The following is a 55,260-nucleotide window of genomic DNA, read 5'->3' on the forward strand; positions in this document are numbered from 1 at the left end:
GCAATGCAGGCTTCACGTGCCGCTTCGAGCTGGTCGAGGGTGGGCATGGTCCCTGCCGCCGGAACCACGAACGACTCCACATGGAATACATGTCCTTCATCGCGAATCCGTGACTTGGCGTCCGCTGTCCAGTCCAGGCTGCGCAGATAGGTGTCCAGTTGCCGGCCCAGCGGATGGGATTCGCCGTCGTCGTAGGTCATGGCCTGCTTGTCCATAAGTGCGGAGACGGCGGCGTTGGTGTTCTTGAAGCCGTCCCGCAGGATGCTGGCTGATATCACCAACGCCGCAGCGTAGTCCGCCCACCACAGGCCGATTCCGATGCCCGCCACCCCGGCTGCCGCTGCCAGCGCCGTCATCCAGTCAGCCTTGTTCATATCCGCGTCGGCGTAAAGGACCTTGTCGTGCAGTTTCTCCGCTAGCTTCATCTTGGCCCTGCCGAGGAACACCGGGGGCGCCGCGGTGAGGATCATGACGGCAATCATCAGCCAACCGAGCCAGATAGTGCTGCCGAAAAGCTGGATGCCTCCAATGGTCGGGTGCTCGGCTTTCAGCAGGCCCAGGCGGACTCCACCAGGAGGTAGCCGCCCATGGCGGTCAGCGCAACGGCAGCCACCAGGTGGGCCACGCCGGTGGACCGGTGATAACCATAGGGGTGGTCCTCCGAGGGAGGCTTTCGGATGATGCGGGTGGCCAGCAGGAAGGAGATGGGCGGCAGGAAGGAGAGCAGGTCCTCGATCCAGGCGGCTTTCATGGCCTGGGATTGCCCAGGACCAGGAACACAAGGGTTGTGGTGACCGCCAGGAAACCCATAGTGGCCCATTCAAGCCTGGCCGCTTTCCGGAGTGCCTTCTGCTGTTCCTCCGGCAGTTTCGTGTGCCCGAACCGCACTGCATCGCTGCTCTTGATGCCGCTCACTGTGACTCCTTCACACCCATCAGGAACTTGTCCAGTTCCAAAAGGAAGGCATTCTCGCCATGTGGCACCAGCATGACGTGCTTGTGGAGATCTCCACGCTGGTCACGTGACTCGGCATAGGGCCGGGTGAGCCCGGCGTGGGTTACCCAGGGCGTCTTGTCATCAAGTCCGCCAATCACCAGGTCCAGCCCGCCATGCTTGAGCTCTTCGGCCAGGACCTGTTCCGTCCCCTGTTTCCACTCGATCCCGGCGCCGAGCTGGGCTGCGAAGCGCCTGACCAGGTCCGCATCGGGGCCTTGTACGGCATCATTGTGGACATCATTGCCGCTGCCGGACGCCGTAATCCGGACCCGGTCCGGATGTGGACTGACGCCCACCCGCAAGGTTCCGCCCTGCACCTTCTCGAGGGTTCCTCCGGGATCGGCAGGGAAGGAGGTCCCGCAGCCCGACAGGAACATCATCGCGGCCAACAGCAGTCCGGCCACCAATCGTTGACCCCGCATTCCGCCGGCTCCCTTCCACCGATATGACATCCGGTATTGGAAAGCATACTTATTTTTTGTGGCAGGGCGGGCTGTGCCTCAGCGCAGCAACGTGTCCAGCAGGCGTGCCGCCACCCTTGCTGTCCGGCCGTCGATGTCGAATGCCGGGTTCAGTTCCGCGATGTCCAGGTGGAGCAGCTTCCCGCTCCATGCCACTTGCCTGCAGATGGCACCAATGACCGGCAGTGGCACGCCGTAGCCAGCGGGCGCACTGACTCCCGGGGCCACCGCCGCCGGAAGCACATCCAGGTCAATGGTCAGGTACAGGATGTCGATGTCTGCCAGGAAAGAGGCCACGAATGCCCGGACACGCTCCGCCTCGCAGTCCTCGTCCAGCAGGTAGCGGACCCCCAAACGCCCTGCAGTGTCAAAGAGGGCCCGGGTGTTGCTGGCTTCAGAGATACCGACGACGGCGTACCGGAAGTCCCGGCCGGCGGCTGCTTCGGCCCGGGCCATCTGGAGGAACGGGGTTCCGGAGCTGGGAACCGGCTCGTCCCGGAGGTCAAAGTGGGCATCGAGGTTCAGGACGCCGAGCCGCAGGCCGTCCTGCACTGCCTGGGAGCCGCTGACTCCCAAATAGCTGGCGTAGGCGGTTTCGTGGCCGCCGCCCAGCACCACGGTCAGGTGTCCGGCGTCGAGCAGTTCCGTGACGGCGCTGCCCAGGCGTGCCTGGCCAGCTTCGAGCGCTCCGCCGGACACTACGACGTCACCGGCATCTGCGACGGTACGGTCCAGATGGAATGCCAGGGGGCCCAGGGCTTTTCGCAGGGCAGCAGGTGCGGCAGATGCACCGGTGCGGCCTTTGTTCCGGCGCACCCCTTCATCGCTGGCAAAGCCCAGCAGGGCAGCGGGTTTGGGTGCGTCCGCAGAGGCAGCAGGGGCGTCTTCCACCGCCTCATCGACTCCCGCGCCAGTGCAGGGGGTGACCGCCTGCCACCAGCGGCGGTGCTCCGGCCCGTCGCCGTCGAACCTGCCCGTCCAAGCCTGTGGCGGGACATCGACGGCAGGGTTCACGGCAGGCATGCCTCAAGCTCACCCTATGCGGGCCGCGAAAACCAGTAACACCGCCGTCGTGATGTCTGGAATCCAAGACGATGGGCAGTGGATATCGGAACCGGCTATTGTGGAGCAATCCCTCCCCGGGACCCCCACGCCTAACCATGCCTGCCCCAGATGTTCAGGCTCAACGATTCCAGGCCGGAGAGCACCACCATGTTTGAAGCCCCTAGCGTTATGTTTGCTGCCGCGGGCGCGGCTGTGTTCATCGCCGCTATCCTCCCCAAACTCCTGCGCAACATGCCGTTGTCAATGCCCATGGTTTTCCTTGGCGCAGGGATGGCAGCCTTTGCCATGATTCCCTCGCTTCCGGACCCGGACCCATTGGCGCACAGCGACTTTGTGGTGCACTTCACGGAAATCTGCGTCATCATCTCCCTCATGGGCGCCGGGCTGGCCCTGGACCGGCCCGTGGGCCGTAAGCGTTGGGCCACCACATGGCGGTTGCTGGGCGTTGCCATGCCCCTGTGCATCATTGGCCTTACCCTGCTGGGGCTGGGATTCCTGGGCCTTGGGCTCGGGGCTGCGCTGCTGGTGGCCTCGAGCCTGGCACCCACGGATCCCGTTCTGGCTTCCGAGGTGCAGGTGGGTGAGCCGGCAGACCACGATGACGGCGCAGAGAAGGAGGACGAGGTTCGTTTTGGCCTCACTTCCGAAGCCGGCCTCAACGACGGGCTGGCCTTCCCGTTTGTCTACCTTGCCATTGCAATCAGTGTGGTGGGGTCGTCACCCCTGGCGTGGTTCCCCGAGTGGTTCGGCGTGGACGTTCTTTGGCGGATCAGTGTCGGCCTGGTGCTGGGCTTCCTCACCGGCAAGTTCCTCGCACGGCTTTTCTTCTCTGCCCGGGTGGAAAGCCTGCGGTTGTCCAACCACTCGGAGGGCTTCGTAGCACTTGCGGCGACGTTCCTTGCCTACGGTGTCACCGAAATGGTCGAAGGCTACGGCTTCATTGCTGTATTTGTCTGCGCCGTGACCATCCGCGCCGCTGAGCACACGCACGGTTACCACCGCGTCCTGCACTCCTACGTGGAGCAGGTGGAACGGCTCCTGACGGTAGTAGTCCTGGTCTTGCTGGGCGGCGCCATCGCCCGCGGGCTGCTTGAAGGAATCGGCTGGACCGAGGTGCTCGTTGCGTTGGCGTTCCTGCTGGTGATCAGGCCGCTGGCAGCGTGGGTGGGCCTGCTGGGCGGCAAGACCGGCCCACGCGAGCGTATTGCCTTGTCATTCTTCGGGATCCGGGGGATCGGCTCCCTCTACTACCTTTCCTATGGGCTGGGGAAGGGCCAGTTCGGGGGCGAGGCGGAGTCGCTGTGGGCGATCGTGGGGTTGGTGGTGGCCCTGTCCATCGTGATCCATGGCGCCACCACCTCGCCGCTGATGAACCGGCTGGACAAGCTGCGCGAAAAGAAGGCCCTGGCAGTTGCCGGAGACGAAGGCCTCGCCCCCAATACGCCCGTGTAGTGCGGGAAGCCCGGCTACATTCCCAGGGCTGCTTCGATGGGCCCCACAGCGAAGAACAGCAGGAATGCCCCGGCTACCGCCCACATCAGCGGGTGGATGTCCTTCACCCGGCCCTGGACGGTGCGGATCAGGACGAACGCGATGAAGCCGGCACCCAGGCCGTTGGCGATCGAGTAGGTAAAGGGCATCAAAGTGAAGGTGAGGAAGGCCGGGATGGCGATGCCCCAGTCCTGCCAGTCGATCTTCCCCACCTGGGACACCATCATGAAGCCCACCACCACCAGCGCCGGCGCAACGGCTTCGAACGGGACCAGGTTGATCAGCGGGGTGAAGAACATGGCCACCAGGAACAGCAGGCCGGTGACAATCGAGGCGATGCCGGTCCGGGCGCCTTCGCCGATGCCGGCACCGGCTTCAACGTAGATCTGGTTGGAGGACACGGACGCTCCGCCGCCTGCGATCGCGCCCAGCGCATCCACCTGGAGGACGCGGTCGACGTCGGGAATGTTTCCGTGCTCGTCCACCGTGCCCGCTTCGTTCGCCAGGCCCACCATGGTGCCCATCGCGTCGAAGAAGATGCTGAGCAGGATGACGAAGGCCAGCAGGGTGGCGGCCACGACGCCCAGGTGCTCGAACGCGCCGAACGGGTTTGCCTTGCCGATCAGGGAGAGATCCGGGGCAGCCCATTCGGTGAAAGTCGGGGCCACCAGGGACCAGCCCTGGGGATTAAACGTTTCGCCGTCGATGCTGGGGCCGATGCGCAGTGTCATTTCCAGAATCACGGAAATGATGGTTGAGGTAATGATGCCGATCAGGATGGCACCCTTGACCCGGCGCACCACCAGGGCAATGGTGAGGACCAGGCCGAAGACGAACACCGCCGTCGGCCAGCCCAGGAGCTTGCCGTCAAAACCAAGGCCCACCGGAACAGTGGTTCCGGCGACGTCGGGTATGCGCCTGACGAAGCCGGCGTTGACCAGCCCGATCAGCGCGATAAACAGGCCGATGCCCACCACGATCGCCGTCTTAAGCCCGTCCGGAACCGCTTTGAATACGGCTGTGCGGAACCCGGTGAGGACCAGGATCAGCATGGTGATGCCGGACAGGACCACCAGGCCCATCATGTCCGGCCAGGTCAGTCCAGGGTTGGTGGCAACGGTCACCGCCACGAATGCGTTGACGCCCAGGCCCGTTGCCAGTGCGAAGGGATGCTTGGCCCACGCGCCCATCAGGATGGTCAGGATGCCCGCCACGAAGGCCGTCACCGCGGCAACTGCCGTGAACCCCAGGGTGGCGCCGCTCGAGTCCGGGCCGGAGAGGATCAGGGGGTTCAGCACCACGATGTAGCTCATGGCGAAGAAGGTGGCGAAACCGCCGCGGATCTCGCGGGAGAGGTTTGAGCCGCGCTCGGTAATCATGAAATACCGGTCCAGGGCAGAGCCTTGCTTAAGCATTAGTCCTCCGGGGAAGTCTGTGGGGATAACTGCATCCTATGGGGGCGGCGGTTGGGCGGCCGCCAAATTCCCCTAGTCTGTAAGGAAGCCAACACAAGGAGCAGTCCACGCATGCGTCCCATCCGCCGCCACTTGCTGAGCCTCCTGCTCGGTTCCTTCGTTTTCGCCGGAGCTTCGCTGGGCCTTGCGGGCCCTGCCGCCGCCCACGACGCCGCCGAATCCAGCAGCCCTGCCCAGGGTGCGTCCGTGCCCACCCCGCCGGAGCAGGTTTCGGTGACGTTCAACAACAATCCGCTCGGCCTTGGCGCTTCCATCTCTGTGAAGGACGCCTCCGGCACGGAATGGGCCGAGGGGCCGGTGGAAATTATCGACAACGTCGCGTCACAGAAGCTGCGCGCGGGAGGCCCGGCCGGTGAATACACTGTGTCGTGGCGGGTGGTCAGCGCTGACTCGCATCCCATCGAGGGCACCTTCGGGTTCACCGCAACGGGCGCCGCGGAGGGGACCGCCCAGGCAACGGGCCCGACGGCGGCCGCGACAGTTCCGGGCATCGGCACCGCTGAACCGGGGGTAACGGCGGAGCCGGCCGTACCTGTGAACGCGGAGGAGCCGTTCCAGTGGAGCATTGTGATCTTCGCGGCAGTGGCCCTGGGCCTGCTCGCTACACTGGCCATCCTGGCGAGGCGCCGGCTGTCCGACGGCGGCGGGGAGCCGGCGGACGGGGAGTAGCAGTACTAGCAGGACAGCATCGCAAAGCTCCCCGTTGCGGGGGAGGGCCCGGTGTCCGGGTGGACTTTGGTGGAGATCGCTTGCCCGACTGTCTTGGCCTGGCGCAGGACTTCCTTGGGCGAGGGCGTGATGAGCTCGCCGACGCCCACCAGGTAGATGCCGATGGCACGCATGGCGGCAGTCAGGTTCCGCCCGACGGTGATGCCGAAGTCATTGATCATCCGCCGGAGCTGGCTGTGGGCACACCGGGTCAGGACAATATGGTCTGCCACCAGGATGCCGGTAGGGGTATGGACTTCCCACTGCGGTGCGGCAGCGCCGGCGGCGGAGGGCCCCACCATGGTCAGCTGGACGGCGCGCGTGGTGTTCCGCACGTCCACGTGGTGGCTGGCGGCGTAATTGCGCAGGTGCCGCAGGATCTCGTTCCGTTCACGGAGGGTGGCGGAGTCCGCCGCATCGCAGCGCTGCAGTGAAGCCGTGTTCGCTGGTTGGGCCGCGCCCAAAATGTCGAGCCCGTCCACCACGATGGAGTCGATGCCGCGGCGGCGCAGTTCGGCGGCCACGGCCAGGCCGGAAAGGCCCGTGCCAATGATCACGGTGGTGGTCTGTTCGGTCCCGGCACTCCCAGGCATGCTTGACACTACAGTTTCCCTCCTTCGAAGTTTCGGCAGGTGCCGGCATCCTCGCCGGCGCGCGTTCCGTTTCCCCCAAAGTCCGGTCGCAGCACGTTGGCGGCAGCCCCTGACAGGAAATGGCAGGAGGCGTCCCGGACCAACAATGTCCTGAAGACTACAGAACATTTCCGGTCAGGGATAGCCCAAAACGCAAACATTCTCCTGCAGGTGAACGCGCTTTCCGGGGCGCTGTTCAAACTCTGTGGAAAGCTTGTGGATAACGCGTGGAACCGGGCCCTGAACAGGCTTGCTAAGGCGCCGCGGACGGAGAATAGTGAGAAACGGAGGCGGTTTTTTCTCCAGCGGCCGCTGCTGCTGACCGGGTGCAGGGGGAACGCTCCGTGTCTGGCAGAATAGCCGCAACATCAGGCAGTAGCGCAAGGAGGCGGCCCATGGGCGCAGGAGAGTTGCATCCGGACCCGGACCCGGAGCGGGACGGTGGTGGCACTTCTGCCGCGCCCGATGGGATCGTTGTGGGCGTTGATGGTTCGGACCATGGCCAGTGCGCCCTCGTGTGGGCAGCCCGCGAGGCGCAGCGCCGGCGTCGACCGCTGCACATCGTCACTGCTTACTCGGTGCCCATCTTCGCTGCGTCGGGGCTGGACGGCGGCTACGCCACCGTGGACGACTCCGTCATCCGCGAGGGGGCCGAGGCCATCGTGAAGCAGGCCCTTGAAAAAGTTGCTTCCTACGATATCGAGGTCAGCTCCTCGGTGGAAAACGGGGACGCTTCCGGCGTACTGCTTGAGATGTCTGAAACCGCGGAGCTCCTGGTGTTCGGTACCCGGGGCCGGGGCGGTTTTGTCGGCCGGCTTCTTGGCTCGGTCAGCAGCGCCCTGCCCGCGCACGCCAAATGCCCCACGGTGACAGTGCCGCTGATCTGTTCGGACCGGCTGGGCGAAACCACCGAGGACAGGCGCATTAAGGCCGAACAGGCCAAGACCGGGCACCAGCGCGTGGAAAACGTGGTGGTGGTAGGCGTGGATGGATCGGAACAGGCCCGCGTTGCCGTCCTGGAGGCTGCGGACCAGGCCGAACGGCTGGGTGCCACCTTGCGTGTAGTGTGCGCAGTGCCCCAATACAGCGGCTCACTGGCCTGGGTGCCCGCTCCCATGGACCGCAAGGCGCTCTTTGCGGATATCCAGGTGACCCTGGATGCCGGGATGGCCTGGCTGCGGAGCCACTACCCGACCCTTCCCGCGGAATCGCAGTTGCGGGACGGGTCGCCAGTGGACGTGCTGGTTGAGGAAAGCCGGCACGTGGAACTTATCGTTGTGGGCACCCGCGGCCGCGGCGGGTTTACCGGCATGCTTCTGGGTTCGACGTCCGACGGCGTGCTGCACCACGCCAAGGGCCCCGTCATGGTGGTCCCGGACCGTGAGGATCCCCGCCTGGCAGATCGTGCCCGGTTCGGACCGGTCCTCGGCGCCGCCTGATCCGCTGAAGCCCCGGCCAGGGAAGGCGCAGACATGCAGGAGGCGGAGGCGCCCGAAGGCATTGCCGGCGCGGGGCTGGTCCGGAACCTGCACTCCATCGATGCCGGAATGCTCGCGATGGTGGGAGGCAAGGCTGCGAACCTGGGTGAGCTCATGTCCGCCGGGCTGCCGGTGCCGGATGGTTTTTGTCTCACCACGGAGGCCTATCGGCAGGTTACCGGGGCTCCGCGCAACGTGCTTCCGGCGCTCGCAGGCGTCCATGCCGCCCTGAAACCTGCGTCCGGCGTTCCTGGACCGTCAGCGCTTGCTGACCTCGCGGCGCGCGCACGCAACGCGATCCTGACAGCCCCCATTCCTGCCGGCATTGCCGCCGCAGTAGAAGAGGCCTATAGAAGCCTGGGACCGGATGTGCCGGTGGCAGTGCGGTCGTCGGCCACAGCGGAGGACCTTCCGTTCGCAAGCTTCGCCGGACAACAGGACACGTACCTCAACGTGGTGGGGGTGGGCTCCGTCCTTGAAGCAGTCAGGAAATGCTGGGCGTCGCTGTGGACGGAGCGGGCCACTGCCTACCGTGCCAGCCTGGGGATTGATCCTGCGGACGTGGCTTTGGCCGTCGTCGTCCAGCAGATGGTGGAGGTGGAAACCGCCGGCGTCCTGTTCACTGCCAATCCGGTGACCGGGCGCAGGGGGCACGCCGTCATGGATGCCAGCCCCGGACTCGGTGAAGCGGTGGTTTCCGGAGCGGTGAATCCGGACCATTACGTGGTGGACGCCGTGACGGGCCGGATCCTGGAGCGGAAGCTTGGCGACAAGAGGGTGGCGGTCCGGGCCCTTCCCGGGGGCGGGACCGGGACCGTCGACATGCCGGACGCGTCAGGGTCTCCCTGCCTTACCGACAGCCAGGCCGCCACGCTGGCGGGTCTGGGAAGGCACGCCGAGCAGTACTTCGGTGTGCCGCAGGACATCGAGTGGGCCATCGACCACAGCGGCGCGCTATGGCTGACCCAGTCCAGGCCCATCACCACGCTGTATCCGGTTCCCCGGGCCACGGGAGGCGCGCAAGGGAGTGGAGCCGCCCAGGGCAACCGGGATGCCGGCGGCACCAGGGTGTACCTCTGCTTCAGCCTTGCCCAGGGGCTCACCCGCCCCATCACGCCCATGGGACGGGCCGCCCTGCGGCTCATCGCCTCATCCGTGGCAACGGCGGCAGGCTTCGACGTTCCCGAACCCCGCCGCGGGCCGTCCCCCTACGCCGAAGCCGGACAACGGACCTACTTTGACCTCACCACTCCACTGCGGAGCACGGTGGGCAGGCGGATCCTGCCCCGGATATTCGACATCATGGAGGCCCGGTCGGCCCGCGTGCTGCGGCAGCTTTTTGACGATCCTGCCTTCTCCGTTAACCGCAGGACCGCCTGGGGACTATTCCGCCATATTGTGCCCGCAGCTGTCCGCGCCAAGGCCCCCGGATCAGTCCTCCGCGGAGTGGTCCGGCCTACCGCCGCGCTCCGCCGGCTGCACGGCTTTACAGACGCATTCGACGCGGCCTTGGAACCACCCGCCGGAGCCGGCGCCGGCGAACGCCTCGACCATGCCGAATGGCTCCTGCGAATCCGTTTGTTTTCCATCGTTCCCGCCATCCTGCCGCTTCCGGCGCTGGGGTTCGCCATGCTGGCAGTGGCGGGCAAACTGCTGGGCGGGCACCGGTGGGACGAACTGCAACCGGTGCTGCGCGGACTGCCCAACAATGTGACCACGGAGATGGATCTTGAGCTGTGGCGCCTTGCCGTGGGCATCAGGGACGACGCTGAATCGCGCACCGCCCTGATGACTCAGGAGCCATCGTTCCTGGCGCAGGAGTTCCTGGCCGGACGAGTTCCGCCCAGACTTGAAGCAGGCCTCACCAGGTTCCTGGACCGTTATGGGCACCGGTCGGTTGCCGAGATCGACGTCGGGCTGCCCCGTTGGTCCGATGATCCCTCCCATATCCTTGGCGTCCTGGCCAACTACCTTCGGCTGGAGGATCCGGGCCTCGCCCCCGACGTCCAGTTCAGCAAGGCAGCAGAGGCGGCTGACGCGCAGGTGGAACGGCTCGTCGCCCAGGCCCGGGGCCACAGTGCCGTCCATGCCCTTATGGTAAGCGGCGCCCTGCGCAGGGCCCGGCTTTTTGCCGGACTCCGGGAGCTGCCCAAGTACCAACTCGTGCTGTGCCTCGCCGAGGTCCGCCGGCAACTTCTGCATGTGGGAAACTTGCTCGCTGAAGCCGGCAGCCTGGACCAGCCGGACGACATTTTCTTCCTCGACTTTGGCGAGGCCTGGGAGGCAGTTCGTCGGGAAGCCGGCACGACCAACGGGCAGGATATGCGGGAACTCGTTGCGGAGCGGCGGGCGGCGTATGCCTGGGAACTCGGGCGGCGGCACATTCCCAGGGTGCTGCTCTCGGACGGTACGGAGCCTGAGGCGCTTCAACCGGCCGCCAGGACCAGGGTTCCGGGTGCGTTGACGGGAAGCCCCGCCTCAGCAGGGTCCGTCACCGCTAACGCCCGGGTCATCCTGGACCCGGTGGGGGCCCGTCTTGAACCCGGCGAAATCCTGGTTGCCCCGTCCACCGACCCCGGCTGGACCCCGCTGTTCCTGACGGCCGGCGGGCTGGTGATGGAGATGGGTGGCGCGAACTCGCACGGCGCCGTGGTGGCCCGGGAGTACGGTATTCCTGCAGTGGTCGGGGTGCCGGACGCCACGGGCAGGATCGTCACCGGCCAGCGAATAACGGTCGACGGAGGGGCGGGAACCGTAGTGCCTGCGTGACCGTCGGAACCCCGTGAGGCAGGGGGCCCGGGCGCGTGTCTACCCGCCGTAGCAGGCGTACCCTTGAGCTATGCGCTCCGACCACATGGGTTCCGGCGACACAGGTTCTGGCGACACCCTCCATGAGTGGAGGCCGCCCGGCATGAGGCGTGCGTGGTTCCGTTGGCTGCCAGCTATCGCCGCACCTGCAATAATCGCCGCCGGCGTGCTGGCGGGGACCATCCCGGCACGTGCCGGCGACCCCCTTCCCGAGAAGACCCCCGCTGAAGTTCTCGCGCTGCTGGACGGGCACGCAACACACACGTTCTCCGGCACCATCGAGCAGTCCTCCGAACTCGGGCTGCCTGCGCTCCCCGCTGCAGGTCCCAGCTCGGGGCCTGCGTCGGCAGGGGGCGCAGCCTCGGTGTTCGAGCTGCTGGCGGGTGAGCACACGGCACGGGTGTATATGGACGGCAAAACCAAGTTCCGTGTCCAGGTGATGGACCGGATGGCTGAACGTGAGATCGTCCGGCGCGGCAGTGACCTGTGGTTCTATTCCTCAAAGGACAACTCCACAGCACACCTCACCCTGCCGGCCTACGCCCACCACCTGCCGCTTACCGACCCCGCAGTTCCCGGAACCCCACCCGCCGGTCCGCCTGCCCGGGACAATACTGCCGCGCCCACGCCGCAGGAGCTCGCCGAGCATCTGCTTGCCAAGTTGGAGCCCGCCACTGCGGTGTCTGTTGGAGACGACGTGGAGGTGGCCGGGAGGGCCGCCTACAACGTGGTGCTGGAGCCCCGGACCGATGCCACGCTGGTGGGCAAGGTTGCCATTGCGGTGGACGGGGCCACCGGGATGCCCCTATCCGTCCAGGTGACCGCACGCGGTGCGGACTCGCCGTCCTTCCGTGCCGGATTCACCAGTCTCTCCTTTGATGTACCGGACGATTCGCTCTTCTCCTTCGCCCCGCCGCCGGGCAGCACCGTGGAGGAACTGCAGGCCCCGGACCCGGGCCACGGGCCGCTGGCCCACGGCACTCCCGGCATGCACATGACCCCAGACCAGCTGGCAGCCATCCACCAGCATCCGGCCCGGCCCACCGTGACCGGGAAAGGCTGGGAAACCGTGGTGGGAATCCCGGCCGCGGCAGCGGACGGAAACCTGGCCGGTTCCCTGCTGCAGGATCCGCTGTTGTCCCAGGCCGCCGTCGTCGTTCCCGGCGGGCGGCTGCTGTCCACCAACCTCTTCAACGTCCTGATCACCGACGACGGCCGCATTTATGCGGGCATGGTGCCGCCGGACAGGCTCCAGGCCGCCGCGTCGGCGGCTCCGTGAACCCAGCGGGCGGGAGTTCCAGCCCCGGACCCAACGGACTGACGATCGAGACGCGGGGCCTGACCAAGCGCTTCGGCCAGCAGGTTGCGGTGGATGGTGTGGATCTTGCCGTGCCGCCGGGCTCGGTTTTCGGCTTCCTCGGCCCCAACGGTTCCGGAAAGACCACGACCATCCGGATGTTGCTGGGCCTGGCTGCGGCGTCAGCAGGGAGGGTCAGCATGCTGGGCATGGAGATGCCGGGCAAACTCCAGGACGTGCTGCCCCGTGTGGGTGCGCTCGTGGAGGGGCCCGCGTTCTACCCTTTTCTCTCCGGCGCAGCAAACCTTCACCGCCTGGACGCCGCCAGCCGCCACACTGTACCGGCCACCCGTAAGGCCCGGGTGGACCGGGCCCTTGAACGCGTGGGGCTGGCGCATGCCGCCGGGAAAAAGGTGCATGCCTATTCGCTGGGGATGAAGCAGCGGCTGGGCATAGCCAACGCCCTGCTGTCCCACCGGGACCTGCTGGTCCTGGACGAGCCGACCAACGGGCTGGACCCGCAGGGCACGCGCGAAGTACGCAACCTGGTCCGTTCGCTGGCCCACGACGGCGCCACTGTTTTCGTCTCCAGCCACCTGCTGGCCGAGGTGGAGCAGATGTGCACGCACGCCGCCGTTATGAGCGCCGGCAGGCTTGTGGCGCAAGGACCGCTGTCTGAACTGCGCCGGGCCGGCAGCGCCCGCATCCGCCTGCTGACACCGGACACCGCGCCTGCGCGCGCTTCCCTTGCCGGGCTTGGTCTGGCGGCGGAGGCAGGAGGCAGCCAGGCGGACGGCGAGGTCCTCCTGGCCAGCCTTTCCTCCCCTGGTGGCAGTCCTGATGGCCGTCCCCCGGAGGACATTGTGGCGCACCTGGTGGCGGCGGGGGTCCGGGTCAGGGGCTTCGCCGTCGAACGTGAAAGCCTGGAAGACCGCTTTGTTGCCCTGACGGGGGAGGGGTTTGACGTTGCCCAGTAGCATTCCTGCAGAAGTTCCGGGAGCGGCCGCACGGCCAGCCGGCGCAGCGCGCGAGTCCGGCTCCTCCCTGATGCTGTCGGAACTGAAAGTGCTCTTTGGGCGCCGCCGCACCTGGGCCCTGTTGCTGGCGCTGGCCGCCATTCCGGTGCTGATCGCCGTCGCGGTGCGGATATCCTCCGCGGTTCCGGCGGGCCGCGGTCCAGCCTTCCTGGACCGGATCAGCCAGAACGGCCTGTTTGTTGCCTTCACAGCCATGCTGGTTTCGGTGCCGTTGTTCCTCCCGCTCACGGTGGGAGTGGTAGCCGGGGACACGATTGCGGGCGAGGCTAACCTGGGGACGCTGAGGTACCTGCTCGTTGCACCTGCCGGGCGGGTGCGGCTGCTGCTGGTCAAGTACGCGGGGGCGCTCGTGTTCTGCGTTGTCGCGCCCCTGACGGTGGCTCTTGCCGGGGCCGCCATCGGCGCAGCGCTTTTTCCGGTAGGCCCGGTGACACTGCTGTCCGGCAACGTCATCCAGCCGGCTGAAGCTGCGGTCCGCATTCTCCTGATCGCCGCGTACCTGGCGGTGTCCCTGGCGGGACTCTCTGCCGTCGGGTTGTTCCTGTCCACACTGACCGTGGTTCCGGTGGGCGCGATGGCCGCCACCATTGTGGTCTCGGTGGTGTCCCAGGTCCTCGACCAGTTGCCCCAGCTTGAGTGGCTGCACCCGTGGCTGTTCAGCCACTACTGGTTCGGTTTTGGCGATATGCTTCGCCAGCCCATCCTGTGGGATTCGTTCGCCAGCAATGCCCTGCTGCAGGCCGGTTACATTGCCGTGTTCACGGCGCTCGCCTACGGGCGGTTCGTCACCAAGGACGTCCTGAGCTGAACCAGGCCGAGGACACGCCTCGGGCACGGCACGGGCAAGGCACGACGGTGGAAAACGGTTGGCGGGGTATCAGTAGCGGGCGGCGTACGGGTGCAGCTGCATGCCGGCCATGGAACTGAGCTGCGTGACGCCGATACCTTCCTGTGGGTTCAGCGCCTGCACTACCTGTCCGTTCCCGAGGTAGATGGCCACATGGTAGAAGTTGGGCGCCGATCCCCAGACCAGCAGGTCACCGCGCCGGGCCTGCGAAAGAGGAACATGGACTGGTGCAGCCGCATACTGCTGGGCAGCGGTACGGGGCAGGTACTTGCCGGCCGAGGCAAACGCTGCCTGTACCAGCCCGGAGCAGTCATACCCGTAACGGCCGGTGCCGCCCCACTGGTAGTGGTACGGCGAACCCACTTTGCCCAGTGCAGCTGAAAAGGCCGCTTCATGGGGGCCTGCGCCGGTTGGTGGAGCTGCAGCGGGAGCTGCCGGTGCGGGGGCAGGTGCCGGTGCTGGAGCGGGTGCGGGGGCTGCCGGTGCCGGAGCTGCCGGTGCGGGTGCGGGAGCAGGAGCTGCCGGGGCAGGTGCGGGTGCCGGAGCTGGAGCGGGTGCGGGGGCTGCCGGTGCCGGAGCTGCCGGTGCGGCAGGAACAGGTGCCGGTGCTGCGGCAGCTGGAACGGCGGGTGCCGCTGCCGGGGCAGGATTGTCCTTGGCCGGGCCTTGTTGCGCGGCCCTCTCCGCCACCGCTGTCACGGCCGCCAGCCGCGTTTCTTCACGCTCCCGGTCCAACGCATCCACCCGGGCCGATTCCAACGCCACGGTGGTGTTCCGGAGCTGCGCCAATTGCTCCACCAGGAGCGTTCGCTGCGCTTTCGCGTCGGACACGGCCTTGGCCTGGGCTGCGTTGGCCTGTTCCGCCTGGGTCTTCCGGAGCTCGGCCGTCTTTGCCGCTTGATCGGCTGCTTTGCTGGCGTCCTCGGCCGCGGCAGTCAGCGTACGGGAGGCGTTCGCGGCCGCATCGGCGGCGGCGAAGGCCCGGCTCCGGCTGGCTGAGAGTGCCTCCAGTGTCGCGGCTTGCTGCAATGTCTCCCCGCCGCCGGTGGCCAGGGTGCCAAGGGTCGGGTTCAACCCGCCGTTGCGGTAGAGGTCCCCGGCGAACTGCCCGATCTGCTTCCGGGAGTTGTCCTGCTGCTCCTGCGCGGCGGAGGCCCTTGCGGCTGCAACCGACGCTGACTCCGATCGTTCCTGCAACTCCACCAGGGCTTCGCTGTACGCGTTGTTGGCTTGCATTGCCACGGCGAATGCAGCCTGCTGGGCGCCCGCGGCGTCCTCCAGAATGCGCTCTATTGCCGTCACCTGGTCCGCGGTGGCCGCCTCACTGGATTTGGCGGCCGCGATATCCTCCGGGCTCGGAATTTTCGGGGAGGCAGGGATGAAAACGACGGGTGAATGCGGCGCAGGGGCACCAACTGCCGGTACAGCCACGGCTGCGGACAGTATGTTTCCAAAAAGGGCGACGGCGGAACACAGCACGGCCGCCTTACGGCCGGATCGGGGTAGAGCCATCTGCAGAAACCTCGCAACGGGTAAGGCTGGGAGTGAGGTTCCGGTTGTGGCACGCAGGTGCCCCTCAGCTGCTCCCCAGCAGTCCCGAGGTTACGTGACCGGTTGCACAATGGCAACAAGAGTCACATCAGTAACATAAACCACAACAGTGTCATTAGCGGGAAAACCGGAAGGCGTGTCGCCGATCCTAGGCGTGCTGGTGCGCTTCGTGCTCAGAGTGACTTGCCGGTTCCAGTTGGAAGGTGCAGTGGTCGGTATCGAAGTGCGAGCCGAGGCAGGCGATGAGCTTGTCCAGCAACTGGTCAGCGCCGCGCGCATTGAGCACCCCGTCCTCCACCACCACATGGGCGGAAAAGACCGGCACACCGGAGGTGATGGTCCAGATGTGGATATCGTGCACATCGGTGACCCCCTCCACGGAGAGGATGTGCTCGCGGATCATCTGGACCTCCACGCCCTTGGGAGTGGCTTCCAGCAGCACATCCACCACGTCGCGCAACAGGCTCCAGGCCCGTGGCAGGATCAACAGTGCGATCACCACCGATGCGATGGTATCCGCAGCGTTGAAGCCGGTCAGCTTGATCACCACTGCGGCTGCGATGACGGCGAAGGAGCCCAGGAGGTCGCCGAGGACCTCCAGGTACGCGCCGCGGACGTTGAGGCTTTCGCGGTGAGGGCCGTGGAGTATCAGCAGCGATGCCACGTTCGCCAGGGCGCCCAGGATGGCGGCGAACAGCATGATGTCGGTCTGCACCTCGGGTGCGGACCCAATCCGCCGGATTGCCTCACTGAAGATGACCACGGAGATCACGATCAGGATCAGCACGTTGCCCATGGCGGCGAGCACCTCGGCCCTCTGGTAACCGTAGGTGCGCTGGTCGCTGGCCGGACGGCCGGCGATCCAGGCCGCCATCAAGGCAATGGTTACCCCGGCCGCGTCGGAGAGCATATGCCCGGCATCGGCCAACAGGGACAGCGAACCCGACAGGATGGCCCCCACCACCTGGACCAGGACGACCGCAAGAGTGATTGCCAGGACGGCCACCAGCCGCTTGCGGTGCCGCCCCGTAGCCGTGATGCCGTGCGTGTGGCTGTGGTCGTGTCCCATGCCTACAAGGCTAGCCCCAGCCCAGCTCATGCAGCCGGTCGTCCGAGATGCCGAAGTGGTGCGCAATCTCGTGGACCACGGTCACTGCCACTTCGTGGATAACATCCTCCCGGGACGCGCAGATCTCGAGGATGGGCTCACGGAAGATGGTGATCCGGTCCGGCAATGATCCTGCATCCCACCACGAGTCCCGTTCGGTGAGGGGAACGCCTTCATAGACCCCCAGCAGGACAGCGTCCGGATCTTCTCCCGGGCCCGGCACATAGTCGTCGTCGATGAACACCGCCACGTTGTCCATGGCCCTTGCCAGTTTATCCGGGATGCTGTCCAGGGCATCGGAAACCGCGGCTTCGAATTCATCAGCGGACATCCTGAAGCCAAGCGGTTCATGCGGACCCTCGGGAACAATGGGAAGGCCGGGCGGAAGGCTGGCAGGCATACCTCGACTCTAGCGCCGAACCTGCCCCTGCCGAACCTGCCCGGTGTGCTTCCTTCCGGCGTGGGTCCGGCGACGGGTCAGGGCCACTCCCACCAGGCAAATGAGGCCGCCCACCAAGCCCCACGCAGTTGGGATCTCACCAAGCACGAGCCACGAAATCAGGACCGTGGTCCCGGGCACCAGATAGGTGGTGGCGGCCAGCTTGCCGGCGTCAACGAGCGAGAGGGCGTAGGCCCAGGTGGTGAAGGCGATCGCCGTGGGGAAGATGCCCAGATACACCAGGCCCGCCGTAGCCCCGGGTGGGGCGGCCTGCACTTCAGACACCAATTCCCCGGCAAAAGGCAGGCAGCACAGGGCGCCAACCAGGATTCCGAACCAGGTGGCCTGGGCTGCCGGGAATTTCCGCAGGACAGGCTTCTGGATGATGACGCTGACGGCTGCAAGCACAGCTGCCAGGAGGCAAAGGGCGACGCCAGCCATATCCGCCGTAGCATTTTCCCCTGGACCGGACGGCTGCGCGGACCCCAGCGCGATCAGCGCCACGCCGGCGAAGGCCACCATGCTTCCGATCAGCAGCCACCGGGGAAAACCCTCCTTCAGGAAGACGCCTGCCATGATGGCCACGAGGATGGGGTTGACGTTGATGAGCAAGGCGCTGGTGCCGGCATCAAGCACGTGCTCCGCCGCGTTCAGCGCCACGTTGTACCCGCCGAACCACATCACGCCGTAGGCAAGGATGGGCCACCATTCGCGGCCCTTGGGCAGGTGCCGGCTCTTGAGCAGCTGCGGCAAGACCAGCACCGACAGTACGACGGCGGCAATCGCCAGCCTGCCGAGCGTCAGTGGGCCGGGGGAGAAATGCGGTCCGATGGCCCGGATGCCCACGAAGGCCGAGGCCCAGAGCACCACGGTAACCACCATCGCTGCGACGCCCAATGCTTTGACGGCGTTGGCCTCTGCAGCAGGTGCGGGAACGGGTTTGCTGACGGGGGTGGTTGACGGCATGAAGCCAATGTATCCGTGGGAAGTAGCCGCGGGCTGGCGGAAATCGGCCACGTCTGGTCAACATCCTGCCAAACTTCCGCCGCACTCTGTTCCTGGGTACCTACGGCAGTCTGGAAGCACCTACGTCGCGGCTGCCCAGTCCAGCAGGCGCTCCACCGGCCAGGTGGTGATGATGCGCTCCGGCGGGACCTCGTTCAGCGCGGCGCGCTCGGCACCATACTGCAGGAAGTCGAGCTGTCCCGGCGCGTGCGCGTCGCTGTCGATCGAGAACAGGCACCCGGCTTCCAGTGCGAGCTGGATCAGGGCATCCGGCGGATCCTGCCGCTCCGGCCGGGAATTGATCTCCACGGCCACGTTGTATTCGGCGCAGGCGGCAAACACCTCCTTGGCGTCGAATTCCGACGGGGGCCTGGTTCCCCGCGATCCCTCAACCAGGCGCCCGGTGCAGTGGCCCAGGACGTTGGTATGCCTGGCCTGGATCCCGCCAAGCATGCGGCGCGTCATGGTATTCCGGTCGGCGCGGAGTTTCGAGTGGACGCTGGCAACCACGATGTCGAGGCGATCCAGCAGGGCGGGGTCCTGGTCCAGCTCGCCCGATTCCAGGATGTCCACCTCGATGCCGGTCAACAGCCGCACCCTCCTGTCCACCTCTCCGCCAGCGCTGGACTGCCCATCGGCGTTGATGGCCGCCACCACGTCCAGCTGCTTAGTGAGGCGATCAGCAGACAACCCGTTCGCGATGGTGAGGTTCGGTGAATGGTCGGTGAGTGCAAGGTACTCCCGCCCCAGCACTCCGGCGGCTGCCACCATGAGCTCGATGGGGGAGCCGCCGTCGGACCAGTCGCTGTGGCTGTGCAGGTCACCGCGCAGTTCGTTTCGGATGGCGGCGCCGGCGGTTGCCAGCGGCTTGGCACCCTTTTCCCGAAGGTCCGCCAGGTAGTCGGGGACCTCGCCGCCCACTGCCTGCTGGATGACCTGGTGGGTCCGGTCTCCAATACCTTTCATTGATTTCAGCCGGCCGGTCCGGGCTCGCGCAGCTACTTCCTCCGGCGTCAGCGGGCTGATGGCCGCGGCAGCCTTTCGGAAGGCCTGGACCTTGAACGTGGCGGCGCGTCCGCGCTCCAGCCAGAAGGCAATCTCATTGAGTGCTGCAACGGCATCCATCAGTCCATCTTCACCTGTCCTCCCTGTTCAGGCACGGTGTTTTTAGCCGATTTTGGATAATCCCCGACTAGGCCCTATAGTTTTAGAGTCCAGTTCGGAGCAACGCAAAGGACAAAGACGGAAAGCCTCGCTTTACGCCTTTTATTTTGTTCCGAACGGGTTCTGGCCCCCATCGTCTAGCGGCCTAGGACACCGCCCTTTCACGGCGGCGGCACGGGTTCGAATCCCGTTGGGGGTACGCAAGGAACTGGTCAGGCAGGCAAAAAATGTCTGGTAGGCTGGAAGCCTTGAAAAAAGCGGTAGAGATACTGTGGAAGCAAGAAACGCAAGGCCCTGTAGCGCAGTTGGTTAGCGCGCCGCCCTGTCACGGCGGAGGTCGCGGGTTCAAGTCCCGTCAGGGTCGCTCTGATTGTCGGAAGCAATTCCGGCTCTCATGGTGACTAGTCACCTAGGCTCTGTAGCTCAGTTGGTAGAGCGTTCGACTGAAAATCGAAAGGTCACCGGATCGACGCCGGTCGGAGCCACCACTGGGAAGCATCAGTTCTTCGGAACTGGTGCTTTTCTTGTTTGGCGGGCCTAAAATAGGCTGCCAACCGTTGTGCACGTATCAATCCAGCATCGTTGACGCCGAATCGGGCGTTTTCCGCCACTGCATCCGAGCCTGTTCCGTAAACTTGCAGGCTGCGAAGCCAGCCCATGAGACAACATAGAACAGACGAACGTACAAGAGACGAACTAGACAGAGCAGTCTGAGCGTTATACAGCGCATAAGGAGAAACTGGGAATGTCCGCCACATCAGGCACCAGGACCATTAGCCAACCCGAAGGGAAAGCACCGCCGCCCCCTGCAAAGGGAAAGGAGAAGGTGGCCAGAGCCCACAGCCACGAAGTAGCCAAGTGGGTCTTCTGGCCCGCGGCCAGCATCATCATCGTTTTTGTCCTCTTCGCCACGATTTTCCCGGCCGCCGCCACCGACCTCTTCGGCACCATCCAGGGCAATGTCATCAACTGGTTTGGCTGGTATTACGTTGCCGCCGTTGCGCTCTTCGTGGTGTTTTCCCTCTGGATCGGACTCAGCCGCTACGGCGACATCAAGCTGGGCAGGGATGAAGATGAGCCGGAGTTCTCCGTTATGTCCTGGTTCGCCCTCCTGTTCGCTGCCGGGATGGGAATAGGCCTCGTCTTCTTCGGTGTTGCCGAGCCGCTGAACCACTTTGCCTCACCCCGGCCAGGTGTTGAAGGGTCGCCGTTGGTGCTCGCTCAACAGGCAATGACGCAAACCTACGTTCACTGGGGCCTGCACGCCTGGGCCATCTATGTGGTGGTGGGCGTGTCGATCGCGTATGCGGTGCACCGCAGGCACCGCCCCATCTCCATCCGGTGGACCCTGGAGCCGCTGCTGGGCCACCGGCGCGTTGCCGGCGGGTGGGGCAACCTGATTGACGTCGTCGCACTGGTCGGCACGCTGTTCGGCGTTGCCGCATCACTTGGCCTCGGGGTCCTGCAGATCTCGGCGGGCCTTGAGCAGGCCAACATCGTCCAGGCCACCACCATGACGCAGATCGGGTTGATCCTCTGCATCATCACCTTGACCATCATTTCCGTTGTGTCGGGGGTGGCCAAAGGCATGAAGTGGCTGTCCAACACCAATCTGGTCCTGGCCGCCCTGTTGATGCTGGTAGTGCTGTTTACCGGACCCACGCTGTTCCTGCTGCGTGAGTTTGTGCAGTCAATCGGGCACTACTTCCAGAATGTTGTAGGCCTTACGTTCAACACCCTGGCTTTTTCCGGCGCTGAAGGTGAGGCCTGGCAGGCCGCTTGGACCACCTTCTACTGGGGCTGGTGGATCTCCTGGGCGCCGTTCGTCGGTATCTTTATTGCCCGCATTTCCAAGGGCCGCACGGTCCGGCAGTTCGTAGCCGGCGTCCTCCTGGTGCCCACTGCCATGGGCTTCCTGTGGTTTTCTGTCCTGGGTGGCGCCGCAATCTACCGCGAACTCTTCGGAGTCGGCGGGTTGATCGGTGACGACGGCAGCGTGGATACGGAAGGTGCCCTGTTCAATCTGCTGGGCAGCCTGCCGGGCGGGGTTTTCCTCACGGTGGGTGCCATCCTCCTGATCGCCATCTTCTTCATCACGTCGGCAGACTCAGGCTCCCTGGTCATGGGCATGATCTCCACGGGCGGCGACGTGGAGCCGAGGAACTGGCTGCGCGTCTTCTGGGCCCTTTCTGCGGCGGCTGTCGCGATCGCCCTGCTTCTTGCCAATGGGCTTCAGGCGATTCAGACTGCCGCAATCCTGACAGCCGTGCCGTTCAGCGTGGTGATCATCCTGATGTGCGTCGCAACGGCCAGGGTCTTCCACCTGGAACACGAAGCACTCATGCGTGCACAACGTAAGTTGGCCCGCGAGCAGATGACCGCCCACGTGACCGAGCAGGTCCAGGACAGTATGCAGGACTCCGTCCAGGAGCACTACCAGGAGCATGTTGCCGAGCAGATCCACGAATCGGTGCAGGAACACTACCAGGAGCATCTGGCGGACCAGGTCACTGAGGTGGTGGAAGCTCAACTGAGCGAACGGCTCGCATCTGCAGAGCACGCTGCAGAGGCTTCCGGCACTCCAGCCGGCCATGGCGTCCCCGGTCAGGAAAAACCCAAGTAGGCAGCACAGTCAAATGCAGGCATGACAAGGTGCCGTGAGCGCGGCCCCTCCACTGCGGCCCGCATGGGAAGCACCGGTTCTTCGGAACCGGTGCTTCTTTTGTTTCCGCTGGTTGCCGTGCGGATCCTCCAGCGGAATGGAGTGGGCTTTCACCTAAACCAGGTCCCGCATGAAACATTTGACCTTGCAAAACCGTTATGGCACGCGCGCGGCTTGTAATGCGTAAGCGCTTGCATAGATTCGTGGACGAGAGATGTTGAGCCTGAAACACGGTTTGGAATGGCGTTTCGCAGCCCTCTAGCGTGGACAACGGGCCCGGGTGTCTCCAGAGATCACCCGGGCCCGCACCGGGGCCCTCCCAGGTCCCGCCCCCGATACAACGGCGTCCTCGATGACGCCTGCAGAGTTATCGGGGTTAGCCGGAGTGTGGGGAACCCGGGCATCCGCCCGTCTTCCACGAACAGTTTCACCTCCGCGAGAAGAGCAAAAATGCACAAGCACCCCCAATCACCCCGAATGTTGCGGTGGCGCCCAGCCGCCGCAGCGCTGGCGGCGGCCGTTGCGGCTTCGGCCTTTCTGGCCGTACCGTCGGCCCAGGCCAATGAGCCTGCGGATCCGCCGGCCGTCGAGCAGATGCCGGCGCCCACCCCTGGGTTCCCCCTTCCCACGGAACACACGCAGCAGGCGCATGACCCGGCGTCGGACTTCACCTCGAAGTGGACCCGCGCGGATGCCAGGCAGATCATGGCACAGAGCGATTCCACCGTGGCGCCCGGTGAGAACTCCATGAGCCCGGACGTCACCATGCCGGAAATCCCCGAGGATTTCCCCACCATGAACGAGGACGTCTGGGTTTGGGACACCTGGTCCCTCACCGACGAAAACGCGAACCAGATCAGCTACAAGGGGTGGGACGTGGTCTTCTCCCTGGTCGCCGACCGGCACGCCGGCTACGGCTTCGACCAGCGGCACTGGAACGCCCGCATCGGCTACTTCTTCCGCAAGACCAACGCGGATCCGGCCAAGGACAAGTGGAACTACGGCGGACACGTCTTCGCAGACGGCGCTTCCATCGGCAACACCGAATGGTCCGGCTCTACCCGCCTCATGCAGGGGAACCAGGTCAACGTGTTCTACACGGCCACCACTTTCTACGACGTGGCCGAGCGGAACGCGGGCGGCGGCGGGATCGCCCCGGACGCGTCCATCGCCAAGGCCCTGGGCAAGATCCACGCAGACAAGAATGGCGTCACCTTCGATGGGTTCCAGCACACGAATCTGCTTGAGCCTGACGGGGAGATGTACCAGACCAAGGAACAGAACCCGGGCTTCGCCTTCCGCGACCCCTACACGTTCGCCGACCCTGCCCACCCCGGAAAGACCTTCATGGTGTTCGAGGGCAACACCGGCGGAACCCGCGGCGAGTACGAGTGCAAGCCCGAGGATCTCGGATACCGCCCCGGCGATGCCAATGCCGAGTCCGTTGACGAGGTCAACAGCAGCGGCGCCTACTACCAGACCGCAAACGTTGGCCTGGCCGTGGCGGACAACAAGGACCTCACCAAGTGGTCGTTCCTGCCGCCCATCCTTTCCGCGAACTGCGTGAACGACCAGACAGAGCGTCCGCAGATCTTCATCCAGAATGAAGGCGGCAAGAACAAGTACTACCTGTTCACCATCAGCCACCAGTTCACCTACGCTGCCGGCATGCGTGGCCCCGACGGCGTCTACGGCTTCGTGGGCGATGGTGTCCGTTCCGATTACCAGCCCATGAACAACAGCGGCCTGGCACTCGGCTCACCGACCGACCTGAACCTGCCCTCGGAATCGCCGGAGGCACCGACCCCCAACCAGAACGGCCGGCAGTTCCAGGCCTACTCGCACTACGTGCAGCCCGGCGGGCTGGTGCAGTCCTTCATCGACAACGTCAACGGCGTTCGCGGTGGCTCGCTCTCGCCAACGGTGAAGATCAACTTCCGTAACGGCGTTTCCCAGGTGGACCGCAGCTTCGGCCAGAACGGCCTGGGTCCGTTCGGCTACCTGCCCACCAACGTCCGCGTCGGCGGCGAAGGCCACTACAAATAAACTGTGGCACCAGCCGTACCACCGCTGCCGAACCGGCGGCACAAACCAGGCGGGGACGTCCTTCGTGGCGTCCCCGCCTGTGTTTAACAGCACATCACTGCAGGCTAGGGATAGGGTTGGAACAACAGAAGGGGGAGTGCCTGATGGAATACCAGAACCCACAACCCGACCGGGGCATCCACAGTGCCGCCGCGCCGGTTCCCGTCGCTGGTCCAGGCCAGGGCCGCACAGTGATTTCGGAAACCGCGGTGGCAAAGGTGGCAGGGATCGCCGCCCGTTCCGTGCCCGGCGTCTACTCCCTGGGCTCGGGTCCGTCCCGCGCGCTGGGGGCCATCCGCGACGCCGTGGGCGGCGCAGACCATGCGGCCGGGGTCCATGCCGAGGTAGGCGAAACCCAGGTGGCCGTGGACATCACCCTCGTGGCGAGCTATGGCACGCCCCTGCACGCCCTCGCCAACCAGGTGCGCGCCGCCGTGTACCGGGCCGTCCAGGAACTGGTGGGACTGCAGGTTATCGAGGTAAACGTCGAAGTTACCGATGTCTACGTTCCCCCTCCCGTGAAACCAACTGCCCCGGGTGCCGCTGAAAGGGAGGCGCTGCTGTGAATCTCACTGTGGCAGGCATCGCCATGGGTGCCTTTGTCGCTTTCATGTCCCTCCAGTTTGGTCTGTGGGGATTCCTGGTTTCCCTGCTCTTCATGGCCATTGGGGCACTCCTGGGCCGCGCCGCCGAAGGAAAGCTGGACCTGCGCGGCGTCCTCGACGCCATCATCGGCCGGCGTTCATCCTCATGAGCACGCCGGTGCCGACGGTGCGGGGGCAGGCGCTAAACGGCCACAACCGGATCAGCACCCAGGCACTGACAAGCCTTGCCAAGGCGGCGGCGGCAAACGCGCTGGGAGTTGAGGCCCAGGATGTCCGGGCGGACTGGGCGGACGACGACGGCCTGTTGGCATTGTTCCTCGTCACGCCTATCAGCATCCCGCCTTTGAAGGCCGTGGCCCTGGATCCTGGGCAGGTGGAGCGTACCGGCGGCTCCATCTGGGACCGTACCGTCAAGGCCAAGGCCCGCATCCTGGAAACTGTCACGGAGCTCAGCGGCGCCCGCTTGAGCCGGGTGGATATCAGGATCAGCGGCGCCACCGTCAGTGAAGGAGGCCGCGTCCAGTGAGCAGCAGGGTGGAAGCCGGGGCCCGGCGGGCTCCGAATCCGGAGGGCGGTCCCGACGGCCGGGGTCCTGACATGCGCCGGGTGGTGCACCGGGAGACGCATTCAACGCGTGCGGCGGTGGCCATAGTTGCTGCTGTCCTGGTCATGCTGCTGGCCGCGTACGGGCTCCTGGAAGCCGGCGTGCATGCCATCGGCCAGCCGGCGTGGCTCATAGAACCGCAAGTGGCGGCGGAGCGTATCGTCGCGCTGCCCGCCGGCATACCGCCGTTGCTGCTCGGCGCCATCGGGGCGGTGCTTGCCATGGCTGGCCTGGTCTTTTTCCTTAACGGGATTCTGCCCGGCCGGCGCGCCCGCCATGTTCTCTCCCGCGCCGTCCAATCCGGGGGAGGACCCGCCGTCGTGGTTGACGATGAAGTCATTGCCTCGTCCCTGGCCCGCCGCGCCCGGTTGGCGGCGAACGTCACGCCCGAGCAGGTCATGGTGGTGGTTTCCCGACGGCAGGTCCTGGTGAACGTCAGGCCCACGTCCGGAGTACCAGTGGATGAGGGTACAGTTCTGGCTGCCATCCAGGACGAGCTTGGCCAGATGGGGCTGGATCCATCACCGGACATCCGCGTTAACGTGGCGTCGTCAGGGGTGATCGGCGCATGAACAGCACACCAACCCTCCTCAACCGGATCCTGCTCTCTGTCCTGGGCCTGATGCTCCTGGGGGTCGGCATCCTGCTGATGCTGCTGGCCGCGGTGCCGCCAGTTGCGGCCTGGTGGCGGTCCTGGTCCCCGGGAGTGTGGGAGGGGATCAACCGGGCGTTCAACGCCACCAGATTCCCCGGCCGCGCTGAAAGCTGGCTGTGGATTGTGCTGGCACTGGTTCTGCTGCTGTTGATCGGGCTCATGGTGGCGTGGGTCGCCCAGCAGGGCAAGGGACGCGCAAACCTGCTGGCTGCCGAGTACGATCCCGGCGAGGTTCCCGGGGACGTTCAGATAGGCGGGGGAGTGGCTGAGCAGGCCCTCAAGCATGCCCTTGCCGGACGTCCGGACTTGGCGGGCGCCACCGTCACCACCTATGACATCAAAGGGGCGCCTGCCTTGAAGGTAAGGCTCCTGCCGCGCCAAGGGGTGGCCCCGCATCTGCTGGCCGCCGAAGTCTCCGGGCTGCTGGCTGCGCTTGAAACGGTTGTTGGCAGGGAAATACCTGTCCTGGTCCATATCGGGGCGGGCGCGCGGACCCGCTTCGGACGGGCCGAGCGGGTCCGCTGAGACGTCACTCTTTCCAGAGGCAGACGGCGTAGTCCAAGGAAACCTCCCGCACTGCTTCCCACTCTTCGACAGGTTCAGGTCCGCTGGAGAGGGCCCCGGAGTATCCGAGAGAACCGGCGGCGACGCGAACCCCGGACCGCGGGTAGGTCTGTAAACGACAGCATCCGCTTACCACTCGCGTGGGGCCGGAGACAGGAACGCACGGGTTGGACATTTGGTTCCTCTCAGATAACTTTTTGATGTAAACGCTTGCATAACCCGCAGTTTCCTTACTACTGTGATGGTCACCACATCAACCTCACCAGCAAGCACACTGTCGACTTACTTGTCACTCAGCGAGGAGCTTCAAGCCAATGAAAACCCCTAAATTCCTAGGTCCGGCTGCTACTGCCGGCGTCCTGGCCCTGACATTGTCCGCCTGTGCCGGCGGCGGCGGGGGCGGAACAACCGGTGGCGGCGCAGACGCCGAAGCCAACCTCGAGGGCCGCGGTCCCATCACCTACGTCCAGGGCAAGGACAACAGCAACGTGGTCCGCCCCCTCCTGGAGAAGTGGAATGCTGCACACCCGGACGAACAGGTCACGTTCAAGGAGCAGACAGACCAGGCGGACCAGCAGCACGACGACCTGGTCCAAAACTTCCAGGCCAAGAACGAAAACTATGACGTCGCCAGCGTCGACGTCATTTGGACTGCTGAATTCGCTGCACGTGGGTGGCTCCAGCCACTCGAAGGCGAGATGGCAATCGAGACGGACGGCATGCTCGAGCCCACCATCGAAGCCGGCAGCTACCAGGGCAAGCTCTACACCGCTCCGGTTTCCTCTGACGGCGGCATCCTCTACTACCGCAAGGACCTGGTTCCTGAACCTCCCAAGACCTGGGACGAGATGATGGGGATGTGCTCCATCGCCGAGGCAAACAACATGGGCTGCTACTCCGGCCAGTTCAAGCAGTACGAAGGCCTGACGGTCAACGTTTCCGAGGCGATCAACTCTGCGGGCGGTTCCGTGCTGGATGACCAGGGCAACCCCAGCCTGACCACTCCTGAGGCCGAGCAAGGCCTGAACAACCTGGTTGAGGCCTTCGAGAACGGGAACATCCCGGCCGAAGCCATCACCTACCAGGAAGAGGAAAGCCGCCGCGCTTTCCAGGAAGGCAAGCTGCTCTTCCTGCGCAACTGGCCCTACGTTTACAATCTGGCCACCACTGAAGGTTCCTCAGTGGTGAAGGACGTCCTAGGCATGACAGCCCTGCCAGGCGAGGACGGCCCTGGTGCATCCTCCCTCGGCGGGCACAATGCCGCCATCAGCGTCTACTCCAAGAACAAGGCGACGGCACGGGACTTCGTGAAGTTCCTGATTGAAGAAGAACAGCAGAAGTTCTTCGCCACCCAGGGCTCGCTCGCTCCCGTCCTTGGTGACCTCTACGAAGACCAGGAACTCGTCTCCAAGCTGCCGTACCTGCCCGTCCTGAAGACCTCCATCGAGAACGCCGTACCCCGCCCGGTTACCCCGTTCTACCCGGCGGTCACCCAGGCTATCCAGGAGAACTCCTACGCGGCCCTGAAGGGCGAGAAGTCTGCTGAACAGGCCCTGGCCGATATGCAGAAGTCCATCGAGTCCGCTGGCGCAGGATCGTAGTTCCATCATGGCAACAGAATTGGGCCCGACGCCGGTAAAAGGGCCGGCGTCGGGCGGGACCCCGGTCCACCACGGCCCTAAAGGTGTTGGGGAAGACAACAAGATCCTCAGCCAGGGCAAGTGGGCCGCATGGCTTCTTGCCCCCACCATCATCGCGCTGGGCATTGTGATCGTTTACCCGATCATCAGCGCCATCGTCATGTCCTTGCAGAAGGACGCCGGCCTCGATCCGGCAACCGGCCTGTTCACCGCCGGTGGTCCCGCCGGTATCCAGAATTACGTGAACTGGCTGGGCCAGCAGTGTGCCGCGCCCGGCGGCGGCACCGTCGCCTGCCCGCCTGGCACCTTGGGCGGCCAGTTCTGGGACGCTACCGCAACCACGTTTTTCTTCACCGTTGTCACCGTCACCCTGGAAACCATCCTGGGATTCTGGATGGCAATGATCATGGCGCGTACCTTCAAGGGCCGGAGCCTCGTCCGGGCCGCTGTCCTGGTTCCGTGGGCCATCCCCACCGCCGTGACGGCCCAGCTGTGGCTCTTCATTTTCGCCTTCGAGGGCATCGCCAACAAGATGTTTAACGCCAGCATCCTCTGGACCGGCAGCGAGTGGCCGGCGAAATGGGCCGTGATCATCGCCGACACCTGGAAGACCACGCCGTTCATGGCGCTGTTGATCCTGGCCGGCCTGCAGATGATCCCCGCGGACGTGTATGAAGCGGCGAAGGTGGACGGTACCACTGCCTGGCAGCGGTTCCGCCTGATCACGCTGCCCCTGGTAAAGCCGGCGCTGATGGTGGCCATCCTGTTCCGCACCTTGGACGCACTTCGGATGTTCGACCTCCCCTACATCCTCACCGGCGGTGCCAACAACACCACCACGCTGTCCATCCTGGTGATCAACCAAATCAGGCAAGGGTTCAACTCAGCAGCCGCGTTGTCCACCATCACCTTCATCATCATCTTTCTGGTCGCTTTTATTTTCGTCCGCTTCCTTGGGGCGAACGTTGTGGAACAAAGCGGCGCAACCGGTAAGGGGAAGAAATGACCTCGGCAGCAGCCACGGAACTGCGCGCGCGGCAGGACAAGGGGCGGAAGACCGCCCAGAACCGGGAGAAATGGGCGCAGGGCCGGACCTACATCAGTGCCGCCGTCATTTTGATCTGGTGCCTTGCGCCTGCGTACTGGATGGTGGTGACGGCGTTCCGCGAAGTGGGCTTCACCTACGACACTTCTCTGCTGCCCACCCATGTCACGCTGGACAACTTCGCTACCGCGTTCGATACGTCCTTCGGCAACCGCTTTGGGCAGGCACTGCTCAACAGCGTCATCATTGGTTCTGTCGTAACGGTCGTGTCCCTGGTGATCGGAGTCTTTGCGGCTTACGCCTTGGCCCGGCTCAATTTCCGGTTCAAGTTCCTGGTGCTGGGCTTCATCCTCGGCGCTTCAATGTTCCCGGGCGTCGCTCTCATCACCCCGCTGTTCCAGCTCTTCACCAACATCGGGTGGATGGGTACTTACCAGGCCCTCATCATCCCTAACATCTCGTTCGTGCTTCCACTGACCGTTTACACCCTGACATCCTTCTTCCGTGAGATGCCGTGGGAATTGGAGGAATCAGCCCGCGTGGACGGGTGTACACAGGGGCAGGCGTTCCGGAAGGTGATCATGCCGCTGGCCGCGCCGGCCATCTTCACCACGGCCATCCTGGCTTTCATTTCCTCCTGGAACGAATTCCTTATTGCAAGCCAGCTGTCCAACGATGCGACGCAGCCGGTGACAGTAGCCATCGCCAGCTTCGCGGGGGCGCAGCCTAACCAGATCCCCTACACGGCCATCATGGCCGCAGGAACAATCGTTACCATCCCCTTGGTGATCCTGGTGCTGGTGCTTCAACGTAAGATCATCGCCGGCCTGACCGCTGGCGCCGTCAAGTGACCGGTTCGGCCCGGCGGGGCAATCAGGATCAGGGCCTGATCCGGCCCGAGCGCCGCAGGGCCCGTAGCGGCGAGGACTTCGACATCATCATCGGATTCCTTGGCTTTTGGGCCCTGGTGCTGCTCGTGGTAACGGTGTGGATGGAGATTACGCTGCAACCGGCGCTCGGCTGGGCGCTGGGGCTGTTGGCCACGCTGCTGGCACTCTACGGAATGGTGCGGCTCCGGCGACGGTTGCCGGATCGGAGGTAGGGCTGCCGGGCTCCTGGTACGACTGCCAGGAGCCCGGCAACTCCGTCGGGCCAACCGGCACGGTTAGCAGTGCAAGGTTGAGGGGCGCACGAAATACGATTGCTTGGGGGTCGACGGAGGGCGAACGCCTTACGCTGCACGGACGTGAGGGGACATGGTGGCACGCATAACTGAGAGGTCCCAACGGGGCGGCCATACCGGCGTCAGTATCGAAGACGTTGCGGCGGCAGCCGGAGTCTCAACTGCCACAGTGTCCCGGGCCGTGCGGGGATTGCCAAGGGTTTCGCCGGCAACCCGGGAGAAGATCCTCGAGGTTGCCGAAAACCTGGGATATGTGGCCTCATCCTCGGCTTCCGGCCTGGCCACCGGCCGCACCAAGACCATCGGCGTCCTGGCTCCGTTCGTTAGCCGCTGGTTCTTTTCCAAAGCAATTGAGGGGGCTGACCGGGAACTCCATGCCCGGCATTACAACCTTTCATTGTTCAACCTGGGCGGGCATGGCAGCAACCGCGAACGGCTTTTCAGCAAGACCATGGTTTATAAGCAGATCGACGCCCTACTGGTCCTTTGTATGGCGTTGACGCACGAAGAGCTGGACCATCTGCAGAAGATTGATATCCCGCTGGTTGTGGTGGGCGGCCACGTCGAAGAGTGTGCCTACATCGGCATCGATGATTACGCCGCTGCCTCAACGGCCGTCCGGCACCTGATCGACCTGGGCCACCGGGACATCGCCCTGCTGCACGGCGACGACGAGACCGACCTGAACTTCGACGTTCCCCGCGTGCGCATCCTTGCGTTCAAGGACGTCATGACGGCTGCCGGACTGCCAACCCGCCCGGAGTGGGACGAATGGGGTGACTTCACCGTCCGGAGCGGGCAGGAGGCGTTCCGCCGCCTCTGGTCAAGGCCTGGCGACAAGCCAACGGCCATCTTCTGCGCCTCGGACGAGATGGCCATGGGGGTCATCTTTGAAGCATCCCGAACCGGCGTCAATGTGCCCGGGGAGCTCTCAGTGGTCGGCATCGACAACCACGACTTTGCCGACGCCATGGGACTGACCACCGTGGGGCAGCGGCCGGATGAACAGGCGGAGCTGGCCACCAAAATGCTCCTCGACGAACTGGACGGCCAGGTGGGATCAGTCCAGTCCGCCGTCGCGCCGCACGAACTGATCGTCCGGCGGACTACTGCCCCGCCGCAGGGCTAACAGCACTCAGGACGCCCGGGCCAGCTGCCGGATGGGGATCCACCGGGACGCCAGCCTTCGATAGGCGGCGGCCGCCCCGGTCATGTCGCCCTCGGCCAGGCACTCGATGCCCAGCCGGATGTCCATCGGTGACTCGTCCGGATATACCTTGTCCGCCACCGCGCCATAGTCCAGCTCCACCATCGACTCCACGTGGAACTGCTCCAGCCACTCCGTGAGCTGGGCCAGATCGTCCAGCATGTCCAGATCCGGAGCAGCCAACGCGAGGTTAGCCACCGCGTACCGTGCGCGTTCCAGCGCTTCGGTGACAGGCGCCCACACCCGGACCGTGAGGATCCGGCCTGCAGCTTCCACCACATCCTTGTGGTCCGATTCCATGAACAGCGAGAACCAGCTGAACGGGATCCCCCAGGTGGACGCCCGCGTGTGCACGCGGATTGACCCGTCGCGGGCTTTGACCTGGTCAATCCGTTCCTGGTGCCGGTCCCGCTGCTCCTCCGGGATCAACAGTTCGGCGAGCGGTCCGTGGATTCCCTCCATCAGGGCGTTGGCCGCGAGGCCGGCCCGCAGGACCAGCTGGCTGGGACAGTACAGGAGCACCGGCTCCGCGTCAGCGCCGTCGTCGGACTTTTCGCCCTGGGGGGCCGGAGCGGTAGTGACACGGACCAGGTCGGTGCGGCCCGTGGGGAACGGGTCGCCGCCGGAGCGGGTAATCCGGCCCAGTGACGCCAGGAGCTCAGCATTCTCGACGGCGGCACGGGAGGCGGTGTGCGCGCCAGCTGCCTGGATCGCCGCGCGCTGCTGTTCCGGAAACGCGTCCAGCGGTTCGTAGACGCGCAGGGTTGAGGAAAACGGCAGGCCGGCCTGGCCCCGGTAGAGGTTTCCCGTCATCACGGTCTCCTTGCGTGGGTCCAGGTATCCGTCATCAGTCCGCCAGTTCCACCAGCACGGGGGCGTGGTCCGAAGCGCCCTTGCCCTTGCGTTCCTCGCGGTCGATCGAAGCGCCGGTGACCCTGCCCGCCAGGGCGGGAGAGGCCAGGACGAAGTCGATCCGCATGCCTTCGCGTTTGGGGAAGCGGAGCTGGGTGTAGTCCCAGTAGGTGTAGACGCCGGGGCCGGGGGTATACGGCCGGACCACATCCGTGAAGCCTACGGATTCGAAGGCATGGAAGGCAGCCCGCTCCGGCGGGCTGACGTGGGTGTACCTGTTGTTCACGAACAGGTCGATGTCCCAGACGTCTTCATCGAAGGGTGCGATGTTCCAGTCGCCCATCAGCGCCACCTGGGCCTGGGGGTTCTCAGTGACAAGTCCCTGTGCATGCGTCTTGAGGCTCTCCAGCCACTTGAGCTTGTACGGCATGTGCTCATCATCCAGGGACCGGCCGTTGGGGACGTAGAGGCTCCAGATCCGGACGCCGGCGCACGTGGCAGCCATGGCCCTGGCTTCCTGCACCGGGTCCTTGCCGGCCTTGCCGAAGGCGGGCTGGTCAAGGAAGGTCCGTTCCACATCTTCGAGGCCCACGCGGGATGCGATTGCCACCCCGTTCCACTGGTTCACTCCGAAATGGGCCACCTCGTAGCCCATTCGCTCAAACAGTTCCCAGGGGAAGTTGTCGTCCTTGCACTTGGTCTCCTGGATGGCCAGGACGTCGCAGTCACTGCGCTGAAGCCAGGCTTCAACGCGGTCTGCGCGGGCACGGAGCGAATTCACATTCCAGGTAGCTATCTTCACAGTTCCTAACTTACCGTGGGCGCACCGCCGGAGGTAAAGCACAGGTAAAAGCACGGCCTGAAGCTCCGACAGGCGGGAACAAGCGGATGGAATTTAGTAGGAAGTCCGAGTATATTCGCAACCAGAAATGACCTGGACCACATGCGAAGGAGCATCAGCCATGGTGCGCGAGCTTTCCCATTACGTCGGCGGTCAGCAGGCGGCCGGAACGTCAGGACGCTTTGGCGACGTCTTCGATCCATGCACCGGCCAGGTCCGGGCCCGCGTTCCGCTGGCCGGCCGGGACGAGGTGCAGAACGCCATAGCCACTGCCGGGAAGGCGCAGGCGGAGTGGGCGGCGACCAACCCGCAAAAGCGCGGCAGGATCCTGCTCGCCTTCGTTGAGCTGGTGAACCGCAACATGGATGAGCTGGCGCGGTTGTTGTCCTCTGAGCACGGAAAGACCCTTGCGGACTCCCGGGCAGATATTCAGCGCGGGCTGGAAGTAGTGGAGTTCGCGGCCGGAGCTCCCCATCTGCTCAAAGGTGACTTCTCGAGCGACGCAGGGGCGGGGATCGACATCCATTCGCTGCGCCAGCCGCTGGGCGTTGTGGCCGGCATTACGCCCTTCAACTTCCCCGCCATGATCCCGCTCTGGAAATCAGGCCCTGCCCTGGCTGCAGGCAACGCCTTTATCCTCAAGCCCTCCGAGCGGGACCCCTCGGTACCGCTCCGGCTGGCAGAACTGTACAGCGAGGCGGGCGTCCCGGACGGGGTGTTCAACGTGGTCAACGGCGACAAGGAAGCCGTGGACGCCCTGCTGGAGGACCCGCGCGTCAAAGCGGTGGGCTTTGTGGGTTCCACTCCCATCGCCCAGTACATCTATGCAACGGCCGCCGCACACGGCAAGCGGGCCCAGTGCTTTGGCGGGGCCAAGAACCACATGGTGGTTATGCCGGACGCCGACCTGGACCAGGCCGCGGACGCCCTGATCGGCTCCGGGTACGGCTCCGCAGGTGAACGCTGCATGGCCATCTCCGTGGCCGTGCCGGTGGGAGAGGAGACCGCTGAGCGGCTGGTCGCAAGGCTCCAGGAACGCGTCAAGGCCCTCAAGGTAGGCCACAGCCTGGAAGCGGACTCGGACTTCGGGCCGGTGGTATCGGCCGCCGCCAAGGAACGTATCGAGGGCTACATCCGGGCGGGCGTGGACGACGGCGCCACCCTCTTGGCGGACGGCAGGGGACTCAGGGTGCCGGGCTATGAGGACGGCTTCTGGGTGGGACCCACCCTCTTCGACCACGTCACCCCGGACATGGCCGTCTACCGGGACGAGATCTTCGGCCCCGTCCTCAGCATTGTCCGGGCGCCGGGCTACGACGAAGCCCTGCGGTTGTGCACTGACAACCCGTTCGGCAACGGTGTTGCCATCTTCACCCGCGACGGCGATGCTGCCCGCGATTTCGCCACCCGGGTGGACGTGGGCATGGTGGGAATTAACGTCCCCATCCCTGTGCCGCTGGCCTACTACACGTTCGGGGGCTGGAAAGCGTCCGGCTTCGGGGACCTGAACCAGCACGGTGCGGACGCCTTCCGCTTCTATACCAAGACCAAGACCGTCACCACGCGCTGGCCGTCCGGAATACGCCATGGGGCCAGCTTCGTGATGCCGGAGGGAAGCTGATGACCGGCGCCTCCCAAAGCGGAACAAACATACCGCCAGGGGCTGCGGGCAGCGCAGAAGTGCTGTTCGAACGCCGCGGCCGTTTGGCAGTGATCACCCTCAACAGGCCCAGGGCGGTCAACGCACTTACCGCCGGGATGGTGGGCATGCTCCTGGAACAGCTGACTGCCTGGGCGGACGACGACGGCGTGGCCACCGTCCTGGTCCGTGGCGCCGGCGAGCGTGGCCTGTGCGCGGGCGGCGACATCGTGGCGATCTACGAGGATATGCTGCGGGGCGGTAACCGGACCGCGGATTTCTGGCAAACCGAGTACCGGGTGAACTCCCTGATAGCGCGCTACCCCAAGCCGTACGTCCCGCTGATGGATGGGCTGGTGCTCGGCGGAGGCGTGGGAATCTCCGCCCACGGCTCCGTCCGGGTGGTCACCGAACGCACCCGTACGGGCATGCCGGAAACCACCATCGGATTCGCTCCCGACGTGGGCGGGACCTTCCTGCTCGCCCGCGCACCGGGCGAGGCGGGGACCCACGCGGCCCTGACCGGTGCGCACCTGAGTGGGCAGGACGCGCTGTACCTGGGCCTCGCCGACCATTACGTCCCCTCGGCCCGGCTGCCCGGACTCGTCGCCGCGCTGGAGGGCGAAAGCCCGGAAACCGCCGTCGGACGCTTCAATGAAGAACCTCCACCCTCCGCGCTGGCCGGACACAGGGACTGGATCGATGCCTGCTACGCCGGGGCCGGGGCCGAGGACATCGTCCGCCGGCTGCGCGCCTGGAAAGGAGAAGGCAGCGCGGACGCCGCGCTGGCGGCCGCCACCATCGAAGAAAAGTCACCCACCTCCGTGAAGGTCACGCTGGAATCCCTGCGGCGGGCGAAGAGCCTGACGCTGGATGAGGCGCTGGCCCAGGAATACCGGGCCGGCCTCCGCTTCCTGTCCGGCCCCGATTTCCGCGAAGGCATCCGCGCGCAGGTGGTGGACAAGGACCGCACCCCCCGCTGGAAGCCACCGACACTCGGCGAGGTGCTCCCGGAAGACGTTGCCCGCTTTTTCGAACCGCTGGAAGGCAGGGAGTTGGACCTTCGCGCAGCCGGAGGACTGCAACCAAAGGAGACAAACCATGTCTGAAAAGTACGCCGTTGCTTTCCTGGGCCTCGGGCACATGGGCGGCCCCATGGCCGCGAACCTGGTGAAGGCCGGCTATGGCGTGACCGGATTCGACGTTGTCCCCGCCGCCCTCGAATCAGCCAGGGCCCAGGGAATCCCCGTCGCCGGCAGCGCCACCGGGGCATTGGCCGGTGCAGACGTGGTGCTGACCATGTTCCCCGGCGGGCAGCACGTGCTGGACGCCTACCGCGGAACCCCCGCACAGCCGGGGCTGCTTGCGGCAGCGGCCCCCGGAACCATGTTCCTGGATTGCTCCACCATCAATGTGGATGAAGCACGCGAAGCGGCCCGCCTGGCCATCGACGCCGGCCACCGCTCCGTGGACGCCCCCGTTTCAGGCGGCGTGGTGGGGGCGGAAGCGGGAACACTGACATTCATGGTGGGCGGCGACGCCCGGGACTTCGCCGCGGTCCGCCCGCTCCTTGACGTGATGGGCAAACGCGTGGTGCACTGCGGAGCCCACGGAGCAGGCCAGGCGGCAAAGGTCTGCAACAACCTGATCCTGGGTGTGTCCATGATCGCCGTCAGCGAGGCCTTTGTCCTTGGCGAAAAGCTGGGCCTGAGCCACCAGGCCCTCTTCGATGTTGCTTCGGCAGCTTCCGGGCAGTGCTGGGCCCTGACCACCAACTGCCCGGTGCCCGGTCCGGTTCCCACCAGCCCGGCCAACCGGGACTACCAGCCCGGTTTTGCCGGTGCCCTGATGGCCAAGGACCTCAACCTCGCGGTCAACGCCCTCCGCAGCACCGGGGTGGCAGGCCGGATGGGCCCGCTCGCCGCCGAAATCTACGATAGGTTTGCCGCGGAAGGCGGCGCCGGCCGGGACTTCTCCGCGATCATTACAGACATCCGGGAGAAGTCCGGGAACCAGGCCCCGAGCGCCCCCGATGGGGCACACGCGGTGCCGCCGGCGCCCGCCACGGCCGCAACAGCGCACGACGATGGGAGCCCTGAATGACGGAGTACGCCAACATCCTGGTGGAGCAGCGGGGCCGGGTAGGGCTGGTAACGCTCAACCGACCGCAGGCGCTGAACGCACTGAACAAAGCCACCATGGAGGAGTTGGTCTCCGCCGTTACCGCCATGGACTCTGATCCCGGGACAGGCGCGGTAGTGATCACCGGATCCGGGAAGGCCTTCGCCGCCGGTGCCGACATCAAGGAGATGGCGGCCCAGGGCTACATGGACATGTACGCGGCCGACTGGTTCCGGGGCTGGGAGGATTTCACCCGGCTGCGCATTCCCACCATCGCCGCCGTATCAGGTTTCGCCCTTGGCGGCGGCTGTGAACTGGCCATGATGTGCGATCTGATAATCGCCGGCGACAACGCCAAGTTCGGGCAGCCGGAAATTAACCTGGGCGTGCTTCCCGGGATGGGCGGCTCCCAGCGGCTGACCCGGGCAGTGGGCAAGGCCAAGGCCATGGACCTGATCCTTACGGGACGGTTCATCGGGGCGGAGGAAGCCGACCGGTGCGGTCTGGTGTCCCGGGTGGTTCCTGCCGGGGACGTGGTGGCCAAGGCACTCGAGGCGGCGGAGGTTATCGCGGGCAAATCGAAGCCCGTGGCCATGGCGGCCAAGGAGGCCGTGAACGCCGCCTTCGAAACCGGGCTCGCCCAGGGGGTCCTGTTCGAGCGTCGGCTCTTCCATTCCCTGTTTGCCACGGAGGACCAGAAAGAAGGCATGGCGGCGTTCACGGAGAAGCGCGAGCCGGACTTTAAGCACCGGTAAGCGCCAGGGACTGCCGGTAGGCGCTGACGTCGCGCTCCAGTTCTTCCGCCATCAGGTGGTTATTAATAGCGACGGCGGTCCACGCCGCGGCCGCCGCGGATGCCAGCACCTGGGCTTTCATATCGGTGGCGTTTCCCGCCGCCCATACGCCGGGCACCGCCGTGGCGCCATCGGCGTCAGTTTCGAGGTAGTCACCGATGCCCATGGGGTGCGGCGAGGCTGAGAGTCCCAGGCCGGCGAACGCCGCCACGCGTGCATGGACACGGGCCCCCACCACAACGGCGTCCACGGCCACCTCCGGCCCGCCCGCCAACGCCAGCCCGCGCAGGGCATTGTTTTCCACCCTGACACTTTCCACGGCGCCTGCCACTACCTTGACCCCGCGGGCGGCCAATTGTTCGTGCTCTGCGTCGGACGGAAGGGTTTTGTCATTGAGGAACAGGGTGATGTTGCTGCTCCACTGCCGGAACAGCAGGCTCTGGTGCACCGACCACGGGCCGCTGCCAAGGATGCCGATGGCCTGGTCCCGCACTTCCCAGCCGTGGCAGAAGGGGCAGTGGAGCACATCCTTGCCCCAGCGTTCCCGAAGCCCCGGGATCTCGGGCAGCTCATCCACCAGGCCCGTGGCCACCAGGAGGCGCCGGCCGCGGAGCTGCCTTCCGTCGTCGAGCGTTACCTCGAAGCCCAGGTGCAGGTCGCCGCTGGAAGCGACTGCCTCACCCTGGATGATCACTGCCCCGTAATGCTCCGCCTCGGCACGCCCGATGGCCAGCAGTTCCGCAGGGCTGACCCCGTCGCGGGACAGGAACCCGTGGACTCCCCGGGCCGGGGCGTTACGTGGTTCACCGCCGTCCACCACCACCACGGAGCGGCGGGTGCGGCCCAGCATCTGGGCCGCGCTCAGACCGGCAGCGCCACCCCCGACTATTACTACGTCGTACAAAAAGTTGCTTGATTCAGTCATGACTCCATGCTCTTCCGCACCGGCGCAGGTGGCAAACGATTTTGCTGCTATGGCAAAATGGCTGCATGGATGAAAACCTCGACGACGTCCTGGCGGCTGTCGGGCCGAGGCTGAAGGCACTCCGGCTGACCCGCGACGTCACGCTGACAGCGCTGTCCCAAGCTACCGGGATTTCCGTGAGCACTCTTTCCCGGCTCGAGTCCGGGCAGCGCCGGGCCAACCTTGAATTGCTCCTGCCGCTGGCCAAGGCCCACCAGGTGCCTTTGGACGAACTCGTGGGCGCGCCGGAAACCGGTGATCCCCGCGTGCACCTGCGGCCGATCGTGCGGAGGGGTATGACCATCATTCCGCTGACCCGCAAGCCCGGGGGCATCCAGGCGTACAAGCACATCCTGCCCGCCGGCCGCCTGGAGGAGCCCAACCCCCAGGTCCATGAAGGCTACGAGTGGCTGTATGTGCTGAACGGGAACCTGCGCATGGTGCTGGGAACCCGGGACGTGGTCCTGGCAGCAGGAGAAGCCGCCGAATTCGACACCCGGATACCCCATTGGTTCGGCAGGGCGGACGGCCGGCCCGTGGAATTCCTCAGCCTCTTCGGGACACAGGGGGAACGGATGCACGTCAGGGCCAAGCCTGAATTGAAGGGGTAGGTGCTCCAAGGGCTGCCAGCCTGCGCCCGGGACCGTAAGGTAGAAAAGACCCGCAAAAAACGCGCAGGCGATGCAGCGGGGATGGGGGGAGAGGCATATGTGGAAAGCAGCCACGGGCGCTGCAGGCCCGGCTGATGACGGGCTCGGCGGACTGGTCGGCCTGGCCGCGCGGGCCATCGAGAGCCTCGGTGAATGGGGTGTGGGTGCCCTCACCCTCGCCGAAACCGTGGTGCCGCCCATTCCGAGCGAAGTGGTCCTGCCGCTGGCCGGTTACCTCGCCAACCAGGGCTCCCTGAACCTGCTCCTCGTTTATTTCACCAGCACCCTTGGGGCCTACCTGGGGGCGCTGTTCCTCTACTGGCTTGGGGCAAAGCTGGGACTGGAGCGGTCCATCCGGGGCCTGTCCAAACTTCCCCTGGTGGACCGCGAGGACTTCGAACACGCGGCCGGGTGGTTCCGCCGCCACGGCAGGTCGTCCATCTTCTTCGGCCGGCTGCTTCCCGGCGTGCGCAGCCTGATCTCCCTTCCGGCGGGCGCCGCCGCCATGCCGCTGGGGACATTCAGCCTGTATACCCTGGCCGGCAGTGGGCTGTGGAACGGCGCCCTGCTCGGACTGGGGTACCTGTTGGGCACACAGTACCGGCTCATCGAGGAGTACTCCCGGTTCCTCAATTACGCGGTCTACGCAGCGCTGGCCCTCACTGTCATCCTGCTTGTTGTCAGGCGGGTCAAACGGGCGAGGGAACGCCGCTGACGCCTGGACGCAGCTCCGTTGATCCGCCCTCCGTTACTCCGCGAAGTCGCCCGCATTCCGCCGGAAATCTCCCAGGATCCGGATCAACTGGTCCACGTCGCCGGGGCTGAACCCGGGATCCCTGAACACCTCATTGTTCAGGGCCGCCGTCGAACGCTTCGCCACGCTTCGCCCCTCGCCGGTGAGTTCAATGAGCGTGGTGCGGCCATCCGTGGGATGCGGCGAGCGGGCCACCAACCCGGCACGTTCAAGCCTGTCCACCGCGTTGGTGACGGAGGTGGGGTGGACCTGTAGCAGGGCACTGGCCTTCTTCATGGGGAGTGAGCCTTTCCTTGTGAAGCTCAGCAGTGCCAGGAGTTCGTAGCGGGCAAACGTGAGGCCGAACGGTTTCAGTGTTGCCTCGATCCTTGCCAGGAGGATCTGCTGGGTCCGCATAACAGCCGTGATGGCTGCCATGGGCCCTGCCACTTCTGCCCAGCCATGCTCTTCCCAGTTGCGCCGGGCTTCAGCGATGGGATCGCGGGACAGCGGAGTGCCCATACCAGCCCCTTTCCGAAAAGCCTGTGAATATACTAGGACATCCAACGGTTTGGCGAGGGAAGGGACCAGTGCCCGTGCAGCCCCATGAACGTGGCGGCGGTGAGCCGCCCTTTCCGGACGCAGACCTGATGCACGTCGTGGAGCTCCTGCCTCCAGCTGAGCGGGAACGGTATGCCCGCCTCCGGGAGTTTCTCCAGGGCTCCGTACGGCAGGCGTCGATCGCATACTGGAACCGCGAGGAATTCCCCTTCGAGCTACTGGCGGACATGGGCAGGCATGGTCTGGGCGCGCTGCAGTTGGACGGAAGCTCGGTTCTGTTCAAGGGGCTGATGTACGTAGAGCTGGCCCGTGCCGACGTTTCCCTCTCGGCGCTGGCAGGAATCCATAATGAGCTGATCGTGGGCATGATCAGCCAGCTGGGGTCCGACGAGCAGAAGCGCCGCTGGCTGCCAGGGCTCAAAAGCTTCACCCGGCTGGGGGCCTTCGCCCTTACGGAGCCGGACCACGGCTCGGACATCTCCAGGGCGCTGGAGACCTCCGCCCGGCTGGAGGGCTCCGAATGGATTTTGAACGGGGCCAAACGCTGGATCGGTGCCGGGACCATGGCCGACTTCGCCCTGGTTTGGGCCCGGGATGAGGCGGACCGGCATATCAAGGGTTTCATCGTGGAGACCGACCGTCCCGGCTACAAGGCCACCAGGATCTCCAACAAGATTGGCCTGCGGATCATGCAGAATGCCGACATCCTGTTGGAGGACGTCCGTATTCCGGCTGCCAACCTGCTCCCCGGGGCAGGGGACTTTGCGTCAGCCAATGGGCTGCTGCGCGATTCGCGCGCCTGGGTGGGCTGGCAGGCCGCAGGCATTCAGCTCGCGGCTTTCGACGTCGCCCGGAAATACACCCTTGAGCGCCGTCAGTTCGGCCGGCAGCTTGCAGGGTTCCAGCTGGTCCAGCAACAGCTCGCCGACATCCTGGGCAACGCCTCCGCGTCGCTCTCGCTCATGGTGCAACTGGCACGGAATCAGGCGGAAGGAAAACTGGACATGCCGCAGGCGGCGATGGCGAAAGCCACTACCACCCGATTGGCCCGCGCCTCCGTAGGAATGGGACGTTCCCTGCTGGGCGGCAACGGCATCAGCAGCGACTACGAAATGGCCAAACTGTTTGGGGACGCCGAAATCCTGTACACCTACGAGGGCAGTTACGAGATCAACTCGCTTCTGGTGGGCCGGGCGGTCACGGGTATCTCGGCGTTCACCTGAGTTGTGCAGGACATGCATGGAGCGTTGTCCCACGGGGCGCAGTCCCGCTAGCATCAAAGAGGTAAGCCTACTTACTGTTCTGGTGCTGCTCCCTTGTGGATGCGGGAAGGGAATCGCAATGCGCGTCAAGAAGTCAGTAGTTGTTATTACCGGAGCCTCGAGCGGCATCGGCCGCGCCACTGCTTTCCGCTGCGCGGACAAGGGCGCACGGCTGGTCCTGGCGGCACGCAGTTCCAAGGCACTCGAAGCGGTGGCCGGGGAATGCCGGAAACGGGGGGCCAAAGCCATCGCGGTGGTTACCGATGTTACGGACCCCGGGATGGTGGACAACCTGGCGGCGCGCGCAGTATCGGAGTTCGGGCGGCTGGACGTGTGGATCAACAATGCCGCGGTTGGCGCATTCGGACGGCTGGCAGACATCCCGCAAACGGAGTTCCAACGCGTTTTGGACGTTAACATTTCCGGCTACGTGAACGGCGCCAGGGCCGCCCTGACGCGCCAGGTCGACCAAGGTTCCGGCGTCCTGATCAATGTTGCATCCGTCGTAGGCGAGACCCCACTGCCGTACTCCGCCGCATATTCCATGTCCAAGGCTGCGGCCCGTGCACTCAGCATCAGCCTGCGCTCGGAGCTTGCACTCGACGGAATGTCCGGAGTGAAGGTATGCACCGTACTCCCGGCCACGATCGACACCCCCTTCTACCAGCATGCAGCCAACTACTCTGGCCGCCGTGCGAAGGCGATGCCTCCGGTCTATACACCGGAGCGGGTGGCCAAAGCAGTAGTAAAGCTCATCGTGCGCCCACGCCGGGAAACCGTGGTGGGAGGACTTACCGGGCGGCTGCTGGTCCTGCAGCACAGGGTCATGCCGGGAGCGGTGGAAGCCGCCATTGCCCGTCAAGTGGACGGCAACCAGCTTTCCCGCCGGCAATCAGCCCCAACGACCGCCGGAAACCTTCACATGGCGTCCGAAACACTCCGGAAGGGTTCGGTCACCGGAGGTTGGCATGGCCGGCGGAGGACTGCCCAGCGCAGCATCATGAGTGCTGCGGCCCTGGCCGGTGCCTTAGTTGTGTTGCGGAAGCGGCTCGCCTGACCAGCCGGCACGGTCCCCGGCCAGCCGGCCATCCCCGGTAGCCGGCCGCCGATCGGCTAAAGGTTCTTCTCCACGTAGGTGTGCAGGGCGTCCCGCACAAACCCCGCGCCCTCCTCGCCGCCATGGTTGGCAGCGAACCGGGGATCCGCGACATACATGTCAGCGAGCCCCACGACGCAGCCCTTGATGTCCCCACCGCTCTCCGAGGCCGGCGTGCCGGGAACGGACTCCAACCACGCGACGTGGCTTCGGGCGAGGTCCTGGGCTTCGATGCTGTCCGGGGCGACGCCCGAACGGGCGGCGGCCAGCCAATCCTTCCCCAGCCTTTCGGAACGGGATTTCCATTCCCGCTTCTCTGCCTCGCCCATGCCCCGCCACCATGAGTCACCCTTGGCGTAGGCATCCTTGCCCCAGCGATCCTCCACCTCGTCTTTGTACTGGGTGTGGTCAAAGCCATCGAACATCTTCTCTGCCATGAGTTCTCCTCCTCCTTCTACTGTTTCGATTGTCTGCCGGACGGACAGGATCTGCCGGGACAGCCTTTCCTGCTCCTGCCGCAGCCACTCCAGGTGGCGGGTCAGCGCTTTAACGGCGTCCGTCTGCTGGTGGCAAGCCTCGGCGATAGCGGGGAGCCCCAGTCCCAGCTCACGAAGGAGCAGGATCCGCTGCAGTTGCAGGAGGGCAGCTGCGTCGTAGTACCGGTAACCGTTGCCGCCTACCCGGGTTGGCCTCAGCAGCCCAATGTCGTCGTAGTGGCGGAGCGTGCGGCTCGTGGTGCCGGTTATCCTGGCGACGTCCTGGATGGGCCAGTCCCTCCCTGTTCCAGCGCCCGTTTCTTCCATATTCCGAGCGTACGGGTTGACGCAACGTCAAGGTCAAGAGGGGGATAAGGGAGGTGGCCGGAACGAAGTGTGTCAGCGCGCGGGACGATTCCACCGCGAGCGGTCCCGGGGCCGGCGGTTTCGGGCCTGGGCCACGAGCCGGCTGAACGCCAGGATAAAGACGGCTTCCACCAGGAGCATCAGGCCAACCAGCAGCCACTGCTCCTGGGCAATAAAGACAATGCAGCCGGTCAGCGCCAGGATGGTGCCTATTGCGAGGGTGTAGCTGGCGAACCCCACGGCAACCCGGGCGCTGCGCACTCCTGTCCGGAAGCCAAAGCCCAGGGGCTCGCCGCCGGGATGCCCGGGAACCCGGTCCGGCGCGGCAGGCCCAAGGGAATCAAACTCTTCCCACGGATCCTTGTCCTGGCCCTGTCCGGTCATGCTCCGATTATCCCAAAAAAGCGCTTGAGGTGAGCTGGGCCGGGATCCGGAAGCGCAAAACAGCGGCCCCTCCAACATATGCTGGAGAAGCCGCTGGATGGGGGTCCCTCCGCCAGGTGCCGGAGGTTGCCCAAGTCTTAGAGCGGGCGAATGTTCTCTGCCTGCGGACCCTTGGGGCCCTGGGTCACATCGAATTCGACCTTCTGGTTCTCGTCCAGTGAGCGGTAGCCGCTGGAGGCGATTGCCGAGTAGTGGGCGAAAACGTCAGCGGACCCGTCATCGGGGGCAATGAAGCCAAAACCCTTTTCGGCGTTGAACCATTTAACTGTGCCTGTTGCCATGGCTGCATTCCTTCGTGTGACTCTGATTCTCTCCCCGGGTTATCAGCCCGGAGTGTGCGGAGAACGTCCCCCGCTGTCCCCAACGTACGGTGCTGAGAGCCTGCGTGCAAGGGTAAACACGGTTTCGCGTCGTCAACGCATGCCTTCGCGGCGTATTGCAGTGGCAATTGCAGCCGCCCTGGTTTCCACGCCGAGCTTCGCATAGATGTGGGCGAGGTGGGTCTTGACCGTGGCTTCGGAGATAAAAAGGCGCTGGCCCAGTTCGCGGTTGCTGAGGCCCTCGGTGAGGAGACTGAGCAGTTCGGCCTCACGCGGAGTGAGGACCTCATCCGGGTTGCGCAACTGCTGGAACAACCGGGAAGCCACCGGCGGGCTCATCACACTCCTGCCCTGGACGGCACCCCGGATCGCCATAAATATTTCTTCCGGTGCGGCATCCTTCAGGAGGTACCCCATGGCGCCGGCATCCACTGCCCGAACAATATCGGCATCGGAGTCGTAGGTGGTGAACACCAGGATCGCCTGCCGGCTGTTACGCCCGCGGATCCGTTGGATGGCCTCGATGCCGTCCATTCCAGGACCCATTGCCAAGTCCATGACCACCACGGCCGGGGAATGCTCCTGCACACGTTCGAGTGCTTCCTCCCCGGACGAGGCCTCCGCCACCACCTCAATATCCGGCTGGGTCCCCAACAGGGCACGAAGCCCGCTGCGCACCACCAGGTGGTCATCAACCAGCAAAACAGTAATCACGCTCATGCGGTGCCTTCCGGTCGCTGACCCACTGGCGGCGGCGCGGGGAGTTGGGCCGCCACAACAGTGCCTTCCCCCGGGGTGCTTTCCACCGAGAATATCCCGCCCAGCTGCTCCACGCGTTGCCGCATGGCCCGCAGTCCGTACCCTCCGGCGTCCGACGGCGGTGCTGCCGCCGCGGGATCAAAGCCGGCGCCGTCGTCGTGGATGTCCAGCGTGACGGCCTCCGGGAGGAAGCCTAGGGTGACGGTGGCTGCAGTGGCGGAGGCATGCAGCTTGATGTTGGAGGCCGCACTCTGAACCACCCGCAGCAGTGCATGGCGGACATCCGCGGACACCGGCCGCAGCTCGCCGGTCACAAAGAGCCGGACTTCCGGCACGTACTGCCTCGCGGCGACGAGCAGCGCTTCGGCCAGCGGCGACCCGTCCAGGCCGGGGGAGGCGAGCTCGTGGACCAGGCTGCGGGTTTCGGACAGGTTGCCCCGCAGGAGTGCCGTCGCCTGCCGAAGTTCCGCCCGGGCGGCCGGACTTGGCCATTCCCGTCCCGCTGCCTCGAGCAGGAGCAGGCTGCTGGCAAGCCCTTGGGTGACGGTGTCGTGGATTTCCCGGGAGACCCGTTCACGTTCGGCGATGGTACCGGCCCGGCGCTCGCTGGCGGCCAGCTGTCCCTGGGCGTGCGAAACCTCCGCGTGCAGGCGGCGCTGTTCCTCGGCGTCGTGCTGGATGCGGTCGTAGACCAGTGTCAGCATGAGGCCCACGGCCAGCGGACCCAACAGCATGGCAAGATCCGTGCCGTTGCTCATCCGGAACAGCCCCGCTGCGGTGGTGGCCGCCGTCGTTCCCGCCGCGACATACGCAGGGCTTCCGGCCAGGGCGCTCCGGCACAGGAAGAAGAGTGCGAACGAGCACCAGGCAAAGCTCGGCGCCGCGACCACCAGGACAGCCCAGACTGCCACCAGGGCGGCCATCCATGCCATCCCGGGCCTGCCGCGCCGGGCCAGCACTGCCACGACGGCGTACAACACCGAGGCGCACGCCGCCAGGCCCAGGATCAAGAGGTTGTCTGCGGGGCTGTGCCGCATGACGTAACGGACCACGGATGCCACGAGGAGCACCGCGAAACCGAGATGCACCGCGGTGTCGATGTTGCCCAGGCCCAGGCGGGCCGCATTCCGGACGGGCTGGTCTCCACGTGCGGCAGCAGTGGCCGGCGCAGTGCCGGACACTCGGGCAGTGCCGGGAACTCGGGTAGGCATGGGAAGTCCCGTTCTGGTGGTGGGGAACGCTGCCTTCCATGCTATTGCCCCCGCCGTTGCTGGTCTCTCAGCCATTTGGCTGATACGGCTGGCCTTTGGTCGGAGCAGTGACCAGCCGAAGGCCCGATGGCAGGTGCGGCGGCTCCCGAAAGGATTGGGACGTACCCGTTTTTGACCCTTTGCCGATCCAAGGAGACACCATGAAGAAGTCCCACAAAGCATTTGCCGCAGCAGCCGCCGGCGCACTCGTCCTCACCGCCGGGGCCACGGCCGCCGCCAACGCCGGAACCGGGTCAGCGCCTGTGGCCGTCCCGGCAGTGGACATCCAGCCGGTGCCGGAGACCGTTGTGCAGCAGAACCGGATCAGCATCGGGGCGTCCGCAACTGCTGTCAGTGCTGCGCTGGCGAAGTGCCAGGCGGACAAGCTTCCCTTCGTCACCGTGGCGCTCGTGGACCGTTTCGGCACCGTCCAGGCGCTGCTCCGGGTGACAACGCGGCCGAGCACACCATCGAGGCTGCCAGGCAGAAGGCGTACACGGCTGCAGCCTTCGGTACCCCCACCAGTGAGCTGTCCAGGCGGATCAACGGAACCGGCCCGTCCATCGCGGACCTCCCGGGTACCCTCTTCCTGGCAGGGGGCGTTCCGCTGAAGGTCAATGGCGTCTCCGTGGCCGGCATCGGTGTTGGCGGGGCTCCCGACGGTGCGCTGGACGAGGCGTGCGCCACCGCCGGTGCGGAGGCCATCGCCGCAGCCGGGACCGCGAAGTAGGCTTCGCGTATGAGGCGTTTCAGGGCTCCGGCAGTGCTCATCGCCGGCGGGCTGGCTGTGTTCCTTGCCGCCTGCCAGGCGGGCCCGGGCGGGCCGCAAGCCACGGCGCCAGGTTCATCCGCCGCGGCCACCCCGGCGCGCCCCAGCACTGTCCCTGCCAGTCCGGCCACTCGGGCGGAGCAGTCTTCGACGGCGCCGCCCGCCACCCCAACCCGTCCGGCCCTTTCAGCCGAATCCCAGGCACAGCTCGACCAGGAGCTGATCGCCGCCGCCAAGGCAAGCAACGCACCTCTGGTGAAAGAGTTGATTGGCCGTGGCGGGGACGTGAACGCCAAGGATGCGATCCAGGATTCGGCGTTCCTCTATGCGGGTGCGGAGGGCTTCAACGAGGTCCTGCAACTAACCCTGGCAGCGGGTGCGGACGTTGCCAGCATCAACCGCTACGGCGGCACAGCCCTGATTCCGGCCAGCGAGCACGGCCACGTTGAGACGGTCAGGATCCTGATCGCCGCCGGCGTTCCGGTCAACCACGTCAACAACCTCGGCTGGACCGCGATGCAGGAAGCCATCCTCCTGAACAATGGCGGGCCGCGGCAGCAGGAAGTGGTGCGCCTGCTCCTGGAAGCAGGGGCGGACCCGGGAATCCGTGACCCGGAGGGCAGGACCGCCTTGCAGAACGCCGAGCGGCTGGGTTTCGCGGAGATCGCTGCGCTGATCCGCGCCCACGGCTGAATGCTGCCAGGTCAACGCCCGCTGGGTCCCCCTTGCCGGGGAACCACGACGACGCGCCGCACTTTGGGTGCGACGCGCCGCCGTCGTGCCGTGAAGGGGAGGTCCCGCGCTTACACAGCCTCCAGGATGCTGACATAGTTGGCGATGCCCACCCCGCCCATGTTCTGCACGGCGGCGCGGCGCGGACCGGCGAGTTGCATGGCACCAGCCGTGCCCGTCAGCTGCATGGCGGCAAGGACGTGCTGCGATACCCCCGTTGCCCCAACAGGATGGCCCTTCGATTTGAGGCCGCCGGAGAGGTTGATGGGCAGTTTTCCGTCCTTGTACACCCAGCCTTCCTGCAGGGCGCGGGCGCCCTGGCCGGGTTCGGTCAGGCCCATGGCCTCGTACATGAGCAGTTCGGCGATGGTGAAGCAGTCGTGCACTTCCGCGAAGTCCAGGTCTTCGAGTCCGACGCCGGCCATCGCCAGGGCGCGCTGCCAGGATACGCGGGTGGCTTCGAACGCGGTCGGGTCCCTGCGCGCCGCGGGAAAGAAATCATTCGCCTGGCCGAATCCGGCGAGCCGCACGGAGGCCTGCGTCCCTTGGGTGGGCGAGGCGGAAAGTACGACGGCGGCGGCACCATCGGACACGGGGGAGCAGTCGGTGCGGCGCAGCGGGTCGGCGACCATCGGGTTCTTGTCCGAGACGGTGCGGCAGAATTCCTCCCCAAGGTCCTTGCGGAGCTGGGCGTAGGGGTTGTCCACGCCGTTGCGGTGGTTCTTGGCGGCGATGGTTCCCAGGACGTCACCCAGGTTTCCGTCAGCGTCGTAGCGCTTTCCGTAGTGCTTGGCCACCTCGGCGAAGAGGCCGGTGAAGCCGGTGGTGGAGGACTTTCCGGCCATGTCGTAGTCGGCGCCCAGCAGGCCGGCTCCCACCACGTCGGCTCCGGCGTGGGTCATCTTCTCGGCACCGATGACCAGGACGGTCTTCGCGGTGCCCGCGAGCAAAGACTTGGCCCCCTGCTGGAAGGCTGCCGAGCCGGAAGCGCAGGCGTTTTCCACCCGGGTGGCGGGCACGTTGGCCAGCTCCGGTGAAACCTGCAGGGCCAGCGAGGACGGGAAAGCCAGGGGCATCATGCCGGAGTTGAACTGGCCCAGATAGATTTCGTCGATCTGCCCCGGCTCCACTCCTGCACTGTTGATGGCATCGGTGGCCACCTGGACGATCAGGGACTCCAGGGTCTCTTCGGTGAGTTTCCCGAACCGGCTGTGGCCCCATCCGGTGATCAGGACATCCTTGCCGAACTGTTCCTTCAGGCTCATGCGTTGGCTCCTTCGCGCTCAAGGGCGATATCAAATTCCGCTTCGGTCTTTTCGTGAATTTCGCTGAGGGTTGTTCCCGGTGCCAGGCGGGTGAGCGTGAGCCGCCGCCCGCCGTCGTCCTTCCGGTAAAGGTCAAAGACCGCCAGGTCGCTGATGATCCTGTCCACGCAGCTCAGCCCGGTCAGCGGCAGCGTGCATTCGCGCACGATTTTCGCGGTGCCGTCCTTGGCGTTGTGCTCCGTCAGGACCACCACCCGCGGGGTCCCGGCCACCAGGTCCATGGCACCGCCCATGCCCTTGACCATTTTTCCGGGGATGGTCCAGTTGGCCAGGTCCCCGTTACCCGAAACCTGCATTGCACCAAGGATCGCCACCTTGACGTGCCCGCCACGGATCATGCCGAAGGACGTGGCTGAATCGAAGATGCTCCCACCGGGCAGCACCGTCACGGTCTGCTTTCCGGCGTTGATCAGGTCAGCGTCCTCCTCGCCCTCGTACGGGAACGGCCCCATGCCCAGCAGGCCGTTCTCGCTCTGCAGGACCACGCGGACACCCTCGGGCAGGTTGTTGGCCACCAGCGTGGGGATGCCGATGCCCAGGTTCACGTAGTCGCCGTCGTTCAATTCCTCGGCCGCGATTGCAGCCATTTCATCCCTGGTCCAGGCCATAGGGTTCTCCTTGAATTAGTGGTGGGGGTCAGGCCGGAACAGTTTCGGCACTGCGGCTGGCAGCAGGGCGGACGGTGCGCTGCTCGATGTCCTTGATCCGTGACGCGGCCTGCACCAGGCGCTGGACGAAGACGCCCGGCGTCACGATGTGGTTCGGGTCCAGTCCGCCGGGCTCCACGATGACCTCGGCCTCCGTGACGGTCACCTTGCCTGCTGTGGCAACCACCGGGTTGAAGTTCCGGGCGGTGTAGCGGTAAATGAGGTTGCCGTCGGTGTCCGCGGTGTGGGCGTGCACCAGTGCGACGTCGGCCCGGATGGCGCGCTCCTGGACGTACGTTTCGCCGTCGAACACCTCGTGCGGCTTGCCTTCGGCAACCAGCGTGCCCACTCCCGTCCTGGTGTAGAAAGCGGGGATGCCGGCGCCACCGGCGCGGAGGCGCTCAGCCAGGGTTCCCTGCGGCGTGAACTCCACCTCGAGCCAGCCGGCAAGGTACTGCTCTGCAAACAGCTTGTTTTCGCCCACGTACGAGGCAATGACCTTCCGGACCTGGCCGGACTCGATCAGGACGCCCAGGCCTTTGCCGTCCACGCCCATGTTGTTGGACACCACGGTCAGGTCCCTGACGCCGGAATCGCGCACGGCCTCGATGAGGTCGGCCGGAATGCCGCTCAAGCCGAAACCGCCCACGGCGAGTGTGATTCCGTCACGCAGCACCTCCCCGAGTGCAGCGGCTGCGGAAGGCTGGAGCTTTGTCATGGCGTCTCCTCGTCGAGAGTCTGATACGTCCATTTTGTGGACGGTGCGTCTGGGAGACGAGACTAGAGCCGGTTCGAGGAGGGTGTCAAGGACGGATATTTGCTTACTCCCCGCGGCTTTTACAGTGTGGACGCTACACTTGATGAAATCCATAATGTGGACAATTGAGGTGGAAAATGAGCAATGTTCCCGTTCAGGGCGCGCAGGTGGTCAGCCGGATTGCCGGGTTGTTGCGGCTGGTGGGGCGGAGCGCAGACGGGATGTCGCTTGCAGGCCTGGTGCGCGAGTCGGGCCTCACCCGGCCCACCGTTCACCGGCTGCTGTCCTCCCTGTCCTCCGAAGGCCTGCTGGACCATGACGCAGCAAGCGGCAACTGGGTGCTGGGACCGGAAATCCTCCTGATGGGTTCCGTGGCGTCCGCGCGGTTTCCCCTTGAGGACATCGCCCGGCCCAGCCTCCGCCGGCTAGCCGAAGCCACCGGCGAAAGCGCCTTCTTCTCCATCCGCCGCGGCACGGAAACCGTCTGCCTGCTGCGCGAGGAGGGAAGCTTCCCGGTCCGCTCCTTTGTGCTGCACGAAGGCGTCCGGTTTCCCCTGGGCGTGGCCTCCGCCGGGACAGCCATCATGGCATTCCTTCCGGAATCCGAGCAGGAGGATCTGCTGGACGGGTGGGCGGCACATGCCGGAACATTCGCTGCCGGCCATACCCCGGAGCTCGTCCGGGAGAACCTCGCGCAGACCCGACTTCGCGGATACTCGGTGAATCCCGGGCTGGTGCTGGAAGGAAGCTGGGGTATGGGTGCCGCCGTTTTCGACCGGTCAGGCCGGCCCGCGTGGGCACTGTCGCTGACCGGTATCGAGCCGCGCTTCCGGCCGGACCGGCAGGAAGAACTGGGCGGGTTGCTGATGGCCGAGGCCCACCGGATCACCCAGCAACTGGGCGGCGGTGACAGCGGCAGGCCGTCCCGCTGAGTCTCCCCGCCTTTGCCTGGGTACGACGACGGCGCGCCGCCCTTTTCGGTGCGGCGCGCCGTCGTGCTTCCCAAAAGTGGGAAAATCCAGCGCCCGTTGGGGCTTCAGCTGCTGGAGCTACAGCCCCACCCGCGGTTCCTCCGGGCCCTGGTGCTGCCACCAGGTGTCGAAAATGGTGACGGGAACGGTGCGCTTGTGCCGGGTGCGCAGGTACTTCTGTTCAATCAGTTCCGCAACTTCCTCCGGAACGTTGCGGCCCTCCAGGTAATCATCGATCTGGTCATAGCTGAGACCCAGTTCTTCCTCGTCCGTGCGGCCGGGCTTGTCATCGAGCAGGTCCGCGGTGGGAACTTTTTCCCACACCCGGGCCGGGGCGCCCAGTTCTGCCAGCAGTAGCCGGTTTTGCCGCTTGTTCAAGCCGAACAATGGAAGGATGTCCGCGCCGCCGTCGCCGTACTTGGTGAAGAAGCCGGTCACCGATTCCGCACCGTGGTCCGTGCCGACCACCAGGTAGTTGTGCTCCCCGGCCAGGGCATACTGGGCGATCATCCGGGTGCGCGCCTTGGTGTTCCCCTTATGGAAGTCGGAAATTTCGCTCCCCACGGTTTTTTCGAACTCATCCTCGAAACCATCCACGGCGGCGGAGATGTTGAACGTCCACTCAGTCTTCGCCTGGATGAAATCCAGTGCCGCCTGGGCGTCCTCCTCGTCATACTGGACGCCATAGGGCAGCCGCACCGCCACGAAGTTGGCTTCAACACCCTCGGCTTCGAGCTCTTCAACCGCCAACTGGGCAAGCTTCCCGGCGAGGGACGAATCCAGGCCGCCGGAGATGCCCAGCACAAAACCCTTGGTTTGCGTGGCTTTGAGGTAGTCCTTGAGGAACGTGACGCGTTTGCGCACCTCCCCTGCGGGGTCGATCCGGGGCTGCACGCCCATTTCTTCAATGATGGTGGCCTGGAGTTCGCGCATGTGGTCCAGCCTAGCCAGCGGTGTCAACGCTGCTCAAGCGTGCGCGCCGGCCCGCCCCTACTAAACTGGAGCCTATGACTTCCCCCAGTGAGACTGCAGTAGACTCTGCAGCCGCCCGCGCCCGCCTGCTCGAACTGATCAAAGAACTCGCCGTGGTCCGCGGCAAAGTGATCCTCTCCAGCGGAGCCGAAGCGGACTACTACATCGACCTCCGCCGAATCACGCTGCACCACGAAGCGTCCAAGCTGGTGGGCCAGGTGATGCTGGCGCTTGCGGACGAGGCCGGCATCGACTTCGAGTGCGCGGGTGGCCTGACCATGGGCGCGGACCCCGTTGGCACTGCCGTAATGCACGCCGCCGCTGACGCGGGCCGGGCCGTTGACGCCTTCGTAGTCCGTAAGGCCCAGAAGTCCTACGGCATGGGGCGCCAGGTGGAAGGCCCGTCCGTGGAAGGCCGCAAGGTGCTTGTCCTGGAGGACACCTCCACCACCGGCGGCTCCGCCCTGACCGCGGTGGAAGGCGTCCGCAAGGCCGGCGGCAACGTGGTTGCGGTGGCCGTGATTGTGGACCGCGATACGGGCGCCAAGGAAAAGATCGAAGCCGAAACGGGCGTTCCCTATCTGTTCGCGTTCGGCAAGGACGAGCTGGGGCTCTCCTAGTCTTCCGGGCCGCCGCAGCCGGACCCGCAGGCCCGGTTGCGGCGGCCAGGGCAGTACATAATTGGATCAATACTTGAGGGTGCCCTATTATTTGCGGTAACCCCTCGAGTACCCCGTTCGGAGAACTGCCCATGCTCACCCCAGAAACGCCTTTGAGCGCCACGGACCAGGTCCAGAACCTGATCCTGGAAAGCGCTGATTTCGAGGACTTCCTCAACGAGCTTGCACGCTTCTCGGCACACCAGATGGCCGGCGACGGAGAGGATGCCCTCTGCGGCATCACACTGCTCCGCGACCGCAAGGCCGCCACCATCGGCTGGAGCAGCGATTCCGCCCGTGAAGTGGACGAGATCCAGTACTCGCTATCCCAGGGGCCCTGCCTAACGGCAGCGAAGGAAGAACGCGAAGTCCACGTTCCGGACCTGTTCGAGGAGAACCGCTGGGGTCCCGACTACGCCAACGCAGTGGCCTCGCACGGCCTTCGGTCGGTGCTGTCGCTGCCTTTTGACCTGCAGGGCGAGGCGAAGGCCGCGCTGAACCTCTACTCGGACGTCCCGCGCAAGTTTACTGAACAGGCCACCACGCGGGCACGGGGCTACACCCGGGAAATCTCGCAGGCCCTGCGGCTGGCGGTGCGGTTCTCGCTTCACTCGGACAGTGCTGCAAACCTCCGTGCCACGCTGGAGTCCCGGACCACCATCGACATTGCCGTGGGCATTGTCATGGCCCAGAACCGGTGCAGCCAGGAGGCTGCAGTCCGCATCCTCACTGAGGCATCCAGCAACAGCAATACCAAGCTGCGGGATATTGCCAGGTCGTTGGTGGATTCGGTTGGCGGTGCAGCCGCGCGCACGCATTATCAGGAACCCGGCAAGATGGAGTCCGACCAGACGGCCTAGCCGGCCGGTTGTTTGTTACTGACGGGTTGTGTCCTGCTCCCGCTGGAGGATACGCTTACCGTGGTTGAGCCGTCGGCCATAGACACCCTTTTTTGGAGTACCTATGGACCGCGCCCTGAATGCCCTCGTCAACCTCGACGTTCCCAGCGACGTGGTTGGAATCGACGTCAGGGGGAGCCTGAACCACGAGTCCCGGCCCGACCTTGTGCACATTATCCGCCGTGTCAGGCGCATGGGCATCCGTTCCCACATCAGCGTTGACCTCTCGAAGGCTGCCCTGGTGGAGTCCTCTGCACTGGCCGGACTGCGAAGCGACCTCAACGCCATGGACTCCAACACGCTGCCCGGCATATATGGCGCCGGGGTGTCCCTGCACCTCACTGCTGCCACTGACAGCTGGGCATCCCCTCAGGGCTTGAACCCGCAGCCCCTGGTCATCGTCGATGATGACGCAGCCCTCCTGGCCAAAGGACCTGACGGGCTCCCGGCCGAGCCCACGGCGGGGCTGGAGGAGCTGGTCGGCCGGCCGCTGGCGGAATACACCGACGAGGAGCTGCTGATGGCCAGTGACTCCCTCTTCGCCCTGCTGGACAACCCCGAGGCCTTCGCCGGCCCGGATCTGCTGGGC

General features: G+C 65.4%; 54 protein-coding genes, 3 tRNA genes and 2 pseudogenes (2 of these 59 running past the window's edge). 36 read left to right on the forward strand and 23 right to left on the reverse strand.

Going from position 1 to position 55,260, the window contains the following annotated elements; genetic code table 11:
* The 3 genes and pseudogenes from NXY83_RS03225 to hutG all read right to left on the reverse strand — a co-directional run.
* Positions 1-906 (reverse strand): annotated as a pseudogene (locus NXY83_RS03225) (cation transporter); it reaches 94 nt to the left of the window's first position.
* Positions 907-911: 5 nt separating this feature from the next.
* Complete coding sequence (locus NXY83_RS03230) at positions 912-1,418, reverse strand: transporter substrate-binding domain-containing protein (RefSeq protein ID WP_258804670.1); 507 nt, start codon at positions 1,416-1,418, stop codon at positions 912-914.
* Positions 1,419-1,496: 78 nt separating this feature from the next.
* A complete protein-coding gene (hutG, locus tag NXY83_RS03235) occupies positions 1,497-2,480 on the reverse strand; it encodes a formimidoylglutamase (RefSeq protein WP_258804671.1) in 984 nt (327 codons plus the stop codon).
* A 189-nt stretch (positions 2,481-2,669) separates the two neighbouring features.
* On the opposite strand from hutG, the gene NXY83_RS03240 reads away from it, so the two are divergent.
* Positions 2,670-3,974, forward strand: coding sequence for a cation:proton antiporter (locus NXY83_RS03240; protein WP_258804672.1), 1,305 nt, complete (start codon positions 2,670-2,672; stop codon positions 3,972-3,974).
* Positions 3,975-3,988: 14 nt separating this feature from the next.
* Here NXY83_RS03240 and NXY83_RS03245 read toward each other — a convergent pair whose 3' ends face one another.
* Positions 3,989-5,428 (reverse strand): NCS2 family permease, encoded by a 1,440-nt coding sequence (locus NXY83_RS03245; RefSeq protein ID WP_258804673.1) that lies wholly within the window; start codon positions 5,426-5,428, stop codon positions 3,989-3,991.
* A gap of 111 nt (positions 5,429-5,539) precedes the next feature.
* On the opposite strand from NXY83_RS03245, the gene NXY83_RS03250 reads away from it, so the two are divergent.
* Positions 5,540-6,157, forward strand: coding sequence for a copper resistance CopC family protein (locus NXY83_RS03250; RefSeq protein ID WP_258804674.1), 618 nt, complete (start codon positions 5,540-5,542; stop codon positions 6,155-6,157).
* 5 nt (positions 6,158-6,162) lie between these two features.
* On the opposite strand, the gene NXY83_RS03255 is transcribed toward NXY83_RS03250, so the two are convergent.
* A complete protein-coding gene (locus NXY83_RS03255; protein ID WP_258806051.1) occupies positions 6,163-6,789 on the reverse strand; it encodes an NAD(P)-binding protein in 627 nt (208 codons plus the stop codon).
* Positions 6,790-7,223: 434 nt separating this feature from the next.
* Here NXY83_RS03255 and NXY83_RS03260 point away from each other — a divergent pair, with 434 nt between their 5' ends.
* The 5 genes from NXY83_RS03260 to NXY83_RS03280 all read left to right on the forward strand — a co-directional run bounded on the left by NXY83_RS03260 (position 7,224) and on the right by NXY83_RS03280 (position 14,256).
* A complete protein-coding gene (locus NXY83_RS03260) occupies positions 7,224-8,267 on the forward strand; it encodes a universal stress protein (protein WP_258804675.1) in 1,044 nt (347 codons plus the stop codon).
* 33 nt (positions 8,268-8,300) lie between these two features.
* The gene (locus NXY83_RS03265) at positions 8,301-11,075 is read left to right on the forward strand and encodes a PEP/pyruvate-binding domain-containing protein (RefSeq protein ID WP_258804676.1); all 2,775 of its coding nucleotides are present in this window, start codon (positions 8,301-8,303) and stop codon (positions 11,073-11,075) included.
* Positions 11,076-11,217: 142 nt separating this feature from the next.
* Positions 11,218-12,393 carry a LolA family protein gene (locus NXY83_RS03270; RefSeq protein ID WP_258804677.1) on the forward strand — a complete coding sequence of 392 codons (1,176 nt, stop codon included), beginning with the start codon at positions 11,218-11,220 and terminating at the stop codon, positions 12,391-12,393.
* Entirely contained in the window at positions 12,390-13,388 is a 999-nt protein-coding gene (locus tag NXY83_RS03275; RefSeq protein WP_258804678.1) for an ABC transporter ATP-binding protein, read from the forward strand. The genes NXY83_RS03270 and NXY83_RS03275 overlap by 4 nt, the downstream gene beginning before the upstream one ends.
* 70 nt (positions 13,389-13,458) lie before the next feature.
* A complete protein-coding gene (locus NXY83_RS03280; RefSeq protein ID WP_397427587.1) occupies positions 13,459-14,256 on the forward strand; it encodes an ABC transporter permease in 798 nt (265 codons plus the stop codon).
* A gap of 69 nt (positions 14,257-14,325) precedes the next feature.
* Here NXY83_RS03280 and NXY83_RS03285 read toward each other — a convergent pair whose 3' ends face one another.
* From NXY83_RS03285 to NXY83_RS03305, 5 genes are all read right to left on the reverse strand, one after another.
* Complete coding sequence (locus tag NXY83_RS03285) at positions 14,326-15,807, reverse strand: C40 family peptidase (RefSeq protein WP_258804680.1); 1,482 nt, start codon at positions 15,805-15,807, stop codon at positions 14,326-14,328.
* Between the two features lie 187 nt (positions 15,808-15,994).
* Entirely contained in the window at positions 15,995-16,915 is a 921-nt protein-coding gene (locus NXY83_RS03290) for a cation diffusion facilitator family transporter (RefSeq protein ID WP_258804681.1), read from the reverse strand.
* Between the two features lie 10 nt (positions 16,916-16,925).
* The gene (locus NXY83_RS03295) at positions 16,926-17,354 is read right to left on the reverse strand and encodes a metallopeptidase family protein (protein ID WP_258804682.1); all 429 of its coding nucleotides are present in this window, start codon (positions 17,352-17,354) and stop codon (positions 16,926-16,928) included.
* A 9-nt stretch (positions 17,355-17,363) separates the two neighbouring features.
* Complete coding sequence (locus NXY83_RS03300; RefSeq protein WP_258804683.1) at positions 17,364-18,359, reverse strand: DMT family transporter; 996 nt, start codon at positions 18,357-18,359, stop codon at positions 17,364-17,366.
* 120 nt (positions 18,360-18,479) lie between these two features.
* A complete protein-coding gene (locus tag NXY83_RS03305; protein ID WP_258804684.1) occupies positions 18,480-19,523 on the reverse strand; it encodes a PHP domain-containing protein in 1,044 nt (347 codons plus the stop codon).
* A gap of 165 nt (positions 19,524-19,688) precedes the next feature.
* Here NXY83_RS03305 and NXY83_RS03310 point away from each other — a divergent pair.
* The 15 genes from NXY83_RS03310 (at position 19,689) to NXY83_RS03380 (ending at position 31,734) form a co-directional block, all read left to right on the forward strand.
* A tRNA-Glu gene (locus NXY83_RS03310) sits at positions 19,689-19,761 on the forward strand.
* A gap of 91 nt (positions 19,762-19,852) precedes the next feature.
* Positions 19,853-19,926: transfer RNA gene (locus tag NXY83_RS03315), tRNA-Asp, on the forward strand.
* Positions 19,927-19,974: 48 nt separating this feature from the next.
* Positions 19,975-20,050 (forward strand) — tRNA-Phe (locus NXY83_RS03320).
* A gap of 257 nt (positions 20,051-20,307) precedes the next feature.
* Positions 20,308-22,185: a BCCT family transporter gene (locus NXY83_RS03325; protein WP_258804685.1), complete on the forward strand. Its 1,878-nt coding sequence runs from the start codon at positions 20,308-20,310 to the stop codon at positions 22,183-22,185.
* A gap of 489 nt (positions 22,186-22,674) precedes the next feature.
* A complete protein-coding gene (locus NXY83_RS03330) occupies positions 22,675-24,270 on the forward strand; it encodes a glycoside hydrolase family 68 protein (protein WP_258804686.1) in 1,596 nt (531 codons plus the stop codon).
* 143 nt (positions 24,271-24,413) lie between these two features.
* On the forward strand, positions 24,414-24,875 hold the full coding sequence (locus NXY83_RS03335; protein WP_258804687.1) for an Asp23/Gls24 family envelope stress response protein: 462 nt from the start codon (positions 24,414-24,416) through the stop codon (positions 24,873-24,875).
* On the forward strand, positions 24,872-25,063 hold the full coding sequence (locus NXY83_RS03340) for a hypothetical protein (protein WP_258804688.1): 192 nt from the start codon (positions 24,872-24,874) through the stop codon (positions 25,061-25,063). The genes NXY83_RS03335 and NXY83_RS03340 overlap by 4 nt, the downstream gene beginning before the upstream one ends.
* A complete protein-coding gene (locus NXY83_RS03345) occupies positions 25,060-25,440 on the forward strand; it encodes a hypothetical protein (RefSeq protein WP_258804689.1) in 381 nt (126 codons plus the stop codon). The genes NXY83_RS03340 and NXY83_RS03345 overlap by 4 nt, the downstream gene beginning before the upstream one ends.
* Positions 25,437-26,090: a hypothetical protein gene (locus NXY83_RS03350; RefSeq protein WP_397427555.1), complete on the forward strand. Its 654-nt coding sequence runs from the start codon at positions 25,437-25,439 to the stop codon at positions 26,088-26,090. The genes NXY83_RS03345 and NXY83_RS03350 overlap by 4 nt, the downstream gene beginning before the upstream one ends.
* A complete protein-coding gene (locus NXY83_RS03355) occupies positions 26,087-26,698 on the forward strand; it encodes a hypothetical protein (protein WP_258804690.1) in 612 nt (203 codons plus the stop codon). Before NXY83_RS03350 ends, NXY83_RS03355 begins: the two co-directional genes overlap by 4 nt.
* A gap of 353 nt (positions 26,699-27,051) precedes the next feature.
* Positions 27,052-28,338, forward strand: coding sequence for an ABC transporter substrate-binding protein (locus NXY83_RS03360; protein ID WP_258804691.1), 1,287 nt, complete (start codon positions 27,052-27,054; stop codon positions 28,336-28,338).
* A 7-nt stretch (positions 28,339-28,345) separates the two neighbouring features.
* A complete protein-coding gene (locus NXY83_RS03365) occupies positions 28,346-29,383 on the forward strand; it encodes a carbohydrate ABC transporter permease (RefSeq protein WP_258804692.1) in 1,038 nt (345 codons plus the stop codon).
* The gene (locus tag NXY83_RS03370) at positions 29,380-30,273 is read left to right on the forward strand and encodes a carbohydrate ABC transporter permease (protein ID WP_258804693.1); all 894 of its coding nucleotides are present in this window, start codon (positions 29,380-29,382) and stop codon (positions 30,271-30,273) included. The genes NXY83_RS03365 and NXY83_RS03370 overlap by 4 nt, the downstream gene beginning before the upstream one ends.
* Positions 30,270-30,524: a hypothetical protein gene (locus tag NXY83_RS03375; RefSeq protein WP_258804694.1), complete on the forward strand. Its 255-nt coding sequence runs from the start codon at positions 30,270-30,272 to the stop codon at positions 30,522-30,524. Before NXY83_RS03370 ends, NXY83_RS03375 begins: the two co-directional genes overlap by 4 nt.
* Positions 30,525-30,681: 157 nt before the next feature.
* Positions 30,682-31,734 carry a LacI family DNA-binding transcriptional regulator gene (locus NXY83_RS03380; RefSeq protein WP_258806053.1) on the forward strand — a complete coding sequence of 351 codons (1,053 nt, stop codon included), beginning with the start codon at positions 30,682-30,684 and terminating at the stop codon, positions 31,732-31,734.
* A 6-nt stretch (positions 31,735-31,740) separates the two neighbouring features.
* On the opposite strand, the gene NXY83_RS03385 is transcribed toward NXY83_RS03380, so the two are convergent.
* Entirely contained in the window at positions 31,741-32,625 is an 885-nt protein-coding gene (locus tag NXY83_RS03385) for a hypothetical protein (RefSeq protein WP_258804695.1), read from the reverse strand.
* A 34-nt stretch (positions 32,626-32,659) separates the two neighbouring features.
* Entirely contained in the window at positions 32,660-33,466 is an 807-nt protein-coding gene (locus tag NXY83_RS03390; RefSeq protein WP_258804696.1) for an exodeoxyribonuclease III, read from the reverse strand.
* A 160-nt stretch (positions 33,467-33,626) separates the two neighbouring features.
* Here NXY83_RS03390 and NXY83_RS03395 point away from each other — a divergent pair, with 160 nt between their 5' ends.
* Genes NXY83_RS03395 through NXY83_RS03410 form a run of 4 tightly spaced genes read left to right on the forward strand, consistent with a single transcriptional unit; the run spans position 33,627 to position 38,020 of the window.
* Entirely contained in the window at positions 33,627-35,126 is a 1,500-nt protein-coding gene (locus NXY83_RS03395; protein ID WP_258804697.1) for a CoA-acylating methylmalonate-semialdehyde dehydrogenase, read from the forward strand.
* Positions 35,126-36,253: an enoyl-CoA hydratase/isomerase family protein gene (locus NXY83_RS03400; RefSeq protein ID WP_258804698.1), complete on the forward strand. Its 1,128-nt coding sequence runs from the start codon at positions 35,126-35,128 to the stop codon at positions 36,251-36,253. The genes NXY83_RS03395 and NXY83_RS03400 overlap by 1 nt, the downstream gene beginning before the upstream one ends.
* Positions 36,246-37,247 carry a 3-hydroxyisobutyrate dehydrogenase gene (gene mmsB / locus NXY83_RS03405; protein ID WP_258804699.1) on the forward strand — a complete coding sequence of 334 codons (1,002 nt, stop codon included), beginning with the start codon at positions 36,246-36,248 and terminating at the stop codon, positions 37,245-37,247. The genes NXY83_RS03400 and mmsB overlap by 8 nt, the downstream gene beginning before the upstream one ends.
* Positions 37,244-38,020, forward strand: coding sequence for an enoyl-CoA hydratase (locus NXY83_RS03410; protein ID WP_258804700.1), 777 nt, complete (start codon positions 37,244-37,246; stop codon positions 38,018-38,020). Before mmsB ends, NXY83_RS03410 begins: the two co-directional genes overlap by 4 nt.
* Here the strand turns inward: NXY83_RS03410 and NXY83_RS03415 are convergent.
* Complete coding sequence (locus tag NXY83_RS03415; protein WP_258804701.1) at positions 38,007-38,984, reverse strand: NAD(P)/FAD-dependent oxidoreductase; 978 nt, start codon at positions 38,982-38,984, stop codon at positions 38,007-38,009. The genes NXY83_RS03410 and NXY83_RS03415 overlap by 14 nt on opposite strands.
* A 65-nt stretch (positions 38,985-39,049) precedes the next feature.
* On the opposite strand from NXY83_RS03415, the gene NXY83_RS03420 reads away from it, so the two are divergent.
* Positions 39,050-39,634: a helix-turn-helix domain-containing protein gene (locus NXY83_RS03420; RefSeq protein WP_258804702.1), complete on the forward strand. Its 585-nt coding sequence runs from the start codon at positions 39,050-39,052 to the stop codon at positions 39,632-39,634.
* Positions 39,635-39,731: 97 nt separating this feature from the next.
* Positions 39,732-40,388, forward strand: coding sequence for a DedA family protein (locus NXY83_RS03425; protein ID WP_258804703.1), 657 nt, complete (start codon positions 39,732-39,734; stop codon positions 40,386-40,388).
* Between the two features lie 33 nt (positions 40,389-40,421).
* Here the strand turns inward: NXY83_RS03425 and NXY83_RS03430 are convergent, their stop codons facing one another.
* Positions 40,422-40,928, reverse strand: coding sequence for a MarR family winged helix-turn-helix transcriptional regulator (locus NXY83_RS03430; RefSeq protein WP_258804704.1), 507 nt, complete (start codon positions 40,926-40,928; stop codon positions 40,422-40,424).
* Between the two features lie 128 nt (positions 40,929-41,056).
* Between NXY83_RS03430 and NXY83_RS03435 the strand changes: the two genes are divergently transcribed.
* Both NXY83_RS03435 and NXY83_RS03440 read left to right on the forward strand, forming a co-directional pair.
* Positions 41,057-42,190 carry an acyl-CoA dehydrogenase family protein gene (locus tag NXY83_RS03435; RefSeq protein WP_258806054.1) on the forward strand — a complete coding sequence of 378 codons (1,134 nt, stop codon included), beginning with the start codon at positions 41,057-41,059 and terminating at the stop codon, positions 42,188-42,190.
* Between the two features lie 118 nt (positions 42,191-42,308).
* The gene (locus NXY83_RS03440; RefSeq protein WP_258804705.1) at positions 42,309-43,286 is read left to right on the forward strand and encodes an SDR family oxidoreductase; all 978 of its coding nucleotides are present in this window, start codon (positions 42,309-42,311) and stop codon (positions 43,284-43,286) included.
* 56 nt (positions 43,287-43,342) lie between these two features.
* On the opposite strand, the gene NXY83_RS03445 is transcribed toward NXY83_RS03440, so the two are convergent.
* The 5 genes from NXY83_RS03445 to NXY83_RS03465 form a co-directional block, all read right to left on the reverse strand.
* The gene (locus NXY83_RS03445) at positions 43,343-44,128 is read right to left on the reverse strand and encodes a MerR family transcriptional regulator (protein ID WP_258804706.1); all 786 of its coding nucleotides are present in this window, start codon (positions 44,126-44,128) and stop codon (positions 43,343-43,345) included.
* Between the two features lie 72 nt (positions 44,129-44,200).
* A complete protein-coding gene (locus NXY83_RS03450; protein ID WP_258804707.1) occupies positions 44,201-44,551 on the reverse strand; it encodes a hypothetical protein in 351 nt (116 codons plus the stop codon).
* Positions 44,552-44,688: 137 nt separating this feature from the next.
* Complete coding sequence (locus NXY83_RS03455; protein WP_013599688.1) at positions 44,689-44,892, reverse strand: cold-shock protein; 204 nt, start codon at positions 44,890-44,892, stop codon at positions 44,689-44,691.
* A gap of 132 nt (positions 44,893-45,024) precedes the next feature.
* Positions 45,025-45,651 carry a response regulator transcription factor gene (locus NXY83_RS03460; RefSeq protein ID WP_309484119.1) on the reverse strand — a complete coding sequence of 209 codons (627 nt, stop codon included), beginning with the start codon at positions 45,649-45,651 and terminating at the stop codon, positions 45,025-45,027.
* Positions 45,648-46,901, reverse strand: coding sequence for a sensor histidine kinase (locus tag NXY83_RS03465; protein ID WP_258804708.1), 1,254 nt, complete (start codon positions 46,899-46,901; stop codon positions 45,648-45,650). Before NXY83_RS03465 ends, NXY83_RS03460 begins: the two co-directional genes overlap by 4 nt.
* A 200-nt stretch (positions 46,902-47,101) precedes the next feature.
* Between NXY83_RS03465 and NXY83_RS03470 the strand changes: the two are divergent.
* Together NXY83_RS03470 and NXY83_RS03475 are read left to right on the forward strand one after the other, a co-directional pair.
* Positions 47,102-47,670, forward strand: a pseudogene (locus tag NXY83_RS03470) (GlcG/HbpS family heme-binding protein).
* A gap of 9 nt (positions 47,671-47,679) precedes the next feature.
* On the forward strand, positions 47,680-48,402 hold the full coding sequence (locus tag NXY83_RS03475) for an ankyrin repeat domain-containing protein (protein WP_258804709.1): 723 nt from the start codon (positions 47,680-47,682) through the stop codon (positions 48,400-48,402).
* 110 nt (positions 48,403-48,512) lie between these two features.
* Here NXY83_RS03475 and NXY83_RS03480 read toward each other — a convergent pair whose 3' ends face one another.
* Genes NXY83_RS03480 through NXY83_RS03490 form a run of 3 tightly spaced genes read right to left on the reverse strand, consistent with a single transcriptional unit; the run spans position 48,513 to position 51,131 of the window.
* Positions 48,513-49,706, reverse strand: coding sequence for an acetyl-CoA acetyltransferase (locus NXY83_RS03480; RefSeq protein ID WP_258804710.1), 1,194 nt, complete (start codon positions 49,704-49,706; stop codon positions 48,513-48,515).
* Positions 49,703-50,374, reverse strand: coding sequence for a CoA transferase subunit B (locus NXY83_RS03485; protein ID WP_258804711.1), 672 nt, complete (start codon positions 50,372-50,374; stop codon positions 49,703-49,705). The genes NXY83_RS03480 and NXY83_RS03485 overlap by 4 nt, the downstream gene beginning before the upstream one ends.
* A gap of 28 nt (positions 50,375-50,402) precedes the next feature.
* Complete coding sequence (locus tag NXY83_RS03490; protein WP_258804712.1) at positions 50,403-51,131, reverse strand: CoA transferase subunit A; 729 nt, start codon at positions 51,129-51,131, stop codon at positions 50,403-50,405.
* Positions 51,132-51,307: 176 nt separating this feature from the next.
* Here NXY83_RS03490 and NXY83_RS03495 point away from each other — a divergent pair, with 176 nt between their 5' ends.
* A complete protein-coding gene (locus NXY83_RS03495) occupies positions 51,308-52,102 on the forward strand; it encodes an IclR family transcriptional regulator (RefSeq protein ID WP_258804713.1) in 795 nt (264 codons plus the stop codon).
* 117 nt (positions 52,103-52,219) lie between these two features.
* Here NXY83_RS03495 and nadE read toward each other — a convergent pair whose 3' ends face one another.
* A complete protein-coding gene (gene nadE, locus NXY83_RS03500) occupies positions 52,220-53,074 on the reverse strand; it encodes an ammonia-dependent NAD(+) synthetase (protein WP_258804714.1) in 855 nt (284 codons plus the stop codon).
* 74 nt (positions 53,075-53,148) lie between these two features.
* Here nadE and pyrE point away from each other — a divergent pair, with 74 nt between their 5' ends.
* The 3 genes from pyrE to NXY83_RS03515 all read left to right on the forward strand — a co-directional run.
* Positions 53,149-53,733 carry an orotate phosphoribosyltransferase gene (gene pyrE, locus NXY83_RS03505; protein ID WP_258804715.1) on the forward strand — a complete coding sequence of 195 codons (585 nt, stop codon included), beginning with the start codon at positions 53,149-53,151 and terminating at the stop codon, positions 53,731-53,733.
* Between the two features lie 131 nt (positions 53,734-53,864).
* Positions 53,865-54,632 (forward strand): GAF and ANTAR domain-containing protein, encoded by a 768-nt coding sequence (locus tag NXY83_RS03510; protein ID WP_258804716.1) that lies wholly within the window; start codon positions 53,865-53,867, stop codon positions 54,630-54,632.
* Between the two features lie 103 nt (positions 54,633-54,735).
* A protein-coding gene (locus NXY83_RS03515) for a hypothetical protein (RefSeq protein ID WP_258804717.1) crosses the window boundary here: on the forward strand, positions 54,736-55,260 show its 5' portion. 90 nt of this gene lie beyond the right edge of the window; the window shows 525 of its 615 coding nt (coding positions 1-525); it begins with the start codon at positions 54,736-54,738; its stop codon lies off the right edge, out of view.

It is taken from the genome of Pseudarthrobacter sp. NS4, assembly GCF_024758005.1.
In the GTDB taxonomy this organism is placed as follows: domain Bacteria; phylum Actinomycetota; class Actinomycetes; order Actinomycetales; family Micrococcaceae; genus Arthrobacter.

Bases quoted from the DNA above. Each gene is read 5' to 3' on its own strand.
- NXY83_RS03415 (WP_258804701.1), bottom strand. From the start codon at position 38,984: ATGACTGAATCAAGCAACTTTTTGTACGACGTAGTAATAGTCGGGGGT.
- NXY83_RS03305 (WP_258804684.1), bottom strand. From the start codon at position 19,523: ATGGATGCCGTTGCAGCACTCAATGAGATTGCCTTCTGGCTGGAGCGC.
- NXY83_RS03355 (WP_258804690.1), top strand. From the start codon at position 26,087: ATGAACAGCACACCAACCCTCCTCAACCGGATCCTGCTCTCTGTCCTG.
- NXY83_RS03330 (WP_258804686.1), top strand. From the start codon at position 22,675: ATGCACAAGCACCCCCAATCACCCCGAATGTTGCGGTGGCGCCCAGCC.
- NXY83_RS03465 (WP_258804708.1), bottom strand. From the start codon at position 46,901: ATGCCTACCCGAGTTCCCGGCACTGCCCGAGTGTCCGGCACTGCGCCG.
- NXY83_RS03490 (WP_258804712.1), bottom strand. From the start codon at position 51,131: ATGACAAAGCTCCAGCCTTCCGCAGCCGCTGCACTCGGGGAGGTGCTG.
- NXY83_RS03400 (WP_258804698.1), top strand. From the start codon at position 35,126: ATGACCGGCGCCTCCCAAAGCGGAACAAACATACCGCCAGGGGCTGCG.
- NXY83_RS03285 (WP_258804680.1), bottom strand. From the start codon at position 15,807: ATGGCTCTACCCCGATCCGGCCGTAAGGCGGCCGTGCTGTGTTCCGCC.
- NXY83_RS03245 (WP_258804673.1), bottom strand. From the start codon at position 5,428: ATGCTTAAGCAAGGCTCTGCCCTGGACCGGTATTTCATGATTACCGAG.
- NXY83_RS03495 (WP_258804713.1), top strand. From the start codon at position 51,308: ATGAGCAATGTTCCCGTTCAGGGCGCGCAGGTGGTCAGCCGGATTGCC.
- NXY83_RS03230 (WP_258804670.1), bottom strand. From the start codon at position 1,418: ATGCGGGGTCAACGATTGGTGGCCGGACTGCTGTTGGCCGCGATGATG.
- NXY83_RS03485 (WP_258804711.1), bottom strand. From the start codon at position 50,374: ATGGCCTGGACCAGGGATGAAATGGCTGCAATCGCGGCCGAGGAATTG.
- NXY83_RS03325 (WP_258804685.1), top strand. From the start codon at position 20,308: ATGTCCGCCACATCAGGCACCAGGACCATTAGCCAACCCGAAGGGAAA.
- NXY83_RS03255 (WP_258806051.1), bottom strand. From the start codon at position 6,789: ATGCCTGGGAGTGCCGGGACCGAACAGACCACCACCGTGATCATTGGC.
- NXY83_RS03295 (WP_258804682.1), bottom strand. From the start codon at position 17,354: ATGCCTGCCAGCCTTCCGCCCGGCCTTCCCATTGTTCCCGAGGGTCCG.
- NXY83_RS03395 (WP_258804697.1), top strand. From the start codon at position 33,627: ATGGTGCGCGAGCTTTCCCATTACGTCGGCGGTCAGCAGGCGGCCGGA.
- NXY83_RS03260 (WP_258804675.1), top strand. From the start codon at position 7,224: ATGGGCGCAGGAGAGTTGCATCCGGACCCGGACCCGGAGCGGGACGGT.
- NXY83_RS03435 (WP_258806054.1), top strand. From the start codon at position 41,057: ATGCACGTCGTGGAGCTCCTGCCTCCAGCTGAGCGGGAACGGTATGCC.
- NXY83_RS03265 (WP_258804676.1), top strand. From the start codon at position 8,301: ATGCAGGAGGCGGAGGCGCCCGAAGGCATTGCCGGCGCGGGGCTGGTC.
- NXY83_RS03250 (WP_258804674.1), top strand. From the start codon at position 5,540: ATGCGTCCCATCCGCCGCCACTTGCTGAGCCTCCTGCTCGGTTCCTTC.
- NXY83_RS03240 (WP_258804672.1), top strand. From the start codon at position 2,670: ATGTTTGAAGCCCCTAGCGTTATGTTTGCTGCCGCGGGCGCGGCTGTG.
- pyrE (WP_258804715.1), top strand. From the start codon at position 53,149: ATGACTTCCCCCAGTGAGACTGCAGTAGACTCTGCAGCCGCCCGCGCC.
- NXY83_RS03290 (WP_258804681.1), bottom strand. From the start codon at position 16,915: ATGGGACACGACCACAGCCACACGCACGGCATCACGGCTACGGGGCGG.
- NXY83_RS03455 (WP_013599688.1), bottom strand. From the start codon at position 44,892: ATGGCAACAGGCACAGTTAAATGGTTCAACGCCGAAAAGGGTTTTGGC.
- NXY83_RS03420 (WP_258804702.1), top strand. From the start codon at position 39,050: ATGGATGAAAACCTCGACGACGTCCTGGCGGCTGTCGGGCCGAGGCTG.
- NXY83_RS03365 (WP_258804692.1), top strand. From the start codon at position 28,346: ATGGCAACAGAATTGGGCCCGACGCCGGTAAAAGGGCCGGCGTCGGGC.
- NXY83_RS03480 (WP_258804710.1), bottom strand. From the start codon at position 49,706: ATGAGCCTGAAGGAACAGTTCGGCAAGGATGTCCTGATCACCGGATGG.
- NXY83_RS03300 (WP_258804683.1), bottom strand. From the start codon at position 18,359: ATGCCGTCAACCACCCCCGTCAGCAAACCCGTTCCCGCACCTGCTGCA.
- NXY83_RS03280 (WP_397427587.1), top strand. From the start codon at position 13,459: ATGCTGTCGGAACTGAAAGTGCTCTTTGGGCGCCGCCGCACCTGGGCC.
- NXY83_RS03445 (WP_258804706.1), bottom strand. From the start codon at position 44,128: ATGGAAGAAACGGGCGCTGGAACAGGGAGGGACTGGCCCATCCAGGAC.
- hutG (WP_258804671.1), bottom strand. From the start codon at position 2,480: ATGCCTGCCGTGAACCCTGCCGTCGATGTCCCGCCACAGGCTTGGACG.
- NXY83_RS03345 (WP_258804689.1), top strand. From the start codon at position 25,060: ATGAGCACGCCGGTGCCGACGGTGCGGGGGCAGGCGCTAAACGGCCAC.
- NXY83_RS03370 (WP_258804693.1), top strand. From the start codon at position 29,380: ATGACCTCGGCAGCAGCCACGGAACTGCGCGCGCGGCAGGACAAGGGG.
- NXY83_RS03475 (WP_258804709.1), top strand. From the start codon at position 47,680: ATGAGGCGTTTCAGGGCTCCGGCAGTGCTCATCGCCGGCGGGCTGGCT.
- NXY83_RS03440 (WP_258804705.1), top strand. From the start codon at position 42,309: ATGCGCGTCAAGAAGTCAGTAGTTGTTATTACCGGAGCCTCGAGCGGC.
- NXY83_RS03510 (WP_258804716.1), top strand. From the start codon at position 53,865: ATGCTCACCCCAGAAACGCCTTTGAGCGCCACGGACCAGGTCCAGAAC.
- NXY83_RS03335 (WP_258804687.1), top strand. From the start codon at position 24,414: ATGGAATACCAGAACCCACAACCCGACCGGGGCATCCACAGTGCCGCC.
- NXY83_RS03410 (WP_258804700.1), top strand. From the start codon at position 37,244: ATGACGGAGTACGCCAACATCCTGGTGGAGCAGCGGGGCCGGGTAGGG.
- mmsB (WP_258804699.1), top strand. From the start codon at position 36,246: ATGTCTGAAAAGTACGCCGTTGCTTTCCTGGGCCTCGGGCACATGGGC.
- NXY83_RS03270 (WP_258804677.1), top strand. From the start codon at position 11,218: ATGAGGCGTGCGTGGTTCCGTTGGCTGCCAGCTATCGCCGCACCTGCA.
- NXY83_RS03425 (WP_258804703.1), top strand. From the start codon at position 39,732: ATGTGGAAAGCAGCCACGGGCGCTGCAGGCCCGGCTGATGACGGGCTC.
- NXY83_RS03360 (WP_258804691.1), top strand. From the start codon at position 27,052: ATGAAAACCCCTAAATTCCTAGGTCCGGCTGCTACTGCCGGCGTCCTG.
- NXY83_RS03430 (WP_258804704.1), bottom strand. From the start codon at position 40,928: ATGGGCACTCCGCTGTCCCGCGATCCCATCGCTGAAGCCCGGCGCAAC.
- NXY83_RS03460 (WP_309484119.1), bottom strand. From the start codon at position 45,651: ATGAGCGTGATTACTGTTTTGCTGGTTGATGACCACCTGGTGGTGCGC.
- NXY83_RS03385 (WP_258804695.1), bottom strand. From the start codon at position 32,625: ATGACGGGAAACCTCTACCGGGGCCAGGCCGGCCTGCCGTTTTCCTCA.
- NXY83_RS03450 (WP_258804707.1), bottom strand. From the start codon at position 44,551: ATGACCGGACAGGGCCAGGACAAGGATCCGTGGGAAGAGTTTGATTCC.
- nadE (WP_258804714.1), bottom strand. From the start codon at position 53,074: ATGCGCGAACTCCAGGCCACCATCATTGAAGAAATGGGCGTGCAGCCC.